Source organism: Gilliamella intestini (assembly GCF_900094935.1).
GTDB classification, from domain to species: Bacteria; Pseudomonadota; Gammaproteobacteria; order Enterobacterales; family Orbaceae; genus Gilliamella; species Gilliamella intestini.
In genome coordinates this window covers 62,700-111,689 of sequence record NZ_FMBA01000002.1, presented here as the reverse complement: position 1 = coordinate 111,689, position 48,990 = coordinate 62,700, and the positions used below count along the sequence as shown (strand labels likewise).

At 36.5% G+C, this 48,990-nt stretch carries 41 protein-coding genes, 1 tRNA gene and 1 pseudogene; 22 read left to right on the top strand and 21 right to left on the bottom strand.

The genetic code is table 11. The features are described from left to right. From GA0061080_RS12350 to GA0061080_RS01015, 6 genes and pseudogenes are all read right to left on the bottom strand, one after another. Positions 1-128 (bottom strand): annotated as a pseudogene (locus tag GA0061080_RS12350) (IS5/IS1182 family transposase); the annotation flags it as partial. Positions 129-573: 445 nt separating this feature from the next. Next, positions 574-1,785, bottom strand: a complete 1,212-nt coding sequence (locus GA0061080_RS01035; protein WP_091119559.1) for a phospholipase D family protein — start codon at positions 1,783-1,785, stop codon at positions 574-576. A 60-nt stretch (positions 1,786-1,845) separates the two neighbouring features. Continuing rightward, the gene (gene yccS, locus GA0061080_RS01030; protein WP_209435681.1) at positions 1,846-3,972 is read right to left on the bottom strand and encodes a YccS family putative transporter; all 2,127 of its coding nucleotides are present in this window, start codon (positions 3,970-3,972) and stop codon (positions 1,846-1,848) included. A gap of 159 nt (positions 3,973-4,131) precedes the next feature. Then, positions 4,132-5,769 (bottom strand): phosphoglucomutase (alpha-D-glucose-1,6-bisphosphate-dependent), encoded by a 1,638-nt coding sequence (pgm, locus tag GA0061080_RS01025; protein WP_091119551.1) that lies wholly within the window; start codon positions 5,767-5,769, stop codon positions 4,132-4,134. 93 nt (positions 5,770-5,862) lie between these two features. Continuing rightward, on the bottom strand, positions 5,863-6,366 hold the full coding sequence (locus GA0061080_RS01020) for a hypothetical protein (protein WP_065635649.1): 504 nt from the start codon (positions 6,364-6,366) through the stop codon (positions 5,863-5,865). 22 nt (positions 6,367-6,388) lie between these two features. Further along, positions 6,389-6,574, bottom strand: a complete 186-nt coding sequence (locus GA0061080_RS01015; protein WP_091119546.1) for a hypothetical protein — start codon at positions 6,572-6,574, stop codon at positions 6,389-6,391. A 166-nt stretch (positions 6,575-6,740) separates the two neighbouring features. Here GA0061080_RS01015 and GA0061080_RS01010 point away from each other — a divergent pair, with 166 nt between their 5' ends. After that, on the top strand, positions 6,741-7,238 hold the full coding sequence (locus GA0061080_RS01010; RefSeq protein ID WP_091119542.1) for an outer membrane lipoprotein: 498 nt from the start codon (positions 6,741-6,743) through the stop codon (positions 7,236-7,238). A gap of 213 nt (positions 7,239-7,451) precedes the next feature. Continuing rightward, a complete protein-coding gene (gloA, locus tag GA0061080_RS01005; RefSeq protein ID WP_091119539.1) occupies positions 7,452-7,859 on the top strand; it encodes a lactoylglutathione lyase in 408 nt (135 codons plus the stop codon). A 51-nt stretch (positions 7,860-7,910) separates the two neighbouring features. Here the strand turns inward: gloA and gmk are convergent, their stop codons facing one another. Then, complete coding sequence (gene gmk, locus GA0061080_RS01000; RefSeq protein WP_091119535.1) at positions 7,911-8,540, bottom strand: guanylate kinase; 630 nt, start codon at positions 8,538-8,540, stop codon at positions 7,911-7,913. Between the two features lie 209 nt (positions 8,541-8,749). Between gmk and GA0061080_RS00995 the strand changes: the two genes are divergently transcribed. Both GA0061080_RS00995 and GA0061080_RS00990 read left to right on the top strand, forming a co-directional pair. Then, positions 8,750-9,445, top strand: coding sequence for an AzlC family ABC transporter permease (locus tag GA0061080_RS00995; RefSeq protein ID WP_209435680.1), 696 nt, complete (start codon positions 8,750-8,752; stop codon positions 9,443-9,445). Next, on the top strand, positions 9,442-9,765 hold the full coding sequence (locus GA0061080_RS00990) for an AzlD domain-containing protein (RefSeq protein WP_091119527.1): 324 nt from the start codon (positions 9,442-9,444) through the stop codon (positions 9,763-9,765). The genes GA0061080_RS00995 and GA0061080_RS00990 overlap by 4 nt, the downstream gene beginning before the upstream one ends. Before the next feature lie 120 nt (positions 9,766-9,885). Here the strand turns inward: GA0061080_RS00990 and GA0061080_RS00985 are convergent, their stop codons facing one another. Together GA0061080_RS00985 and GA0061080_RS00980 are read right to left on the bottom strand one after the other, a co-directional pair. Continuing rightward, positions 9,886-10,350 carry an NfeD family protein gene (locus GA0061080_RS00985; RefSeq protein WP_091119524.1) on the bottom strand — a complete coding sequence of 155 codons (465 nt, stop codon included), beginning with the start codon at positions 10,348-10,350 and terminating at the stop codon, positions 9,886-9,888. Positions 10,351-10,457: 107 nt separating this feature from the next. Continuing rightward, positions 10,458-11,366 carry an SPFH domain-containing protein gene (locus tag GA0061080_RS00980; protein ID WP_091119521.1) on the bottom strand — a complete coding sequence of 303 codons (909 nt, stop codon included), beginning with the start codon at positions 11,364-11,366 and terminating at the stop codon, positions 10,458-10,460. A 359-nt stretch (positions 11,367-11,725) separates the two neighbouring features. Between GA0061080_RS00980 and GA0061080_RS00975 the strand changes: the two genes are divergently transcribed. The 12 genes from GA0061080_RS00975 (at position 11,726) to GA0061080_RS00920 (ending at position 26,709) form a co-directional block, all read left to right on the top strand. Beyond that, positions 11,726-13,288, top strand: a complete 1,563-nt coding sequence (locus GA0061080_RS00975) for an anthranilate synthase component 1 (RefSeq protein ID WP_091119518.1) — start codon at positions 11,726-11,728, stop codon at positions 13,286-13,288. Beyond that, positions 13,288-14,919, top strand: coding sequence for a bifunctional anthranilate synthase glutamate amidotransferase component TrpG/anthranilate phosphoribosyltransferase TrpD (gene trpD, locus GA0061080_RS12735; protein ID WP_091119513.1), 1,632 nt, complete (start codon positions 13,288-13,290; stop codon positions 14,917-14,919). The genes GA0061080_RS00975 and trpD overlap by 1 nt, the downstream gene beginning before the upstream one ends. Positions 14,920-14,934: 15 nt before the next feature. Beyond that, positions 14,935-16,317: a bifunctional indole-3-glycerol-phosphate synthase TrpC/phosphoribosylanthranilate isomerase TrpF gene (gene trpCF / locus GA0061080_RS12730; RefSeq protein WP_209435679.1), complete on the top strand. Its 1,383-nt coding sequence runs from the start codon at positions 14,935-14,937 to the stop codon at positions 16,315-16,317. A gap of 26 nt (positions 16,318-16,343) precedes the next feature. After that, positions 16,344-17,537, top strand: coding sequence for a tryptophan synthase subunit beta (trpB, locus tag GA0061080_RS00960; RefSeq protein WP_091119507.1), 1,194 nt, complete (start codon positions 16,344-16,346; stop codon positions 17,535-17,537). Continuing rightward, positions 17,534-18,340, top strand: coding sequence for a tryptophan synthase subunit alpha (gene trpA / locus GA0061080_RS00955; RefSeq protein WP_091119503.1), 807 nt, complete (start codon positions 17,534-17,536; stop codon positions 18,338-18,340). Before trpB ends, trpA begins: the two co-directional genes overlap by 4 nt. A gap of 207 nt (positions 18,341-18,547) precedes the next feature. Further along, positions 18,548-18,624, top strand: a tRNA-Met gene (locus GA0061080_RS00950). A 191-nt stretch (positions 18,625-18,815) separates the two neighbouring features. Next, positions 18,816-19,277 carry a ribosome maturation factor RimP gene (rimP, locus tag GA0061080_RS00945; protein WP_091119500.1) on the top strand — a complete coding sequence of 154 codons (462 nt, stop codon included), beginning with the start codon at positions 18,816-18,818 and terminating at the stop codon, positions 19,275-19,277. 16 nt (positions 19,278-19,293) lie between these two features. Further along, positions 19,294-20,769: a transcription termination factor NusA gene (nusA, locus tag GA0061080_RS00940; protein ID WP_091119497.1), complete on the top strand. Its 1,476-nt coding sequence runs from the start codon at positions 19,294-19,296 to the stop codon at positions 20,767-20,769. A 17-nt stretch (positions 20,770-20,786) separates the two neighbouring features. After that, positions 20,787-23,423, top strand: coding sequence for a translation initiation factor IF-2 (gene infB / locus GA0061080_RS00935; RefSeq protein WP_091119493.1), 2,637 nt, complete (start codon positions 20,787-20,789; stop codon positions 23,421-23,423). A gap of 66 nt (positions 23,424-23,489) precedes the next feature. Then, a complete protein-coding gene (gene rbfA / locus GA0061080_RS00930; protein ID WP_065560170.1) occupies positions 23,490-23,867 on the top strand; it encodes a 30S ribosome-binding factor RbfA in 378 nt (125 codons plus the stop codon). A gap of 64 nt (positions 23,868-23,931) precedes the next feature. Next, positions 23,932-24,834 carry a tRNA pseudouridine(55) synthase TruB gene (truB, locus tag GA0061080_RS00925; protein WP_091119490.1) on the top strand — a complete coding sequence of 301 codons (903 nt, stop codon included), beginning with the start codon at positions 23,932-23,934 and terminating at the stop codon, positions 24,832-24,834. A gap of 651 nt (positions 24,835-25,485) precedes the next feature. Continuing rightward, positions 25,486-26,709 carry a hypothetical protein gene (locus GA0061080_RS00920; protein ID WP_091119486.1) on the top strand — a complete coding sequence of 408 codons (1,224 nt, stop codon included), beginning with the start codon at positions 25,486-25,488 and terminating at the stop codon, positions 26,707-26,709. A 468-nt stretch (positions 26,710-27,177) separates the two neighbouring features. On the opposite strand, the gene GA0061080_RS00915 is transcribed toward GA0061080_RS00920, so the two are convergent. Next, positions 27,178-28,221: a LacI family DNA-binding transcriptional regulator gene (locus GA0061080_RS00915; protein ID WP_091119482.1), complete on the bottom strand. Its 1,044-nt coding sequence runs from the start codon at positions 28,219-28,221 to the stop codon at positions 27,178-27,180. Positions 28,222-28,398: 177 nt separating this feature from the next. Between GA0061080_RS00915 and GA0061080_RS00910 the strand changes: the two genes are divergently transcribed. From GA0061080_RS00910 to dnaB, 3 genes are all read left to right on the top strand, one after another. Then, the gene (locus GA0061080_RS00910) at positions 28,399-29,418 is read left to right on the top strand and encodes an aspartate-semialdehyde dehydrogenase (RefSeq protein WP_091119479.1); all 1,020 of its coding nucleotides are present in this window, start codon (positions 28,399-28,401) and stop codon (positions 29,416-29,418) included. Continuing rightward, on the top strand, positions 29,405-30,196 hold the full coding sequence (truA, locus tag GA0061080_RS00905; RefSeq protein WP_091119475.1) for a tRNA pseudouridine(38-40) synthase TruA: 792 nt from the start codon (positions 29,405-29,407) through the stop codon (positions 30,194-30,196). Before GA0061080_RS00910 ends, truA begins: the two co-directional genes overlap by 14 nt. Before the next feature lie 90 nt (positions 30,197-30,286). Beyond that, entirely contained in the window at positions 30,287-31,711 is a 1,425-nt protein-coding gene (dnaB, locus tag GA0061080_RS00900) for a replicative DNA helicase (protein WP_091119471.1), read from the top strand. Positions 31,712-31,767: 56 nt separating this feature from the next. On the opposite strand, the gene GA0061080_RS00895 is transcribed toward dnaB, so the two are convergent. The 5 genes from GA0061080_RS00895 to GA0061080_RS00875 all read right to left on the bottom strand — a co-directional run bounded on the left by GA0061080_RS00895 (position 31,768) and on the right by GA0061080_RS00875 (position 37,710). Beyond that, positions 31,768-32,619: a metal ABC transporter permease gene (locus tag GA0061080_RS00895; RefSeq protein ID WP_091119468.1), complete on the bottom strand. Its 852-nt coding sequence runs from the start codon at positions 32,617-32,619 to the stop codon at positions 31,768-31,770. Next, positions 32,616-33,482: a metal ABC transporter permease gene (locus GA0061080_RS00890; protein ID WP_091119464.1), complete on the bottom strand. Its 867-nt coding sequence runs from the start codon at positions 33,480-33,482 to the stop codon at positions 32,616-32,618. Before GA0061080_RS00890 ends, GA0061080_RS00895 begins: the two co-directional genes overlap by 4 nt. After that, entirely contained in the window at positions 33,483-34,379 is an 897-nt protein-coding gene (locus GA0061080_RS00885) for a manganese/iron ABC transporter ATP-binding protein (RefSeq protein WP_091119460.1), read from the bottom strand. Beyond that, positions 34,379-35,299 carry a metal ABC transporter substrate-binding protein gene (locus GA0061080_RS00880; RefSeq protein ID WP_209435678.1) on the bottom strand — a complete coding sequence of 307 codons (921 nt, stop codon included), beginning with the start codon at positions 35,297-35,299 and terminating at the stop codon, positions 34,379-34,381. Before GA0061080_RS00880 ends, GA0061080_RS00885 begins: the two co-directional genes overlap by 1 nt. A gap of 404 nt (positions 35,300-35,703) precedes the next feature. Beyond that, the gene (locus GA0061080_RS00875; protein ID WP_091119456.1) at positions 35,704-37,710 is read right to left on the bottom strand and encodes an autotransporter outer membrane beta-barrel domain-containing protein; all 2,007 of its coding nucleotides are present in this window, start codon (positions 37,708-37,710) and stop codon (positions 35,704-35,706) included. 206 nt (positions 37,711-37,916) lie between these two features. Between GA0061080_RS00875 and GA0061080_RS00870 the strand changes: the two genes are divergently transcribed. After that, positions 37,917-38,843 carry an L-lactate dehydrogenase gene (locus tag GA0061080_RS00870; RefSeq protein WP_091119452.1) on the top strand — a complete coding sequence of 309 codons (927 nt, stop codon included), beginning with the start codon at positions 37,917-37,919 and terminating at the stop codon, positions 38,841-38,843. 135 nt (positions 38,844-38,978) lie between these two features. On the opposite strand, the gene GA0061080_RS00865 is transcribed toward GA0061080_RS00870, so the two are convergent. The 6 genes from GA0061080_RS00865 to ilvG form a co-directional block, all read right to left on the bottom strand. After that, positions 38,979-39,848: a hypothetical protein gene (locus tag GA0061080_RS00865; protein ID WP_091119448.1), complete on the bottom strand. Its 870-nt coding sequence runs from the start codon at positions 39,846-39,848 to the stop codon at positions 38,979-38,981. Positions 39,849-40,014: 166 nt separating this feature from the next. Next, positions 40,015-41,550: a threonine ammonia-lyase, biosynthetic gene (gene ilvA / locus GA0061080_RS00860; protein WP_091119444.1), complete on the bottom strand. Its 1,536-nt coding sequence runs from the start codon at positions 41,548-41,550 to the stop codon at positions 40,015-40,017. A gap of 1 nt (position 41,551) precedes the next feature. Further along, positions 41,552-43,402 carry a dihydroxy-acid dehydratase gene (gene ilvD / locus GA0061080_RS00855; protein ID WP_091119441.1) on the bottom strand — a complete coding sequence of 617 codons (1,851 nt, stop codon included), beginning with the start codon at positions 43,400-43,402 and terminating at the stop codon, positions 41,552-41,554. A 115-nt stretch (positions 43,403-43,517) separates the two neighbouring features. Beyond that, complete coding sequence (locus GA0061080_RS00850) at positions 43,518-44,447, bottom strand: branched-chain amino acid transaminase (RefSeq protein WP_091119438.1); 930 nt, start codon at positions 44,445-44,447, stop codon at positions 43,518-43,520. Positions 44,448-44,614: 167 nt separating this feature from the next. Further along, positions 44,615-44,845, bottom strand: a complete 231-nt coding sequence (gene ilvM, locus GA0061080_RS00845; RefSeq protein WP_091119435.1) for an acetolactate synthase 2 small subunit — start codon at positions 44,843-44,845, stop codon at positions 44,615-44,617. Positions 44,846-44,848: 3 nt separating this feature from the next. Then, a complete protein-coding gene (gene ilvG, locus GA0061080_RS00840) occupies positions 44,849-46,525 on the bottom strand; it encodes an acetolactate synthase 2 catalytic subunit (protein ID WP_091119574.1) in 1,677 nt (558 codons plus the stop codon). Positions 46,526-47,377: 852 nt separating this feature from the next. Here ilvG and GA0061080_RS00835 point away from each other — a divergent pair. Both GA0061080_RS00835 and GA0061080_RS00830 read left to right on the top strand, forming a co-directional pair. Further along, on the top strand, positions 47,378-48,103 hold the full coding sequence (locus GA0061080_RS00835; protein ID WP_091119431.1) for a hypothetical protein: 726 nt from the start codon (positions 47,378-47,380) through the stop codon (positions 48,101-48,103). Further along, a complete protein-coding gene (locus GA0061080_RS00830) occupies positions 48,066-48,725 on the top strand; it encodes a hypothetical protein (protein ID WP_141683066.1) in 660 nt (219 codons plus the stop codon). The genes GA0061080_RS00835 and GA0061080_RS00830 overlap by 38 nt, the downstream gene beginning before the upstream one ends. Positions 48,726-48,990: the final 265 nt, after the last annotated feature.

The following is a 48,990-nucleotide window of genomic DNA, read 5'->3' as shown; positions in this document are numbered from 1 at the left end:
GTTCTCATTCGGAAAAGGATCCCTTCAAACGTCATCCGATGCTCGGATTTATTATAAACTCGGCCGGTATTTTTCATTATTTGTAGTAGCTTTTCCCACCGTTTATCTGTTAGCATTGTTCTTGGCATGATGAATCGAGTTATGGTTGTTTTTGGCTGAATTATTATAACTCACATCATGCCGTCTAAAAAATAATCACGAAAGATCAACACGCCCTAATTACAAACAGGCGATAAGGGTTGATATTACAAGAAAAATAGCCGTCGCTAATGAGGTTAAATGTTGGATCGGCTACACTAATTAGTACCAGTTTTATAAGGTCATTGTTATGATAAATTAAAAATAAAAGAAGGTAACAACAATGGCAACAGTGAATGCAGGATAAGGTTTGCCTGTTGCAATATTAAATAGAAATCAACTATCACTTTTAACTTACAAATACAGAAAATCTAGAATGGGGTCTTATTTCTTTATGATATAGACGCCATATCCCTTGTCAGTGATAAAGCGTTAATTTTGTTGTTTATGTATATTTATTACACTCTTTCCTTTTTAATTTCAGTAAAAAATAAGTTACTCCTTGTGTTGATAGAAGATAGCATCAATCATGGCAACGCGACCATTCCAAGCTTGTTTTTCTTCTTCTTTTCTTGAATCCTCAGGACAGCTAGATGACCACCATACTGAATCAATAATTCGTGCTATAATTTGTTCCCAATATGTTTCAAAGTCGATCTTTTGAGGTATACCAAAATCTTTGCATAATGCTGAGCGATTTTGCCCATCTAAACACACAAAGTAATCAGGGCGTTTCATTGCTAATAACCTACTTGCAATGCCAATCCCACATTTACCAGTAGGAAATGCCAGCTTGAATGTTTTTATAAATTGATTGTAGTTAGCTTCATTTACAGGACCTGTCAATGGTATACAATTAAGGGCATTTGATATGTTAGGATCATTATTATTTATTTTGCTATGAAATACTCCAGCACCAACCATGCTACCAAACCATTTCCACTTAATTTCTGAACCATCATCTATTAAGCCAGCCACTTGCTTTCGTTGTAATTTAGTAAAACTAGAGAAGATTTGTTTTTCTGTGAAGTAATTATTAATCTTTTGCAGAACTTCAATCCGCTCAGAAAATGAATAATCTTTTTCATTTATTGTGCCACGTATTTTTTTATAATATTCATCCCATTGTAGTGAAAGAATATTTGACTTTATCATACTTTTTTTGCTTGTATATCCACCGTAAACATTCCTTAGACTATCTAGTTTAGTTTTATTTTTCTTCCATATGTTCGTGTATTTAGTTATTTCTATTTCAGTCATTTCTTCTGCATATTCCCAATAACTATCAATGGTTTCCAATATGTCAGTAAATATCTTTTCAGAGCCTTGATCATTACTTGTGATATGAATCATTATTTCATCATTTTTTGTTAATGCTGCCTGTGTAAAATTAGCACTACCAATTAGACATTCCCAATTGCCATTTTCATCTGAAAATAAATACACTTTAGGGTGGAAAATTTTATCAGTTTTCAATATGAATTTTACATTTCTATGGCTCGCAAAGGTTTTAATGAAATCTGGGTGAGTTTGATAAAAATGGGTTCCAACTACCATTTTAGTTATGTGTTTTTCATTGTCTAATAATTTAGATGCAGCGTTTGAATTCATTGATGCCCAAGCTGTGGCTATATAATAGTTGGTATATTTCTCCATTAATTCAACTAATTTATTATCAATATAAGCTGGTTTAGTAATAATTTTCATTCACTTTTCTCCAATTTATTGCTTTATAGTTCGATTTCAGGCAGTTTGTTAAAATACTTATTATTCTAGCCGAGCGGCAATCTCAATAATTTCTGGCAAAATATCCAAAATCAAAGCCAATTGTTGCATAACTAACAGATCATTATTGGCTTTATCGTCATCTACTGAATTGGTTGAAATGGTTTCAATATAATCGATAACTGACTTTTTAACGGGTTGATATTCGCTGTCTATTTTCTTATAGCATAGAAGATTAATAATATAAACTGACAAATCATCAAATAACTCAAGTGTTTGTTTTGAAATACACTTATCGCGATGCGCACCTAAAGTTGAAAGATAACTAATCAATGTATGATTAAGTGTTAACAAACGAAATCCTTTATCAATAACAACAGGGTTCATATGAGGCTCTTTAGTCATCAAACTAATTAATGACGATAAATCGGCATTACTATCATGTGCAGCACGTCTTGCCAAACGGTACATTACATCATTAGTTTTACCAGTCAGATATTGACGACCAATTAATGCCAAATAATGACTATCATCATGGCAAACACGATCGACAAGTTTAGGCAAATTCCTAAACTGCCAATCAGGCCAAATAAAGCTCACAGCAAACCCAGCAATAAAACAACCAATTAACGTTGCAATAATGCGTGAAGCCGCTACGGCAATACTGCTTTCACCAATCAAACTAAAACTAAAAAATACCAGCAACGTAATAAACGCAGTTGCATAAGCGTATTGCGAATTCTTAAATAGAAAAAATAGCCAACCAGTAATAATAATTAATACCAACTGCTCAGGTATACTTGGAAATAAAAATGTTAACGGAATTCCCACAATAATCCCTAAAATTGTCCCAATTACGCGTAATTTTAATCGGTGTTTTGTGGTGGAATAGTTTGGTTGGCATACAAATAAGCTAGTTAAAATAATCCAATACCCATGCGACAAATCAGAAACATAAATCACCATATACCCGACAAAAAACACGGCACACATACGAATTGCATGGCGAAATAGTGCTGACTTAACGGTCAAGTTACTTTTAATTTTAATAAAAATATCATGGAAACGAGTTAACTCTTCATCAATCAACTGATTATCTTCTTGCTCTTTTGATAGATGTTGTTCGGTATCAATATTGGCAAGTAACAGATCGATTGACAACAAATTTTGATACAAACTTTTTAGAGCCTTAACCATTAGCATATTGGCATTGTCACTAGCGTGATACTGATTAATTGCTTCTTCAAGATACCCAAAATAGCGCGAAAATAACGGATCATGCTGGTAAGTTTGATTTAACTTAATCGTCATTGCCAACTGGGCGCATGCCTTCGCTTGCAAATTTAAAATACGCGCAAATCGAAATAAAATATCACTATGTTTAAAATGCACACTTAGTGCTTGATAATGCCCATGTGCTGAACTGGCGCGCTCATGAATGTCTTGCGCCACAAAATAATAGCTGAGTAACTTTCTAATATAAACCTGTCCACGGTAGCTTTTTAACCGATTAAACAATGAACGCTTAGCGTTATTAAATGAGCTAATGAGTTGATTATTAGCATTATTTAATTGCAATATTTGTTTTTTAAATCCATCAGACTCATCAGGATCGAACATAGCCGCTTTAGCATCAAGATATTGTGCCAAATGAATAAAACATAGTGACAGTGATTGTTGGGTTGTACGAATGGGTTGAATGATCGATTCAATTAACGAAACAATATTATACCAAAATGCCCCAAGTAATAAAAAACAAGGTAGCGTATAATTATCAGTAAATAAATTATGCCCAAGCATGGTATAGGCAGCAATCAAAAGTGATCCGAAGGCAATCACACTATAACGTTGCCCAAGCGAACCAAGCATAATAAACATAAATGTTGAAGAAACCAAGCCAACAATAAACAAAGCTGGATAATCAAATAACAGCTCGACCGAAAAAGTCGCAATAGCAAAACAGGTCAGTGTAAGGACTAAATTAATACAGCGACTTAATATGCGGGTGTCGATCTCAGTCAAACCAGCAGCAACAACACCAAGTGTAAGCGGAATAACAAACGATGTTTGCCCAAAATACCAAGGAACTAACGTTGATCCAGCTAAGCTAATTAGCATACGAAGACTAAAAAGAAGATTACTGCTATAAAAGACTTTACGTAAAGTCAAAATGAATGCATGCACGGCGTATAAACTTAAAATAAGATAATTGTAAATAGGATACTACATTGGAGGAAGAGTACCATAATAGCCTTTGTTTTTCGATATAAAACTTTAATAAAAAACAGCAGCTAAATAGTTGCTGTTTTTTGTATTTCAGTTTTATTACTATTTAATTGCTTTAGCCACAATTTGTTGGGCTTCTTGCTGTAGTGTATTTAAATGTTCGTTGCTTATAAAGCTTTCTGCATAGATTTTGTAAGCATCTTCTGTTCCTGATGGGCGAGCGGCAAACCAGCCGTTTTGGGTTATCACTTTAAGCCCACCAATTGCAGCGTTGTTAGCTGGTGCAGTGGTTAGGCATTGGGTGATTTTTTCACCTGCTAAGTTGTCGGTGGTTAGTTGGCTAGCATCAAGTTTGGCTAGTTTTTGTTTTTCATTAAACGAGGCCGGTGCTTGAATTCGTCCATAATAAGAAACGCCAAATTTTGCTTCAAGTTCTTGATATTGCTCTTGTGGGTTTTTGCCCACTTTTGCAGTCATTTCGGCAGCAAGTAGGCATAGGATTATGCCGTCTTTGTCGGTTGTCCAAACTTTGCCGTTGGTTCTTAAAAACGATGCGCCTGCGCTTTCTTCGCCGGCAAAGCCGAGTTTACCGTTGTATAGCCCATCAGCATACCATTTAAAACCAACAGGGTATTCTAGGTATTGTTTGTTTAGGCTATTTGCTACGCGGTCGATCATCGAGCTTGTAACTAGTGTTTTTCCAATAGCGATATCTTTGTGCCATTGTGGGCGGTTTTGGAATAGGTAATTGACACAAGTTGATAGGTAAGCATTTGGGTTCATTAGCCCCTTTGGCGTTACAATGCCGTGGCGGTCAAAGTCGGTATCGTTACCAAAAGCTAAATCAAATTGATCTTTTAATGTTAACAATCCCGCCATTGCCCAGCGGCTTGAGCAGTCCATTCGAATGGTTTCATCATGATCTAGGTGCATAAAGCTGAATGTTGGGTCGACTTTGTTGTTAACAATGTTAAGATTAATACCATATTTTTCGGCAATTCTAGGCCAATAAGTAATACCTGCACCACCAAGTGGGTCAACACCAATTTTTAGCGATGATGATTTAATTAGTGCTAGATCTAAGATGTTTTCAAGGTCGTTAATGTAGTCAGTTTCGTACTCTTTGGTATGAACGTAATTTGAATTTATAGCCTTGTCTAAGGTGACACGTTTTACACCATTGAGTTTATTTTTTAGTAGTTCGTTGGCACGGTTTTCAATTTGTTTGGTGATGTCGGTATCTGCAGGACCGCCATTAGTTGGATTATATTTTATTCCTCCATCCTCTGGTGGATTATGCGATGGAGTAATGACAATACCATCGGCTAGTTGCGCTTGTTTACCTTGGTTGTAGGTTAAAATAGCATGCGATATTACAGGCGTTGGTGTATAGCCCCAATCTTTTGCGATAACAACGGTTTGCTCGTTGGCAACAAAAACTTCAAGTACTGATTTTAATGCAAGTTCTGATAGGGCATGAGTGTCTTGACCAATAAAGCATGGCCCTGTGATATTGTTGGTTTTGCGATATTCAGCAATAGCTTGTGCAACGGCTAATATGTGTGCTTCGTTGAATGTGCCTTTGTTTGAACTGCCTCGATGGCCCGATGTGCCAAATATGACTAGTTGGCTAGCGTTATCCGTATCAGGTTGAATTTGGTAGTAGCTATTGCGTAATGTTTCAACGTTAATGAGATCTGATGGTTGAGCTAACATTCCTGCGCGGTTTTGCTTGGCCATTTTTTTATCCTCTTTCATAAAATAGTCATTTTATAATAGCTAAAATGTGATCAGGTTCGTGTTGTCATGTTTTAGCTTTATTTGTTTATCCTGTTAAGGCAAGAAAGCGTTAGTAACTTGGTTTATCATGGTTTCAGATATGCCCATGTCACTCATTATTGATTCTATAATATACTGCTTTCTAGCAGTGTTGGTATTGCTAATTACCCAATAAGGTGTGCCAATGATTTCGCGGGGTTTGGTGTTTTTACCTGATGCTTCAAGAGCGAGTTTATCTTTGGCTAGGTATTGCCTTTTACTACCATGCAATGATGTTGCAGCAATGGCAAAAAGTGCTGGGTTATAGTTATATAGTGCACTAAGCAATAATATAAAACGGCTGATAATGGATTTTTCGCTTATAAAGGTGTCGCTAGTTAATAAATCATTAAAAATAGGATAGTGATTTTCTTTTTTGACGATGGTATTTTGTTTTGCCAAGGTTGATTGGTTTATATTTAATAAACGTCGTAATATACTTGATGCATCTTCGCCAATGTGTTTGGTTTGACCAGCAATAAATTGGTATAATTCTTCGTCGATTTCTATCGTTTTCATTGTGTTACTTGTGCCTATTAAATTATTTTACGGGACATCCTGAAGCAGGAATTTTGTTAAGATGCGAATCATTTGCTGATTCATTATTTAAACAATCATTTGATGGTTGTTTAAATTCAATGCTCTCGATTTTTTGAGGTGCTTGATTTGCATCGTGACAAGCCGTTATCATAACCGATAATATTAATTGAAAAAATAACCGTTTCATATATTCATTGTACGCTCAATAAACTATTGCGCTGAGTATAACCTAACTTAAGCATAAATTGTATTGGCTATTGATAAAATAATGAAAATGCTATTGTCGTTTTTTCTTAATAAGATTATTCTAAACAAGGTATAATAATAAGATACCGATATTATATGAGGAATTAATTATGAAAAAAATCGTCACACTAGCTATTTTAGCTGCAATTTTATCTGGATGTAGCAATAGTGATATCTATTCTGGCGATGTTTATACCGCTGATCAAGCCAAACAAGTTCAGCAAGTGAGTTATGGTACAGTTGTTTCAGTACGACCTGTTAAAATTCAAGCTAATAACACAAATGGCAAAAACGAAAATATCGTAGGTAGCTTAGGTGGTGCTGTTTTAGGCGGTGTTTTAGGTAATGCTGTTGGTAATGGTTCTGGTCGAGTATTAGCGACTGCAACCGGTGCTATTGGTGGTGCTATTTTGGGTGATGTAATTCAAGATAAAACTAGCCAAGCAAGTGCTGTAGAACTAGAAATTAAACAAGAAAAAGGATCAAATATTGTGATTGTGCAAAAAGGTTCAGCTAAAGATTTTTTTGCGGGTCAGGCAGTTCGTTTAGTTACTAATGGTAAGCAAATTAGTGCTTCTCCACGATATAGCAATCAATCAAGATAACCACCAATCAAAATAATAAATCAAAAGATAACACTTAATTTTGCTCACTTTGATAGTGAGCAAAATAGTCATATAGGTATCCGTTTATTAGCTTTTCATTAATTTATTAATCATCATAAAATATCCAATCAATAACGAAAATTTGCCTGCTTAAGCACTAATGTATAAACTCAACAAAATTTTTATTTATTCTATTAAAGGAGCAGTAAACTGATGCGTATTTTACATACTATGATTCGAGTTGGTGATTTACAACGTTCGATCGATTTTTATACCCGTGTAATGGGTATGCGAGTGCTAAGAACCAGTGAAAACACGCAATACAAATATTCACTAGCCTTTGTTGGTTATGGCGATGAAACAACCAGTTCAGTAATTGAGTTAACTTATAATTGGGATACCGATAAATACGATCATGGAACGGCGTTTGGTCATATTGCTATTGGTGTTGATGATGTAGCCAAAATGTGTGATGCGGTTAGGCAAGCAGGAGGCAAAGTAATACGCGAAGCTGGGCCTGTAAAAGGCGGCTCAACGATTATTGCTTTTATTGAAGATCCTGATGGCTATAAGTTAGAGTTGATTCAAAACGATCAGGCTGATCAAGCTTTAGGAAATTAAAGGTTTTTTTATAATATCGCCGATTAAAATTTCGGCGATATTATAGATGTTTTAATTAAAATCATTATGTAATAAATCTTTTAATAATTGTGAATGAATGATGGTCTGTTTTGCCTGCTCTAAGCTAGCAGCAGTAATAATTGTGCTTAAGGCATTTAGTGAGGTATCGAAATCATCATTGATAATGACATAGTCATATTCGTTATAGTGCGAAATTTCGGCTTGTGCTTTTTGCATTCTTTTGGCTATAACGTTACTGTTGTCTTGCCCACGTTTAATTAGGCGGTTTTCAAGCTCTTTGAGCGAAGGCGGTAGTATAAATATGCTTTTTGCTTGTGGCATTTTTTCGCGTACTTGTCTTGCACCTTGCCAATCAATATCTAAAAAAACATTAATTCCTTGTAATAGGCTTTGTTCTATTTCGGCTTTAGATGTGCCGTAATAGTGGTCAAATACGTTGGCATATTCTACAAATGAGTTTTGATCAATTAGGGATTCAAAGTATTTATGATCCACAAAATAATAATGTTCACCATGTGATTCGCCTGGTCGTGGTTGGCGAGTTGTATGTGAAATTGATACTTTTGCTTGTTGTGGATTTTGGTTTAAATAAGCTCGAATAAGGCTTGATTTTCCTGCACCACTTGGTGCCGAGATAATAAATAAAGTTCCTGTATACATAGATATGTTTGCCACGTTAGTTGCTATTGAGTTATTTTGTTGTCATTATTATAATTTAGCCGATATTATAGCAAAATTTGGAAAAAGATTGCGGTTTATTGTGAGTTAAGAAAATAATTTACTACTTAATTTTTTAGGTTATAAGGCTGTATTATTAGTTTACAATATTAATTTATAAAATCATGTATTACTGTCGTTAAGGAATGATTATGTCTTTGACTTTTAAAGATGGTGTTTATGCTTGTATTCCAACTTTATTAGGCTACATTGGTATTGGCATTGCTGCAGGCGTTGTAGGAAAATCAGCAAATTTATCCGTACTTGAAATTACATTATTGGCTGTGATTGTTTATGCTGGTGCAGCTCAGTTTATTATTGCAGGTTTGATGATGGTGGCTACGCCTGTTTCGGCCATTATTTTTACGGTTTTTTTAGTTAATTCCCGTCATTTTTTAATGAGCATGGCAACAGCGCCTGCTTTTCGTGGATTTTCATTTTTTAATAATATAGCTATTGGTAGCTTATTAACTGACGAAAGTTTTGCCGTTGTAATGAATGCTATAACGAATAAAGTGCCTGTCAATGCCACTTGGATGCATGGGCTTAATGTAACGGCTTATTTGGCTTGGATTGTATCTTGCTTTTTAGGAGCGGTAATCGGCGAATGGTTGCCCGATCCTAACTTGTTTGGCTTAGATTATGCCTTGGTTGCCATGTTCATTGGTTTACTTTATTTACAACTGATTGGGGATAAGAGTAAAAGCCTTAAAAATCGACTATTAGTGATGTTAACTGTTGCACTTATGCTGATTTTATTAATGCGCTTTGTGTCCCCCGAAATGGCAATTTTAATTAGCACTTTTGGCGGTTGTTTTATGGGAATAGCAATGGAGCATGATGCGTGACAATTTATAGTTTATTGATTATTTTGGGGTGTGGTTTAGTCACTTGGTTGCCAAGAGTAATTCCTTTTATGCTGGTTCGAAAGTTGCAATTACCAAATGTGGTAATTCGTTTTTTGTCGTATGTGCCTTTGTGTATTTTAACAGCGCTATTTGTGCAAAATTTATTTGTGGCAAAAGCGGGGCAGTTTCCTGATTTTCATGTGGAATATTGCTTGGCATCTATTCCAACTGTTATTGTCGCAGTGCTCACTAAAAGCTTAATGTGTATTGTAGTTGCAGGGATGTGTTTTATGGCCTTGATTCGTTATTTTATTATATAATTCGAATTTATTAATAAGTGATTTTTAATAAAAAACCCGCCTGAGCGAGTTCTTTGTCATCAATCTTAAGACGCATTGTTAATGCGCCTTGTTTTTTATAACGAAATAGAATTAATAATATTAATGATTTATAGGTAGCACATCTAAAATTAAACCATCCACAGCAATAACTTCAACACGCTGTCCAACATTAAGATCTTCAACGCATCTAGCCGACCATGTCCCATCTTTAATTTTTACTCGTCCTGAACCATTAACAATAGCATCGGTCACAACTGTTTTAATACCAATTAAATCCTGTTGTGGCTGATTGATTTCGCCTTTACTTGATTTATCTTTACCTTGCTTTTTGAGCCAAAGCCACCAAAGATAAGCAGATACAAGCGTTAGAATTGCAAATAAAATCCATAAAATTGGCCAAGAAAGAGGTAAAATCCAAGCAATTAAACCAACAATAATGGCAGCTATCCCACTCCAAAGCCCGTATCCGCCAGTACCAAGTAATTCTATAATCAGCAAAATACCGCCTAAAGCAATAAATACCCAATGGGGTGAACTATAGAAAACCATAAAAAAATCAGTCATTATTGATTACCTTTATAATACATTCAGTAAAAATCTTAAACATAGCGTTTATAGATTTTGTTAAAAAGTTTCAGGAAACACTATGTTTAAGTATAAAAATTGATTTTTTATTTCGTGTTTTTAATCAACTCAGCAATACCGCCAATACTACCCATTAAACTTGATGCATCAAGTGGCATCATAATCACTTTACTATTATCCGATGAACCAATTTGTTGTAATGCTTCAGTATATTTTTGGGCAACAAAGTAGTTAATAGCATTAATATTACCTGCAGCAATAGCATCGGATACCATTTGAGTTGCTCTTGCTTCTGCCTCGGCAGCACGTTCACGCGCTTCGGCTTGTAAAAAGGCAGATTGTCTTTCACCTTCTGCTTTTAATATTTCAGATTGTTTTTCACCTTCAGAGCGTAAAATGGCAGCTTGGCGAATACCTTCTGCTTCAAGAATTTCAGCACGTTTATTACGTTCAGCTTTCATTTGCGCATTCATTGCAGCAATTAATTCTGTTGGTGGGCGAACATCTCGAATTTCAATACGAGTAATTTTAATTCCCCATGGGCTAGTGGCATCATCAACAATGCTTAATAACTTAGAGTTGATGTGATCACGTTGTGATAACATTTCATCCAATTCCATGCTACCAAGTACGGTACGGATATTAGTCATCATTAAATTAATGACAGCACGCTCTAATTGATTTACTTGATATGCAGCCCTTGCCGCTTCTTGTACTTGGATAAAGCAAACAGCATCAATTTGCACATTAGCATTATCTTTTGAAATGACTTCTTGTGATGGAATATCGAGTACTTGCTCCATCATATTAATTTTACGACCAACACCATCCATAAACGGAATAATGATATTTAAACCGGGTTCAAGTGTATGGGTATATTTACCAAAACGTTCAATAGTATATTGATAACCTTGGGGAACAATTGTAATTGCCTTTAAGACAGTAATTAACGCAAGCAAAACAATAACACCAATGACGATATAAAATACTGGCATAGTTCAAAATCCTTATAATTTTTTATAATAAAAATGAATTAGCTATTTTATAGGTTCTTGAATTTTTTGACTAGTTATAAATGAGAAGTTTGTTTTTAAAAATAAATAATTTCTTGACAGTGTGCTAGTAAACTAGTTTAATAGTACAAAATTTATTTTTAATCGATAAAAATTATGAAAGCACAATATTTACATCTTATTACTCGTCAATTCACCAGCTTTGGTTGGTGGTGCGTTACCTTTTGCGGGTGATGTAATGATGTATTGTCTTTTTTACACAACCCGCTTTATGCGGGTTTTTTAGTTTTTGGATGTTAAACGAATCAGCTAAATAAAAATTTAAATGTAGAGAGCCAACAATGAATAAGCCGACATTAACACAAATAACCCAAACCATCGGTTATTATCAAGATCCAACTCAAGTGTTTTATCAATTGTGCGATAGTAAACCGGCAACGTTGTTACTAGAATCAGCCGAAATTGATAATAAGCAAGGAATTAAAAGTGTCATGATTGTCGATAGTGCATTACGTATTTCGGCAATAAATAATGAAGTGACTTTTAAGGCATTGACCACAAATGGTGAAAAGCTATTACCTTTATTACAACAGGCTTTTACAGACAAGTTAGATAATGTACAAGTGGATGAACAAACACTTAAATTGGTATTTCCCACTATTGATAGTATGCAAGATGAAGATTCAAGATTAAAGTCGCTATCAGTCTTTGATGCATTACGCACATTATTGACTATTGTGAATATCCCTGAACAATGTGGTCAAGATGCGATTTTTGTTGGTGGGCTATTTTGTTACGACCTTGTCGCTGGATTTGAAAACTTACCTAATTTACCTACTGAGCAGCGTTGTCAAGATTTCTGTTTTTATTTAGCTGAAACAATATTAGAAATAAATCATAAAGATCATAAATCCATTTTAAAAACGACGGTTTTCACTTCTGATTCAAAAGAAACTGAGCGCTTAACACAACGGTTAGCTAATTTACAAGCAACATTAAATAGCCCAATGAAAGCCATTCATACTCAGTTCCTTGCTAATATCGGTGTGACATGTAATAAAAGTGATGATGATTTCAATACCGTTATCAAAAAAATGCAAGATGCGATTGAGCAGGGGGAAATTTTTCAAGCAGTACCTTCACGGCGTTTTAAATTACCTTGTCCTGAGCCATTATCGGCTTATCGGGTATTAAAAACCAATAACCCAAGCCCTTACATGTTTTATATGCAAGATAGTGATTTTGTGTTATTTGGAGCATCACCTGAAAGTGCACTTAAGTATACTAAAGCAACTAATCAAGTTGAAATCTACCCTATTGCCGGTACTCGTCCACGTGGATTAACCACAAATGGTGAAGTGGATTTTGATTTAGATAGTAGGTTAGAACTTGAAATGCGCACCGATAAAAAAGAACTAGCTGAACACTTAATGTTAGTTGATTTAGCGCGCAATGATTTAGCGCGTATTTGTAAACCTGGTACCCGTTATACCAAAGATTTGTTAAAAGTGGATCGTTACTCTTTTGTGATGCATTTAGTTTCGCGTGTGGTTGGTCAGCTACGCAGTGATTTAGATGCGCTTCATGCTTATCAAGCCACTATGAATATGGGAACATTAACAGGAGCACCCAAAGTTCGTGCGATGCAATTAATTGCTGAATCAGAAAAAGTTAAACGAGGTAGCTATGGTGGTGCTGTTGGCTATTTTACCGCGAATGGCGATCTTGATACCTGTATTGTGATTCGAAGTGCCTATGTCGAAGATGGCATAGCGACAGTACAAGCTGGCAGTGGTGTGGTGCTAGATTCAAAGCCACAATCAGAATCTGATGAATCACGTAATAAAGCACGTGCAGTTATTCGAGCTATCATGGCAGCGCATAATGTAGAAGGTGTATTCTAATGGCTAATATCTTATTTATTGATAATATTGATTCTTTTACTTATAACTTGGTCGATCAATTACGTAATAGTAAGCATTGTGTGACGATTTATCGAAATACTATCCCTGCAAATGTAATTATTGAAAAATTGTCACAAATGCAAAACCCTATTTTAATGTTATCACCAGGTCCAGGAGCGCCAAGTGACGCTGGATGCATGCCAGAACTGTTAAAACGTTTAAAAGGTAAATTGCCTATTATTGGTATCTGCCTTGGTTATCAAGCTATTGTGGAATCCTATGGTGGAGCGATTGTGCCAGCTGGCGATATTTTGCATGGTAAGGCATCTTTAATTGAGCATGATGAGCAAGCGATGTTTAAAGGATTACCAAATCCGCTACCGGTTGCTCGTTATCACTCTTTAAAAGGCGAAAATATTCCAAAAACACTAACCATTAATGCGCTTTGCAATAATGTTGTAATGGCTGTTCGTAATGATGAAGATCGGGTTTGCGGTTTTCAATTTCATCCAGAATCGATATTAACCATTCAAGGTGTAGAATTATTAGAACAAACGATTGACTGGGCACTAAATCCTCCACAAAAACAAGAGAAGCCAAAACAGGAAGCTATTGTTGATAAGCAAGAGTACAATATTCAACCTATTGTTAATAAATTATATTTAGGGCAAGCCCTTACACAAGAGGAAAGTAAAATACTATTTAATTTAATTATTCAAGGTAAGATTGAACCAACTGTATTGGCTACCGCAATAATTAGTATGAAAGTTCGTGGTGAAAAACCGGATGAAATAGCAGGGGCAGCTTTAGCATTGCTTGAGAATGCCGATCATTTTGATTCTCCAGATTATGATTTTACTGATATTGTTGGTACAGGGGGGGATGGCACCAATAGCATTAATATATCAACAGCTAGTGCCTTTGTGGCTGCAGCATTGGGTTATAAAGTGGCTAAACATGGTAATCGTGGCGTATCAAGTAAATCTGGCTCTTCCGATGTACTTTCTGCCTTAGGCATTAAATTAAATATGTCAGCACAAACATCTCGTCAGGCATTAGATGAACTTGGCGTGTGCTTTTTATTTGCCCAGCAATATCATTCAGGTTTTCGCCATGCAGCACCAATACGCCAACAATTAAAAACTCGGACTATTTTTAATGTGTTAGGGCCATTGATTAATCCATCTCGTCCTAAACGTATTTTATTAGGCGTGTATCATCCAGATTTGATCCAACCGATTGCTGAAACATTAAAAATGCTTAATTATAAACATGCTTATGTGGTGCATGGCGCAGGTATGGACGAGGTTGCTATTCATGGCGAAACTAATGTTGCTGAAGTTAAAGATGGTGAAATCCGTTATTTTACGCTTACACCAGAGGATTTCGGCTTGCCAACATTTACTTTAAAAGATATTGAAGGGGGTACACCTGAGCAGAATCGTGATATGTTAATTGCCATTTTACAAGGTCACGGGAAACCAGCACACCAATCAGCAATTGCCGCTAATGTTGCGATGTTAATGAGCTTATTTGGCGAGTCAAATTTAAAGCAAAATGTGCAGCGTGCAATCGAAATGATGCACAGTGGTAAACCTTATGCATTATTACAACAACTAGCAGCAAGATAACAAGTGGAGAATAACATGGCAATTGCAGCATTAGTAAAAAATGTTGAAATGGCAACAGTACTAAAAAAGATCATTGACGATAAACAGATTTGGTTAACGCAGCAGCAGGAAACAAATCCACTTACAATGTTCAAATCAGCAGTAATACCTAGTGATCGCAATTTTTATCAAGCGCTAAATCAACCTAAAACGGTTTTTATTTTAGAGTGTAAAAAAGCGTCGCCATCAAAAGGATTGATTCGGGATGATTTTGATCCGGCCGCTATTGCTAAAGTTTATAAAAATTATGCTTCAGTAATTTCAGTATTGACTGATGAAAAATATTTTCAAGGTAGCTTTGAATTTTTACCCATAGTTCGTAATGAAATCACACAACCCGTGCTTTGTAAGGACTTTATTATTGATGAATATCAGATCTATTTAGCGCGTTATTATCAAGCTGACGCAGTACTATTAATGCTATCTGTATTGACGGATGATGAATATCGTCATCTAAGTAACATTGCTCATAAGCTAAATATGGGTATATTGACAGAAGCTAGTACTGAAAACGAAGTTGAAAGAGCCATCCAATTGGGTGCGAAAGTAATCGGTATTAATAATCGTAACTTAAGGGATTTGACGGTTGATCTAAATCGGGTAAAAGCCTTAGCTAAATCAATTCCTAACGATCGCATTATTATTAGTGAATCAGGTATTTATACTCACAATCAAGTTAAAGAACTGAGTCGTTTTGCAGATGGATTCTTAATTGGTAGTGCATTAATGTCAGAAGCCAACTTAACTTTAGCAATTCGCAAGGTGATGTTAGGCGAAAATAAAGTATGCGGTTTAACTCGATCCGAAGATGCTGTTAGTGCTTATCAAGCAGGTGCAGTCTATGGCGGTTTGATTTTTGTTACAAATTCAGCGCGTTATATACAGCCAATTAAGGCTCGAACAGTGATTGCTGCAGCACCACTTAATTGGGTTGGTGTATTTCGAAATGAAGACATCGAAACCATATGCCAAATAGCAAAACAGCTATCTTTATATGCAGTGCAACTGCATGGTGATGAAGATAAAAACTATATCGAAACATTGCGACAAGAATTACCCAGAACTTGCCAAATTTGGCAAGCATTGAGTATTGATGGGGTTGTGCCAGAACATACCAATCCATTAGTGTCTCGTTATATCTTTGATCATGGTACAGGCGGTACAGGGAAAAGTTTTGATTGGTCACTACTTGATAATCAAGAGCTAAGTAATGTCATTTTAGCCGGAGGTATTAATCCAGAAAATATCAAATCAGCTTTAGCGACGAATGTGATTGGTGTTGATCTTAATTCAGGGGTTGAAGTTTCACCCGGAATTAAAGATAAACAAAAAATCCAAGCTGTATTTGAACAAATTTAATTTTTATTTAAAAAAAAGGAATAGTTATGTCTAAGTTAAATCCTTACTTTGGCGAATTTGGTGGGCAATATGTCCCTCAAATATTAATGCCAGTGCTTGAACAACTTGAAGATGCTTTTATCTCTGCAATCAACGATCCAAACTTTCAAAAAGAGTTTAACGATTTATTAGTTAACTATGCAGGTAGACCAACAGCATTAACTTTATGTAAAAATCTCACCGCAGGTACCAAAACCAAGCTTTACTTAAAACGCGAAGATTTAGTGCATGGTGGTGCGCACAAAACTAACCAAGTTTTAGGACAAGCATTGCTTGCTAAAAGAATGGGTAAAACTGAAATTATAGCCGAAACAGGAGCAGGGCAACATGGTGTTGCTTCTGCTTTAGCCTGTGCACTACTTGGCTTAAAATGCCGAATTTACATGGGTGCAAAAGATGTTAAACGCCAAGCGCCTAATGTATTTAGAATGCGATTAATGGGCGCAACAGTCATCCCAGTTGAAACAGGCTCAGCGACTTTAAAAGATGCATGTAACGAGGCATTACGCGATTGGTCTGGCAGTTATGAAAAAGCACATTATATGTTAGGTACGGCAGCAGGTCCGCATCCTTTCCCAACAATTGTACGTGAATTTCAACAAATGATTAGCCGTGAAGCTAAACAACAAATTCTTGAAAAAGAAGGACGTTTGCCTGATGCAGTAATTGCATGTGTTGGTGGTGGTTCAAACGCAATTGGTATGTTTGCTAATTTTATTGATGATAAATCCGTCAAATTAATTGGGGTTGAACCTGGCGGTCATGGTATTGAAAGTGGCGAGCATGGAGCTTCGCTAAAACATGGTAAGCTTGGCATCTATTTCGGTATGAAATCACCGATGATGCAAACCGATGAAGGGCAAATTGAAGAATCTTATTCAATATCGGCAGGGCTTGATTTTCCATCGGTTGGACCTCAGCACGCTTACTTAGATAGTATAGGGCGAGCTGATTATGTTTCTATTACTGATGATGAAGCGTTAGAGGCATTTAAAGCCTTGTCACGTAGTGAAGGCATTATTCCTGCATTAGAATCTTCACATGCGCTAGCCCATGCAATGAAAATGATCAAAGAAAACCCAACTAAAGAACAACTATTAATAGTTAACCTGTCAGGGCGTGGCGATAAAGATATCTTTACCGTTTATGATATTTTAAAAGCAAAAGGAGAAATCGAATGAGCCGTTATCAAAAACTGTTTGCAACATTAACAGCCGAAAAACGAGGTGCCTTTGTTCCTTTTGTTCCCGTTGGTGATCCAACGCCAGAACAGTCATTTAAGATCATTCAAACTTTGATCGAATCTGGCGCTGATGCACTAGAACTAGGGATCCCATTTTCAGATCCGATGGCCGATGGCCCAACTATTCAAAATGCTAATATTCGAGCATTTAAAGGTGGGATAACGGTTGAAAAGTGTTTTGATATTTTAACCAAGATTAGATCGCAATATGCTGATATTCCTATTGGGTTATTGATTTATGCTAATTTAGTTTTTAAAAAAGGTATTGATAACTTTTATGCCAAGTGTGCCAAAGCGGGAGTTGATTCGGTTTTAATTGCTGATGTGCCTGTTGAATATTCATCAGAATTTACAAAGTCTGCCGAAAAATACAATATAGCGCCAATTTTTATTTGCCCACCTAATGCTGATGATAAAGTCATTCAAAGTATTGCTAAGCAAGGTAAAGGTTATACCTATTTGGTATCACGAGCAGGTGTTACTGGTGCTGAAAATCGAGCTAATAAACCGCTTACTCATTTATTACAAAAATTAACTGAGTTTGGCGCACCGCCAGCGATTCAAGGATTTGGTATTTCAGAGCCTGAACAAGTTGCCGAAGCAATTAAATCAGGCGCAGCAGGGGCAATTAGTGGATCAGCAACGGTTAAAATTATTGAGCAAAATCTTAATAATCCAGAACAAATGCTTAACCTGTTAGCCTATTTTGTTAAAACAATGAAAAAGGCAACTAATAAGTAATTTATGTAAGTAATTTATAGTAATAAGTTATGGGCACAATAGTTACAATAGTTGCACTGAAAATTAGATTATTGTGCTTATATAAACATTGTTAAACACGAAAAAATTAATGTGTAATATTTTTCGTAATTTTAAATATATTAATAAAACTAGCGTGATTTGCAGTTGCATTTTATTCAAAATGCCGTATAATTCTCATCCATCTATCGCGGGGTGGAGCAGCTTGGTAGCTCGTCGGGCTCATAACCCGAAGGTCGTTGGTTCAAATCCAGCCCCCGCAACCACTTAAATTTTCATTCATAAACCAATCTACTCTTTTTATTTATGAAAGTTCGAAACAAGTGGCTTCATTATAGTTAGTATTTAAATGTAAGCCTCGCATGTCGAGGTTTTTTTTCGTGTAGTGATTTAAGCGTAAGTTTAAAAAGAATGTTGGGCTTTATGCCCTTTTTTATTTTCTGCTGTGGAGGTTTGTTTGGCTAATATAGAACAACAATTAACCGATATTATCCAAGAGCCAGTTAATGCACTTGGTTTTGAATTAGTCGGGGTTGAATATATTCGTGGTCGTTATCCTGTGCTACGAGTCTATATTGATAGTGAAAATGGTATTACGGTTGATGATTGTGCTGATGTTAGCCGACAAATCAGTGCGGTGCTTGATGTAGAAGACCCGATCAAAGATGCTTACAATCTTGAAGTTTCATCACCAGGAATGGACAGGCCTTTGTTTACGCTTGAGCACTATCAGCGGTTTATTGGTGAAGAAGTTACAGTCAGTCTACGTATACCTGTTGCTAATCGCCGCAAATGGAAAGGACGAATTAAGTCTATCGATAGTCAAATGGTTACATTAACTGTAGATGATAAAGATGAAGTATTTGCTTTTAGTAATATTCAAAAAGCGAATATTGTACCTAATTTTAACCTTAAATAGAGTACGGATGTAAAGGATGAATAAAGAAATTTTAGCTGTTGTTGAAGCTGTATCAAACGAAAAAGCACTTACGCGTGATAAAATTTTCGAAGCTTTAGAAACCGCATTAGCAACGGCCACAAAAAAGAAGCATAATGTTGATATTGACGTTGTTGTTAAAATAGATCATAAAACAGGTGATTACGACACTTTCCGCCGTTGGCTTGTTGTTGATGAAGTTACGCAACCAACTAAAGAAATGACATTAGACGCTGCACAATACGAAGACCCATCTGTTAAACTTGGCGATTACGTTGAAGAGCAAATTGAATCCGTTGCTTTTGACCGTATAACCACACAAACAGCAAAACAAGTTATTGTACAAAAGGTACGCGAAGCTGAGCGTGCAATGATCATTGACATGTTTAGAAATCGTATTGGTGATATTGTGACTGGAATTGTCAAAAAAACCAATCGCGATAGCGTGATTCTTGATTTAGGTAACAATGCAGACGCAATGATGTCACGCCATGATATGTTACCGCGTGAAAACTTCCGCATAGGCGATCGTGTCCGTGGTATTTTATATCTTGTAGAACAAAATAATAAACCTGCACAATTATGCATTAGCCGTTCAAACCCTGAAATGATGGAAGAGTTATTCCGCATTGAAGTTCCTGAAATTGGTGAAGAGATGATTGACATCAAAGGCGTGGCTCGTGATCCTGGCTCACGTGCTAAAATCGCAGTTAGTAGTAATGATCGTCGTATTGACCCTGTTGGTGCTTGTGTTGGTATGCGTGGTGCGCGCGTACAAGCAGTATCTAATGAATTTGGTGGAGAACGTATTGACATTGTTTTATGGGACGATAATCCTGCACAATACGTAATTAATGCAATGGCGCCGGCAGATGTTGTTTCAATTGTTGTTGATGAAGACAAACACACCATGGATGTAGCCGTCAATGCTGAAACTTTACCACAAGCCATTGGTCGAAATGGTCAGAATATCCGTTTAGCTTCACAGCTTACTGGCTGGACACTAAATGTGATGAGTAACGAAGATTTACAAGAAAAACATCATGCAGAATCTTTTGCTGCAATCAATAATTTGATGAAACATCTTGATATTGATGAAGGGCTTGCACAGCTATTAGTTGAAGAAGGCTTTACCTCACTTGAGGAACTTGCCTATGTGCCAGTTGACGAATTGCTTGAAATTGAAGAACTTGATAAAGATCTTGTTGAAGCATTAAGAACGCGAGCAAAAGATGCATTAACAACACTTGCACTAGCAAATAGTGGCGAAAAACAACCAGCTCAAGATTTGTTAAATCTACCTGGTATGACACAAGAGTTAGCTTATCAATTAGTACAACATGACATCATTACTTTGGAAGATTTAGCAGAACAAGGTACTGATGATTTAGCTGAGATTGAAGGTATAACAAACGAACAAGCTGGCGATTTTATTATGGCTGCTCGTAATATTTGTTGGTTTGCAGATGAATAATTGAGGAAAAGTAATACATGACCAAAGTATCAATAGAAACACTGGCTCAAGAAATCAACACACCAGTGCAAACACTTTTGCAACAGTTTGCTGATGCAGGTATGAAGAAATCTGCAACAGACACTGTCACACAAAAGGAGAAAGAAGCTTTGCTTGCTCATTTAAAACCTCAGCAAGGCCCAACAAAGTTAACATTGCAACGCAAAACGCACTCAACCTTAAATGTGTCGAGCGGTGGTGGCAAAAGCAAAGAAATAAAAGTAGAAGTTCGTAAAAAACGAACTTTTGTTAAACGCGATCCAGCTGAAATTGCGGCGGAACAAGAAAAAGCACGCCAAGAAGCAGAACTAAAAGCGAAACAAGAAGCCGAATTAAAAGCGCGTAAAGAAGCGGAAGAAAAAGAAAAGAAAGCTGAAGAAGAAGCGAAAAAGCGTGCTCAAGAGGAAAAAGCGAAAGCGGCACAAGAGCGAGCTGTCGATCCAAAAGTAAAAAAAGCGCAAGAAGAAAAAGCACGATTAGAAGCTGAAGCGAATGAAATTAAACGTAAAGCGGAGGAAGAAAATCGTCGAAAATTAGAGGAAGATGCCAAGCGTATGGCTGAAGAAGCTCGTAAGCTAGCAGAACAATATAATGAAGTTGATGATAGTGATCATACAGAAGATGAAGATTATCATGTGACAACCTCGAAATACGCTAGAGCAGCAGAAGACGAAACTGATCGTGAAGTTGAAAGCGCTCGTGGACGTGGTCGAAATACTAAACAAACTAAACAGAAAAAAGGCAACAAGCTATCAGAAGGCAAAGCGGAACGTGAAGAAGCACGAGCAGCAACTCGCAGTGGTCATAAAAAGAAAGGTAAAAGCACCTTACAGCAAGGCTTTAACAAACCAGTGCAAGCAGTTAACCGTGATGTTGTAATTGGTGAAACCATTACCGTTGCCGAACTTGCAAACAAAATGGCAGTAAAAGGCTCTGAAGTGATCAAAACTATGATGAAAATGGGGGCAATGGCAACTATTAATCAAGTTATCGATCAAGAAACAGCACAATTAGTGGCTGAAGAAATGGGACATAAAGTAGTATTACGCCGTGAAAATGAGCTCGAAGAATCTCTTATGAGCGATCGTGATACTGGTGCTGAAAAAGTATCTCGTGCACCTGTAGTTACCATTATGGGACACGTTGACCATGGTAAAACTTCTTTACTTGACTATATTCGTAAAGCAAAAGTTGCGTCAGGCGAAGCGGGTGGTATTACTCAGCACATTGGTGCTTATCATGTTAAAACGGCAAGCGGTGAAATTACCTTCTTAGATACTCCTGGGCATGCGGCTTTTACCTCAATGCGTGCGCGGGGTGCTAAAGCAACAGATATTGTAGTACTTGTTGTTGCGGCTGATGATGGTGTAATGCCTCAAACTATAGAAGCAATCCAACATGCTAAAGCGGCAAATGTACCAATTGTTGTTGCTGTTAACAAAATTGATAAACCAGAAGCTGATCCAGAGCGTGTAAAAGGCGAACTTGCACAATATGGCGTGATGTCAGAAGATTGGGGTGGTGATACTCAGTTTGTTCATGTGTCTGCTAAAGCAGGTACGGGCATTGATCAACTACTTGAAGCGATCTTACTACAAGCTGAAGTGCTTGAATTAACCGCATATGAAACAGGTATGGCAAGCGGCGTTGTGATTGAATCATTCCTTGATAAAGGCCGAGGTTCAGTTGCAACAGTACTTGTTCAATCAGGTACGTTGCGTAAAGGTGATATCGTACTTTGTGGATTTGAATACGGTCGTATTCGAGCGATGCGTAATGAACTAGGTAAAGAAGTGACTGAAGCTGGTCCATCAATACCAGTTGAAATTCTTGGCTTGTCTGGAGTGCCATCTGCTGGTGACGAAGCTACTGTTGTACGCGATGAAAAGAAAGCCCGTGAAGTTGCTCTTTATCGACAAGGTAAATTCCGTGACGTAAAACTTGCTCGTCAACAAAAAGCGAAGCTTGAAAACATGTTTACCAACATGACAGAAGGCGATGTTTCTGAACTTAATATTGTTCTAAAAGCAGATGTTCAAGGTTCTACTGAGGCGATTTCTGATTCATTACTTAAACTATCAACAGATGAAGTTAAAGTTAAAATTATTGGATCAGGTGTGGGTGGTATAACCGAAACTGATGCATCACTGGCTGCTGCATCAAATGCGATCATTTTAGGCTTTAACGTTCGTGCTGATGCTTCAGCACGTAAAGTGATTGAATCAGAAAATTTAGATCTACGTTATTACTCTGTTATTTATGATCTAATTGACGAAGTTAAACAAGCCATGAGCGGTATGCTTGCACCAGAATACAAACAAGAAATTATTGGTCTTGCTCAAGTGCGTGATGTGTTTAAATCACCTAAATTTGGTGCAATTGCAGGTTGTATGGTAACCGAAGGTGTTGTTAAACGTCACAACCCAATTCGTGTATTGCGTGATAACGTTGTTATCTATGAAGGCGAACTTGAATCATTACGTCGCTTTAAAGATGATGTTAACGAAGTACGTAATGGAACCGAATGTGGTATTGGTGTGCGTAACTACAACGATGTTCGTGTTGGCGACACGATTGAAGTTTTTGAAACTATCGAAATCAAACGTACGATCTAATTACAACGTATTTGATGTTATAAGCAAGGTATAGTCCTTGCTTATTCATTTATAAGGAAAATAGATATGGCAAAAGCATTTAATCGTTCATCTCGAGTTGGGCATGAGTTACAAAAAGAAATTGCAATTATCTTACAACGAGAAATCAAAGATCCTCGTCTTGGTATGGTAACCGTTTCAGGCGTTGATATCTCGCGTGATCTTTCGTATGCCAAAGTTTTTGTGACTTTTTTGAATGACGATGATCCACAAGTTATTGAACAAGGATTAACGGTACTTAATGATGCTAAAGGTTACATTCGAACCTTAATTGGCAAAGCGATGCGCTTACGCATCATTCCTGAAATTAAATTCTTTTACGATGAGTCGCTCGTTAAAGGTATGCAAATGTCGAGTTTGGTCGCTGATGTTATCAAACAAGATAATGAACGTCATAAAGATTAATATTAAAAATAGCCCTGATCTTGTTAAAAAGTTTCAGGAAACTATGTGTTTGTGTATAAAATAAATGATGAATATAAAAAAAACTCGCCGTGATCTTCACGGCGTTTTGTTGCTAGACAAAACGCAAGGCATGACATCAAACGATGTGTTGCAAAAAGTAAAATGGTTATTTAATGCTAAAAAGGCAGGGCATACGGGAGCTCTTGATCCACTAGCGACAGGGATGCTTCCTATCTGTTTTGGTGAAGCAACCAAATTTTCACAATATTTATTGGATTCAGATAAGCGTTATCGTGTGATCGCCAAACTTGGAGAACGAACCGACACATCTGATGCCGATGGTCAAATTATATGTACCAAACCCGTTAAAGTGACTGAATCACAAATCAACCAAGTCCTAACACATTTTCGCGGTGATATTTTACAAGTGCCAACTATGTTTTCGGCACTAAAATATCAAGGAAAACCACTATACGAATATGCTCGCCAAGGTATTGTGATTGAACGTGAGGCTAGACCGATTACCGTTTACGAAAATCAATTTATCCAATTTGATGCAATAAAAAACGAATTAACGTTAGAAATACACTGCTCAAAAGGCACCTACATCCGAACCATTATTGATGATTTAGGTGAATTATTGGGTTGCGGAGCACACGTTATTTATTTAAGGCGTTTACAAGTTGCCAATTACCCGATTGAAAACATGGTTACGTTAGAACAGTTACAAAATATCGAACTTAAAGATGATCTACTAATGCCGATCGACAGCCCATTACAAGATCGTCCAAAAGTTACTCTTAGTAATACGCAGGGTAAAGATATATTATTAGGACGAACCATTGAACTTGAAGGCTCCACGCAAGTTGAAACCTTAGTGCGAATTTATCAAGGCAAGCAATTTATTGGCGCTGGTATAATGCAAAATAACAAATTATTGCCAAAGCGTTTAATATCAACATCCTAATTCTTTTAAAAAGTTAAATTTTTCCTAAATTACTTGATATTAAAAAGATGTATATTTGTTGATATCTAGGACTCCATCCTGAAATAGCAAAAAAATTATTTGGCACTGGCATTACATTTATGCCAGTAGCTGTCTCAAAATTGCTTCCTTAAAAGATCAAAAATATTTAATCAATATTCAACATTTATCAGCTTGTCTTGCTCGGCTTAAATCCTATCATAAAAAAACACTTTATCTATTTTAAAGATTAATTGAAGTCTGAAACGGTATAGATTCCTGAATATTTTTTACAAGAAAAGAGACAATGCTAAAGCAAAAAATGGGAGTGTAGGAATAACTATCGTTATTTGAATTAATTTGAGAAACTACTATGATGAATATATGAAAAAAGTTAACGAACTATTACATACAAGAAAACATTCGCTAAATCTGGATAGGCTATACTTGGATCGGCTACACTAATTAGTACCAGTTTTATAAGGTTATTATTATGATAAACTAAAAATAAAAGAAGGTAGCAACAATGGCAATCGATTTAGCTCGAAGAGCAAAACGTAATTTTATCAACAAATAATTGTTGATATTAAAGATAGGTGAATTCACGCGGTTTCAGGAAAATACTTTATAAATTTTTATAGGACTATTTTAACCATGAAGTATAAACTATTTATTCTTTTTTCTTTGCTATATATTATTTTATGCAGTATTTGGTTTTTTTTATCACTCTTTCCATGCAATTATTATAATTATATTTTGGATAGATTATACATTAATAAAATTGATAATAATTTATCATCATTAAATTCTTCATTTTCTCCTCAATTTTTGACACACAAAATGGTTATGTATGATTTAGAACATGGAATTACATCAGAACAAATAGCAAATAAAGCACTTAATAATATAAATTATTATTTTGCTCAAGTTAGTAATAATTGCATCTTGGAAGGAGAGCAAACAAGTTCAGATATTATTAATTATATTTCTTGTGCAAATAAAATATTAGGAGAATATTTTTATTATCAACCATCACAAGAAACTTCAAATAATTATGCCAATCAACGTTCTGATTGTGATTTAAATACATATTTACTAATTGATGCGATGAAAAAGGTAGGTATAGACGCTTATATTATCTATGCTCCTAATCATGCTTTTTTGGGAGCGAAAAGCAAAAATCAGGAAATTATTTTATGGGAAACTACTATAGATAAAAATAAAGGCGAAAAGATAGATACACAAATTATTACTGATGCGAATAAAATTATTGTGGATTCTTTATCTTCTTTTTATAAAAAAAATGACAGGATACCATATTATAGGTATTACAATACAAAATATGCATTTGATTTGTATAAAATTTTAGTGTCGGATATTTCTAACGTTGATTCTTTAGCTCTTGTTGAAGGTAGTTATCTTAATGATACTGAAAATGCAATAATAGAGAATGCATATTTTGAATTGCGATTACAAAAAAATAAATTTACTGATAGCGACTTAGAAAAACTTAAAAAAAGTTTACAAAAAGATATAAATAATGAGAATAACCGTGTCTTACTAGCAACTTTTTATGAAAATCATAAAATGCTAGACCAAGCACGTGAGCATATTGAAACACTTTTAAAGTCTGAACGTTGTGGTAAAGACTGTATTGAATTAGCTATAAGGTTGGATTCAGAGGGTAACTCTTATTTTTTACAGAAATATGTTCAATTCCATGATAGTAAATTGGTTACCAAAGTAAAGCAGTTTTTTAAATTAGATAAAATGGAGTATACATATAAAGATTATAAAAATACGCGTTTAAAAATTTTGTACTTATTAGCAGGCCCTAATGTAAATAAATTTGTATATTTTCCTACAGTTATTTTGTGATTACCACCTAAATTAGTAATTATTGGCCAAAATACTGCAGCAAAAAAGTAGAAAATTCCCCATAATAAAAGTAAAAATGGATTTAAGGGTGAAAAAATAACCGAACATCAAATCGTATCGATATTAAAAGAAGCTGAAGCAGGTATTCCTGTTAAAGAACTTTGCTGTAAATATGGTATGGCAATTTAGCTTTTTATGAATGATGAGAAAAATATGGGCGGTATGAAAAGCTTAGATAACAAACGTTTAAAAGAACTTGAGGCAGAAAACCGTATGAGCCTCGCCCAAATCTTTAAATTTCATTTTAATTTATTCCTCTTACCTACTTATGTGTAAATAATAATAGATGCCCCCAATGATTGATTATTCAATTAAGTAACTAGCTGCCTAAAAAAAATTACAAAGTCGCCCCCTTTGACTGATTTATCCTAATTAAACTAGCACAATTGGTTATGCCGATATCATATTCTAATAAAATATCGATTCTGCTTCTATAATTTTACAGCGCTTAGTGGGTTTTGCCGTGCTTTTAATTAGCTCACACAGTAAAGTTGCTGATTTTTGTCCCATTTCAAACAAAGGTTTGTTTATTCTGCTTAGGGTATCTAATTGATTGTATTTAAGTTCTTTAGATGAGCTAAAATACGATATTATAAGCGGTTTTGTAAGTTTTGTTTGATTTTCATTGGCTTGGTGTACGGCACCTAAAACCATGTTATCGGGCGATTGGTTGCGGTCTTTATAATCGCTTTTATCCAAACAACTTAAGCTAAAATTATCGGAACAAATAACCGCAGTAGGTGCTTTATTACTGTTTATTAGCTTTTTTACCGCTGATCTGGCATGTTGATAAGTAAAACAGCCATGAATAATATATCTAGGTTCAATAGTAATATTAGCGCGCAATAAAGCTTGTTTATAACCTTGTAGCAAAAGTGTAGAACTGGTTAATTTTTCATTATTAAGCAAAATAGCAATTTTTGTATGTGACTTATCAATCAAATATTTTGTTATTTGATGGCCAATAAGTAAATGATCAAAGTCAACACAAATAAAATCAAGCGAAAAGTGATTAACTAAAACAATGGGCGGTAATGTGGTTTTATAAGCAACTAGCGTTTTTAAGTAAGGTGCATCATTAATAATAATGATGCCATCAAATGCATGTTGAGCAACATAACGAATAATATGATGGATATCAGTTTTATTATGATAAGGAAATTGCAAATAAAACATTTGAAACTGTTCTTCTTTTAAAACTTGCTCTAATCCTGCATTGATTAAGCTTTTTGAATAAAGTTGATTGTCGATAATTAATATTTTTCCGCTGTTATGTATGGGTTTATAGGGTTTAAAATTTTTTGAAGTATCCATATTTAATTCCTCAATTGCTTGATAAACGCGTAACTGTATTTTAGGTGAGGTTAAATGTGGTTTTTTTAGCACTCTAGAAACCGAAGCGACAGACGTGTTGGCTTTTTTAGCAATCGTTGATAGGGTGATTTTTGTCATGATAATAAATAAAGTTAACTAAAATGACTTATCACTTTACCGATATTAATTTTTTTTGTAAGGGATCAAATTTTATTTTGTCGATCTGTGTTCCAAAATCAGGAAATATCTTTTTCCGCTATCTTTGGCAATATAGTGATATAATTACCGCTAAATTTTTTATTTGGGTTGATAAATATGTCTGCATGGAATATTGCTATTGTGGGAGCGACAGGGCAAGTGGGTTCTGCGCTAGTTGAATTACTACAACAACGTGGTTTACAAGATAATAATCTAAAAATTGAAAATCTCTATTTGGTCGGTAGTGACAATAGTGCTGGTGAAGTTGTTCGTTTTGCTGGTAAAAATTTAACTGTTACCGATAGTGCAAAAATGGATTGGAGTCAGTGCCATTTTGCCTTTTTTGTTGCTGGTTATGAAACAAGTAAAAAATATGCACAAATTGCGGCAGAATCAGGTTGTGTAGTGATTGATGCAAGTGGTTATTTTGCCGAGCAGGATCATATTCCATTAGTAGTACCTAAAGTTAATAACAGTGTATTAACTGAATACCGTAATGAAAACATTATAGCTGTAGCTAGTGCCACAGTATGCCAATTATTGCGCTGTGTTGCGTCGTTGACTGATATGAGGTTATTAACCAATTTACATGTAACTAGTTTTATTCCCGCCTCATTATATGGCAAGCCTGGCGTTGATGAACTTGCAGGGCAAAGTGCGCGTTTATTAAATGGTATGCCAGTTGATAATCAACTGTTTGATAAACAATTAGCCTTTAACTTATTGCCTATATCACACGAACATGATGATGCGATATTAGGTGAAAAATCACAAGTGAACCAAATCCGAAAAGTATTGAGTAATTATGAACTTCCTGTTTCTATTGAGTCAGTGATTGTGCCCGTTTTTTATGGCGTATCGCAAGCCATTAATGTATCAAGTAGTTTACCAATTGAACTAGATATGACTCGTTTTGGCGAATTTGGTGTTGAAGTTCAAGACGATGGTTTACCAACCCCAGTGACTGAAGTGAACACCGAATCAGAAAGCCAACTAACCATTAAATTATCTAATTTACGACATAGTTATGGTCATTATGAACAAATTCAATTTTGGTCAGTAGCCGATAATATCCGTTATTTAGGTGCACTAATGCTAATTGAAACGCTTGAGATCCTCATTAATGACTATATATAAAATTGCCCTTGGTATTGAATATGATGGTAGTGCTTATTTTGGTTGGCAACGGCAACAGTCAGTCGATTCTATTCAAAAAAGGCTAGAATCGGCACTATCAATTATTGCTAATTCACCAATAACTGTATTTTGCGCAGGAAGGACAGATGCAGGCGTGCATGCAACAGGGCAAGTTATCCATTTTGAAACCCAAGCCGTGCGATCAGCTAGTGCTTGGACAATGGGCGTGAATTCGCATTTACCCGATAATATAGCTGTGCGTTGGTCACAAGTAGTTGATGATAGTTTTCATGCGCGGTTTAGTGCGACTGCTCGGCGTTACCGTTATGTGATCTATAATAACCGCTATCGATCAGCCATTTTAGCCAAAGGGGTATCGCATTATTATTTGCCGTTGAATGAAAGCTTAATGCACCAAGCAGCGCAGCATCTATTAGGCGAAAATGATTTTTCCTCTTTTCGAGCATCGCAGTGTCAGTCAAGAACGCCTTGGCGCAATATTCACCATATTGAAGTTTGGCGACAGGGCGAATATATTATTGTCGATATTAAGGCCAACGCATTTGTACACCATATGGTACGCAATATTGTAGGTAGCTTACTTGAGGTTGGTACAGGTAATCAGCGCCCTGAGTGGATCGGCGAATTGTTACATGCTAAAGACAGAACGCAAGCGGCTGCAACTGCAAAACCTGAAGGGTTGTATTTAGTTCAGGTCGATTATCCTGCTCAATACCAAATACCAACGCAGGCATTAGGTCCACTATTTATAAAATAAATGACAAAATAAGTTATAAAGTTAGTTATAAAACTAAGTATAGAATAGATAAAACCACTTAAGATTGAATCAAATTAAAAGATAAATGTCATGAATAGTAACGAAAAAAGTGCAAGTAAAGATTCAAGAAACCAAGAAGCGAAAAAATCAAAACTCCATAATATCAAGCTTCCACCTCATTCGATCGAAGCTGAACAAGCGGTGCTTGGTAGCTTGATGCTTGATAATCAACGTTGGGATGCGGTGTCAGAAATGATCACCGAACGGGATTTTTATTCACGTCATCACCAATTGATTTTTTCTCAAATGCATACCTTGGTTAGTAAAGGTACGCCTATTGACTTAATTACTCTATCTGAATGCCTTGAAAGTAAAGATATTTTGGCCGATGTAGGGGGCTTTGCCTATTTGGCGGAACTGTCTAAAAACACGCCAAGTGCAATTAATGTGGTTGCTTATAGTGATATTATTCGTCAACAAGCAATTTTGCGTGAATTAATCAGTGCGTCAAATGATATTGCCGATAACTGCTATGCCACTGAAGGCCGAGATAGTACCGAAATTTTAGACTTTGCGGAAAGCAAAATTTTCCAAATTGCTGAAAGCCGAACCAAGCAAGGTGAAGGTCCTAAAAGCATTACCGAAGTGTTAGAATCAACCGTAGCTAAGATTGAGGAGCTCTTTCAACGTCCGCATGATGGTGTGACTGGGGTTTCAACTGGTTATGTTGATTTAGATAAAAAAACGGCTGGCTTACAGCGTTCTGATTTAATTATTATTGCCGCAAGACCATCAATGGGTAAAACCACATTTGCCATGAATTTGTGTGAAAATGCGGCGCTAGAGCAAGAAAAACCAGTGCTAATATTCAGTTTAGAGATGCCATCAGAACAAATTATGATGCGTATGTTAGCGTCACTTTCACGAGTTGACCAAACGAAAATTCGAACAGGGCAACTACAAGACGATGATTGGGCAAGGATTTCAAGTACCATGGGATTATTGCTTGAAAAGAAAAACATTTATATCGATGACTCATCGGGTTTGACGCCAATGGAACTACGTTCAAGAGCCAGACGTATTTATCGTGAGCATAAAGGTTTAAGTATGATCATGGTGGATTACTTGCAACTTATGCGAGTTCCCAATATTTCTGAAAATAGAACCTTAGAAATTGCAGAAATTTCACGCTCACTAAAAGCCTTGGCAAAAGAGTTACAAATTCCTGTCGTTGCGCTATCGCAGCTTAACCGTAGCTTAGAGCAACGTGCTGATAAAAGACCGGTTAACTCTGATTTACGTGAATCAGGATCGATTGAGCAAGATGCCGATGTGATCATGTTTATTTATCGTGACGAAGTTTATAACGAGGCGTCAGAACATAAAGGCATTGCCGAAATTATTTTAGGCAAACAACGAAACGGCCCAATAGGTAAAGTTAGGTTAAAATTCCAAGGCCAGTTTTCACGCTTTGATAATTATGCTGATGCCAGTAAATATTTAGATGATGAATAACAATAAAAATCGTACACAGCAATGCTTTGCATATTTTGTCACAATGATTTTAAACGTTACTTAAATTGCCGTTTTGACGGCGATTTTTTATTGGCAATAAATTGATAAATTTGGGCCAGTAAAAATAAGATTGCTTGTAAAATAACAATACTTGCACTAGTTGATGCATCAATATAATAGCTTATTAATGTCCCTAATACGGTTGAAAATGCCGACACCAGTACCGCAATGACTAACATCCGCTCAAACCGCTTAGTTAATGAAAAGCCAATAATGCCGGGGGCGATTAACATCGCTATTACTAAAATCATCCCTGCTGTTTTTAATGAACCAACAATGGTTAAAGCTAGCACACTTAATAACCCGTAATGTAACAACTTGACTGGCAAACCAACCACTTTGGCTTGCAGCGGATCGAAGCAGTACAGCATTAAATCACGGCGTTTAATAATAACTAAGATCGACACAATTGTGGCAATAAGGATAATTTGTTTAAGCTCGTCATAACTTGTTCCAAGCACGCTACCAAATAAAATATGGTTTAAATGTTGCGAAGTATCTACCTTTGAAAACAGCACCAAACCAAACGCAAACATCCCCGAAAACACAATGCCCATAACGGTATCTTCTTTAACTCGGCTATTTTCTTTAATATAACCTGTTGCCACTGAGCAAAATAATCCTGATGCAAATGCGCCAATGATAATGGGGATTCCTGCTAAATACGCTAATACAATTCCTGGTAAAATAGCGTGTGAAATCGCATCCCCCATTAATGACCAGCCTTTTAGCACCAAAAAACAAGAAAGCAAAGCACAAACAATACCTGTTGCTAACGCGGCTAAAATTGCGCGTTGAATAAGAGGTAGGGTAAGTGGGTAATAAATAAATTCCCAAAATTCGGTCATACTTTTCCCCCTTTATTTAGTCGGCTTTGACGTATTTTAAGGCGATTTGAAATAAGCCCTTGCTGTGGTGCAAATAAAAATGCGGCAATAAAAATCAGCGTTTGTAGCGTTACAATAACGCCACCTGTTTCGCCATTTAAATAATAGCTAATCCATGCCCCGACAGCACTGCTTACGGCACCAATTGCAACTGAAATCATCAACAACCGTGAAAATTGATTTGTCAATAAATAAGCCGTTGCCCCGGGTGTGATAACCATTGCAATAACTAAAATAGCCCCAACAGTTTGCAGTGCCGCAACGGTACAGGCGCTTAAAATGGTAAAAAAGAGAATTTTTAGTTTTAGTGGTTGTAAACCAATGGATCTGGCATGGGTTTCATCAAAAAAAACCACTAACAAATCCTTCCAAAAAAAGAAAAGTAATATAAATGACACCAAAATAATGATTTGTACTTGCCACATATCGCTATCGTCAATGCCAAGAATATTACCAAAAATAATTGTTTGCACATTGACCGAGGTCGGATTGAGCGAAATGATCAACAAACCGATAGCAAAAAAAGTTGAAAAAATAAAACCAATAATGGCATCGGCTTTTAACCGTGTAAAAGCGCGTACTAAGGTAATGGCAAGAGCTGCGAGCAATCCAGTAAAAAAAGCACCAACCGAATAAGGCAACCCCAAGGCATAAGCACCTGCAACCCCCGGCACCACTGAATGCGAAAGCGCATCGCCCATTAGTGACCAACCTTTTAACATCAAAAAAGCCGACAAAAAAGCACAAGCCGCACCAACAAGGCTACTTACCCAAATAGCTTTGAACATAAAATCATAGGTGAATGGTTCAAGTAATAGTTCCATTTATTTTGGCCTTTTTTGCTCGTTTTCGACATGGTTAACCAACAAATCTTGATGAGGAGAATCATGTTTACCTTCACCATAAAAAATGGCAGCACGTTCATCGTCGGTTAAGATCGATACTTTACGGGGATCTTCATCTTCATGTAATTTATCGCCCGATAGGCTAAGGTAACGCAGTGCACCACCAAAAGTAGTCATTAAATTTTGTGGTGTAAAGGTGGTTTGAGTTGGGCCAAATGCCAACACCGTTTGATTAATTAACACCACCTGATCACAAAATTCAGGCACGCTACCTAAATTATGGGTTGACACCAAAATCAAATGATCTTCAGCACGCAGATTTTTTAAAAGATCAATAATGGCATTTTCGGTTTTAACATCTACGCCAGTAAAAGGCTCATCTAATAACAGCACTTTACCTTGTTGAGCTAATGCTCGAGCTAAAAATACTCGTTTTTTTTGCCCACCAGAAAGTTCGCCAATTTGGCGATGCTTAAAATCAAGCATATTGACACGTTCAAGCGCAATATCAACTTGCTTTTTATCTTCTTTACTTGCAATACGTAAAAAAGACATATGCCCGTATCGCCCCATCATCACCACGTCTGACACCAGAACAGGAAAATCCCAATCGACATCTTCCGTCTGTGGCACATAAGCAATAATATTTTGCTTTAAAGCTTGATTAACAGACATATCATTAAACGTCACCCGACCACGAGTTGGTTTAACCATTCCCATAATGCTTTTAAATAAAGTCGATTTACCACTACCATTTACTCCAACTAAAGCACAAATAGTGCCACCACTTAAGTGGAAGCTAGCATCATGAATTGCGGTGTGACCATTATTGTAAGTCACGGTGATGTCATCAACATTTAAGCAAATTTGAGTCATTATTCTTCGAATCCTTTAGCTATGGTTTCAACCGTTACTTTTAATAGATCAATATACGTTGGCACAGGCCCATCTTTTGTTGAAAGCGAATCAACATATAAAACGCCACCATATTTTGCGCCCGTTTCATTGCTTACTTGTTTAGCAGGTTTGCTTGAAATGGTGCTTTCACTAAAAACGACAGGGATGTGATTTTTATTAACTAAATCAATTAAACGTCTAACTTGCTGAGGTGTACCTTGCTGCTCGGCATTGATAGGCCATAGGTAGGCTTCTTTCAAATTATAGTCACGTGCCAAATAACTAAAAGCTCCTTCGCTGGTCACAAGCCAACGTTTTGCCTCAGGGATTTTGGCCAATCGTTCGCGTAATGGTGCATCAAGCGCTTTAATTTTAGCAATATAATCAGCAGCATTTTTATTATAAATCTCGGTATTTTCGGGATCATATTTAACAAACGCTGCACGGATATTTTCGACATAAACTAACGCCAAGGTTGGCGACATCCAAGCATGTGGATTAGGGTTACCTTTATAGCTGCCTTCTTGGATCTGCATTGGCTCAATACCGTCTGTTACCACAACAGATGGGACATCTTTGACATCTTCAAAAAAGCGCTTAAACCAAAGCTCTAAATTAAGCCCATTCCATAACACCAAATCGGCTGAAAGTACTTTAGTAATATCTTGTGGGGTGGGATCGTATTGATGAATTTCAGCACCAACTTTGGTAATTGACTCAACCACAGCGGCATCGCCAGCGACATTTTGCGCAATATCTTGAATTATAGTGAAAGTGGTAACCACTTTGAATTTTTTTTCTGCTGCGTAGGCGCATTTGGACAGGCCAGTCAAAATAATTAACGAAGTTAAAATAACCTTTAATAACGTTTTGCGGTTTTTAAAAAAATTGAACTTCATTAGCGACTCCTTGCACATAATCAAATAATAAAATTCAGTGATAGTCATTAAAAAATAGAGTAATTAACCAATCAAGAAAATAACTTCTTATTTAATTAGTGATAATATTGAAACAGCGTTATGATAAACAATAATAACAAATATTAATGAGAATTATTATCATTTAAACAAATAAAGTCAAATATTTCCTAAAATTTACTGCTTATTACTTTAGTATTGCTTTAATACTGTTATAACGATAGTCTTAATTCATTGTATATAAAACTAAATTAAATAGTAGATAGTTCCGTCTATTTAACTAATAGTTAGCATAAAAAATCATGAAAAAAATTGCCATAAATCCTATTTTTAGCGTATAGGATTTATGGCATTTAGGACAATGGGGCAGCCAATTTTATTGGCAATTAGAAAGAAAAACGATATCCAGCATTGGCTTGTAATAAATCAAATCGACTACCTGGTGAGCTTTCTAAATCCAAATAAATATTATGTTGTTGATTAAGCTGTGCGCTGATACCAACTCCATTATTCCACCAATTACCTTTGAATGAATGGCTTTCTTTATTAGTATTTAATTTATAGTAAGTATCACCATTAAATTCTCTAACAATTCCTGTTTTAGCATAGATATTGATATTATTGTTATCAGAATTGATTTCATATCCAAATAATGCAGATGCTCGACCAATTAACGAATTATAATTACCTAATTTTACTTTAAGCCCGTTAGTTGCATTAATTGATGTAGCGTTTTGATGGCTATAAGATAATTGAGATTGGGGTTCAATATAAAAATCATTCAATTTAAATTTCTGACCTAGCTCCAAAGATAAACCAAGCCCATTGGTATGACCTGTTCCTTGAACGTGATTATTGGAAGTATCTTTAACCTTGAAGCGATTTTTTTGGCGAGCATATTTAGCAATGCCATCAACATAAAATCCATCATTGCTTAAATATGTTGCGTAAAGGCCGGTATTAAATGATTTTAAAGAGCCATCACCTTTATGATAATTTGGATCACCATAAGTCTGTCCAACAAAAGCACCGACTACAAAAGGTGAATCTTCAGATAGCTGTTTATCTGCACCAAATTGGAAACCATGGTAGCTCATATCAAATTTACTTAATTTACCACCAGAAAACGAATCTAACTTACCCGAAAAACCGCGTAACCAAACATCACCAAACTGCCCACTTGTTCGCATGTCGCCAAGGCGTTTTAGCAGCGTTTGGGTTTCAACATAGCTCATTAAATAATTACTGTTAAGAAATCCGGCGCTAGCCATTGCCGACGAAGTAATAGGATTAGCAGTTAATACATAATCTTTACCCTCTTTATTTAGGGAGTATTGATAACCACCAAGTTCAACATCATGATTGATTTTAAACTCTGCTGTACTTGTTGCATTGTCATCAATTTTAACTAACGTCAATTTTTCTTTACCTGTGGTATTAGACGCTCCATTATTTGTTAAATTTAGGGTATGAGTTCCTTCTGCTGATATAGGGCGGTTTGCATCAGCTGATTTTGAAATAATAATTTTATCACTTTTTTCAGCAGCAATGTCGGTACGTAAATCAAAACTTGATTCACCTTTTAAATTCTCAATGGTTAACTCTCCATAATTACCATTAGAATTATCATTAACAAATTTTATCGAACCTTGCCCTGATAGTTCGGTAAGGTAAGAATCTTCATCGGTTATTTCCCAAGAAGCGCCTTTGGCAAGATTCATTTTTATAATTCCAGTGGTATCAGGATTACCCTCATCAGGATCATCTGGATCGCCAAATCCTGACACTCGACCTACAATTTTGGAACCAGAAGCTAAATCTAATATAATTGTTCCACCAAAACTTGCATCGATATCGCCATTAATTATTGATTTATTATTAATTTTCAGCACCCCATTTTCAATAGAAAGAATATTACCATCAATAACTGATTCGCCATTTAATGTTAAATTTCCATCAGAGATAAAAATAGCCTCAGACCATTCACGATCGCTAACGCTCAATGTTGTTTTTCCATTAACGATGACCGTTGAATCTCCAAGTAAAGAAATTGCATCAGAATCATGTCCTTGCATATGAATTGTAAGATCGCCATTAAAAATGGTGGAAGATGTAGAACGAGTTGAAGGAAAAGAATCTATCCCTGAAATTGTTACGCCATCTTCTATGCGATTCGCTTCTCTTTGGATATTGATAGTGACATTTTTTTCAAAAACAGTATTGCTGTTAGTAAATATACGGATACCTGATGTGATTTCTCCATTAACTTTATTTAAATCGTGAGTAACAGGGACATTAATTTCATCAGTGTAGGTTTGAGTTCCTTGTAATTCAAGTGCATTTACTGCTAATGGTGTGGCTAGAGTTAATCCTAGAATTATTTTATTTTTCATCTAATAATTTCCTTTTATCTATAATTGATGGCAGTTTAACAATAAAACAACAATCGTTCAATAGTTAATCTAAATAGAGTTGTTACCTTGTAGACTTTTAACAATAGCATTAATTAGTCATTTTGACTTGAATCTTTAATTAACGAGAGTATAAGGGGAAACAAATGGTTCCTTTTTAATTCAAATAAAATAGGGAGAGGATAAGTATGAAACTGAGAAAAGTGATGATTATTGGCGTGGGTAATGTGGGATCAACAACGGCTTATACATTGGTTAACCGAGGTATTTGTGAAGAAATTGCACTTGTTGATCTTAATAAAGAATTAGCCTATGGACATGCGCAAGATTTATTAGATGCGGCTGCCTATCGGCAAAACATGGTCAAAGTTAGCTTGCGAGAATCGACCGATTGCGCCGATATTGACATTGCCATTATTACCGTTACATCAGGCATAGCTCAAAAAAGCCGAGCCGAAGAGCTTGCTGGCACATCTAAAATCATAGCAAGTATTGTGCCTAACATGATGAAAAGCGGATTTAAAGGCATCTTCTTAATTGCCACCAACCCTTGTGATGCGATTACTTATCAAGTTTGGCAACTATCAGGACTACCACGCCACCGCGTAATTGGTACTGGCGTATGGCTTGATACGGTACGATTACGTCGATTACTGGGTGAAAAAATGGATATTGGTCCACAAAGCATTGATGCCTTTATTGTAGGTGAGCATGGTGATTCACAATTCCCTGTTTGGTCGCATTCATCGGTTTATGGAATTAATCTTAATGATTTAGAAAAAAACAAAATCGATTTTGAACAAATTGGCACCCAAGCTCGAAAAATGGGCTTTGAAATAGCTAACCGTAAGCACTGCACCGAATACGGTATTGCCAGTACTATCACCGAAATCTGCCAACACATATTCACTAATAGCCACCGAGCATTAGCGCTTAGTTGCATTTTAAACGGAGAATATGGCTATAAAAACGTTGCTATTGGTGTACCGGCGATTGTTGATCAACATGGAATCAAAAAAATCATAGAGCTTGATTTTACCGAAAGCGAAAAACAGCTATTTGAAAAAAGTATCAATATTGTAAAAGGGTATATTGATCATATTAAATTACCATAGTACTAGATATTTTTATTATTGCTCAATTGGCGCATTAACCTAGCGTTATCCATTGGTGGCGTCATTGTATACACAATACGCCACGAACAAGGTTTTTATTACTATCATAGAAGAAATAGTTTTGGAGTATAACTTCTAATCTTCTAAGATGATGTTAAGTTGGTTTTCAAGTTTGTAGTATTCAGCATTACTTAAAAAATGGTAACGAGCATCTCTGATATGGCTGGCGATCTTTTTATAGGTATTCAAGTTTTCCGATACTGGATAGCAAGCAATATAATCATTAAAAGCCACAACATCAGCAATGTCAGCAAATTGCTTTTTATCGATGCCATTTAAATAACCTTTAAGGTCAAGGGTTTGGCAATTAGGCTTATGTTCTTCTCGCCAAAATTGATTATTTTTAAATTGATAAGTTAAATTAACATTCTTTTTATAGTCATAATGATTATCTTTGACATCAGTAAAATACCCGAGTTCATAATCGGCTTTGACATGTACATAAAATAGATTATTAAGCACTAAAGACGAATAAAAGAACAAATGATCTTCATGTCCTGTTTTTGCAGATAAGATAAGCTCATCTAAATATTTTCCATTTTCATCAAAAGCATTTAATACATTTAAATCCTCTAAAATTCCTTCGCCTTCACTATCAAAAGTCAGGCTATAAAGCACAAATCGAATATTATCGATTTCAAAACGGCCAATAGCGGTAAGATTTTTTAATGTAAAATAACGTCGTTCTTTATCTAGCGGATTATCATAATATCGATAATCATCATTCTGAAAATGAAAAAATTTGCTATCGACAAATTTACCATTAGGCAGCGAATGGGTATCAAATGGTATGGTCAGTATAGGTAAACTTTGGTAAAAGTCATCAAAACTGGCAAAATGCTCTCTAGACTTATATTGAGATAATGAAGTTTGAGGATCTGCTAAAGAACAATTAGCACAAAACAAACTAAATAACATCATTAAAAATAACATTAATATTTTCATAGTTACTGTTTTCCTAATTATTTTTGTAAAAAATTCAGTATTCTATACCGTTTGGGGATTAAGTTGGATATTTTATAAGAAATAATTTTAGTATCAATTTTCAAAATTAATTTACCTAACTAAACCTATCCACCTTATAGGTGGATAGTGATTACTATTTTTTACTCTAATTTGTTAAAAACAATTTAAGTGATGGATTTTTTGTTTCATTATGAAAACCATAACCCAAAGCTTTCAAATGTTGATCAAATTCACGGCTATCACTTTCGCTAATTTCAAACGCAGCAAGTACACGACCATAATCGGTGCCATGGCTACGATAATGGAACATTGAAATATTCCAATTAGTGCCTAATGTCTGTAAGAACTTAAGCAGAGCGCCTTGTGATTCTGGGAATTCAAAGCTGTACACTTGCTCTTGTAGTGGTTTGCATGGTTTGCCACCAATCATGTAGCGTACATGTAGTTTTGCCATTTCGTCTTCGGTTAGATCGACAACTGGGTAACCTGCAGCAGTAAGCTCTTGCATGATGTCATCTTTTTCGTTGCTTTGTGCTATTTTGATTCCAACAAAGATGTAAGCAGACTTTTCGTCATGATAGCGGTAATTAAATTCGGTCACTGAGCGTCCGCCAAGGAGCTGGCAGAATTTTAAAAAACTACCTTTCTTTTCGGGAATAGTGACAGCAAACAGTGCTTCACGCTTTTCGCCAAGTTCGCAACGTTCTGATACATAGCGTAAGTTGTGGAAATTTAAATTAGCTCCCGATAATATATGGGCAAGGTTTTCGCCATTGATGTTGTGCTTTTCTACGTATTTTTTAAGCCCTGCTAAGGCAACCGCACCAGAGGGTTCGGCAATGGCACGCACATCGTCAAATAGGTCTTTTACTGCGGCGCAAATTTCGTCGCTATTCACGGTAATAATATCATCAATATATTGTTGGCAAAGTCTGAATGTTTCATCGCCAATTCGTTTAACAGCAACGCCTTCAGCAAATAGCCCAACACGGCTTAAATCGACAGGTTTGTTTGCATCAAGTGCCGCTTTTAAGCAGGCAGCATCGGCAGGTTCGACCGCAATAACTTTGATTGATGGCATGATTTGTTTGATTAACACTGCAATGCCTGCGGCAAGCCCACCACCGCCAACAGGTACAAAGATGCGGTCGAGTTTGGCATTTTGTTGCAATAATTCCATAGCAATACTGCCTTGTCCTGCAATCACTAGCGGATGATCGAATGGCGGAATAAAAATGCGATTTTGTTCTTTAGCTAGCTCCATTGCTTTGGCTTTGGCTTCGTCAAAGTTGGCGCCATAAAGTAATACTTCACCACCAAAATTTTTTACTGCTTCAACTTTAATATCAGCGGTTGTTAGAGGCATAACAATTAAAGAACTGATGCCTAATTTAGTCGCCGAAAAGGCGACACCTTGCGCATGGTTACCTGCTGATGCGGCAATAACGCCGCATTTGCGTTCTTCTTCGCTAAGGCTAGCTATCATGGCTTGTGCACCACGAATTTTAAAACTGTGGACGAGTTGACGATCTTCGCGCTTAACAAAAATTTGATTGTTTAATCTTGTTGAAATTTTTTCCATCTTTTCAAGCGGAGTGACTTCGGCCACGTCATAGACGGCACTGCAAAGCGTTGCTTTTAAGTAATCGGCACCTGTGAATTGCGTTTTTTGTTGTTTCACATTAACCTCCTAGTTTGCTTTTATCACGAACGGCACCTTTATCTGCACTTGTTGCTAAACTGGCGTAAGCCTTTAGTGCATAAGAAACATAGCGATCGCGATTGTGAGGCGTAAAGGCTTTATCACCTCGCTCTAGTTCTGCAACTTGTCGACGTTCAAGCTCATCAGCAGGAACCTCTAATATTAGTTGTCGATTTGGAATATTAATATCGATTATATCGCCATCACGAACTAGCCCTATAATGCCACCACTTGCTGCTTCTGGCGAGATATGACCGATTGATAAGCCCGATGATCCCCCAGAAAATCGTCCATCAGTAATAAGGGCACAGGCCTTGCCAAGTCCCATTGATTTTAGGTAGCTAGTTGGGTAGAGCATTTCTTGCATACCAGGTCCACCTTTCGGTCCTTCGTAAATTATGACAACCACATCACCTGCCACCACTTTGCCACCTAAAATAGCATCAACAGCATCTTCTTGGCTTTCAAATACTTTGGCAGGACCGCGGAATATGAGATTTTCAGCTGCAACGCCTGCGGTTTTAACAATTGCGCCATCTAGTGCCACATTGCCATAAAGGGTTGCAAGTCCGCCGTCTTGACTATAGGCGTGGGCTTTATCACGAATACAACCATTTACACGGTCATCGTCAAGTGAATCCCAATAACAGTCTTGTGAAAACGCTTTGGTGGTGCGAATGCCAGCAGGTCCACTACGATACATTTTTTTTACTGCTTCGTCGGTAGTTTGAGTTATGTCGTATTTGGTGAAAGTTTCTTGTAATGTTAGTCCTAGAACGTTGTGTACATTGCGATTTAGTAATCCTGCTTTATCCAGTTCTGACATAATCGACACAACGCCACCAGCTCGGTGAACATCTTCCATATGATATTGCGCTGTACTTGGCGCTACTTTACATAAATGTGGAACTTTAAGCGATAATTTATCTATATCTGACATGGTAAAGTCGATTTCGCCCTCTTGTGCGGTGGCTAACAAATGTAATACGGTGTTAGTCGATCCCCCCATAGCAATGTCTAATGACATAGCATTTTCGTATGCCGCTTTTGTTGCAATTGAACGAGGCAGGTAAGATGCATCATCATGTTCATAATAGCGTTTGGTGATTTCAACAATGCGTTTAGCAGCATTTAAAAAGAGTTGTTCACGTTGTTTGTGAGTGGCAATAAGTGTACCATTACCCGGCAGCGAAAGTCCTAATGCTTCGGTTAAGCAGTTCATGGAGTTAGCGGTAAACATACCTGAGCAAGAACCACAAGTAGGGCAGGCCGATTCTTCAATGGCTTTACTGTCTTCATCGCTAACATTTGGATTAGCACTTTGGATCATGGCATCGACTAAGTCTAATTTAATGATTTGGTCAGATAGTTTGGTTTTGCCTGCTTCCATCGGTCCACCCGAAACAAAAATGGTTGGGATATTTAAACGAAGCGAAGCCATTAACATTCCTGGCGTGATTTTGTCGCAGTTAGAGATACAGATCATGGCATCGGCACAGTGTGCATTAACCATATACTCGACAGAATCAGCAATGAGTTCCCTTGATGGAAGAGAGTAAAGCATTCCACCATGTCCCATGGCAATACCATCATCAACTGCGATTGTATTAAATTCTTTGGCAATACCACCCGATGCTTCAATTTGTTTGGCAACTAGCTGTCCAATGTCTTTTAGGTGGACATGTCCTGGTACAAATTGTGTGAATGAGTTAACCACCGCAATGATGGGTTTACCAAAGTCTTCATTTTTAACGCCAGTTGCACGCCATAATGCGCGGGCTCCAGCCATGTTTCTACCCTCGACCGAGGTTGCTGAACGATATTTAGGCATTTCCTGCTCCCAATTTTATGCAAGTAACCATGTTAACGGTTTGTAGTTTTTTAAAATTAATCATCAATTTAAAAAGTCATCCGCCAATGAATTGGCGGATTTTTGATTCTATTTTTTATTTAACTAGATCTAACCAACCGTATTTATCTTCAGTTTTACCATTAAATAAACCAAAGAATGTTTGTTGGATTTGTTTGGTGATTGGACCACAACGACCAATACCAACTTGGATACGGTCAACACTACGCACGGGTGTAATTTCAGCTGCAGTGCCAGTCATAAACACTTCGTCGGCTAAATAAAGTGATTCACGTGATAGTGTTTGTTCTCGCACTTCAATACCAATATCACGTGCTAGCGTTAATACTGCATCACGGGTAATACCCGGTAGTGCGGAAGACGATAGAACAGGGGTATATAAAATGTTATCTTTTATGATAAATAGGTTTTCGCCTGCGCCTTCTGATAGGTGACCATGCACATCTAATGCAATACCTTCTTGAAAGCCATTGGCTCTTGCTTCAGATCCAATTAATAATGATGATAAATAGTTACCGCCCGCTTTAGCTGCGGCAGGAATTGTATTTGAAGCAACACGATGCCAAGATGAGACCATAGCATCAATACCTTGATCTAATGCTTCTTCGCCTAGATAAGCCCCCCATGGAAATGCCGCTATCATGACATCGGTTTTATAACCAGCAGGTGGGTTTACTCCCATACCAACATCACCAATAAAGACTAATGGACGAATATAAGCACTTTTTAAATTATTTTTTTTGATGGTTTGGCGAGTCGCTTCCATGATTTCATCAAGAGAATAAGGTACAGGGAAACGGTAAATTTTGGCTGAGTTTAATAGTCGTTGTGCGTGTTCTTTATGGCGAAAAATAGCAGGGCCTTGATGGGTGTCATAACAACGAACACCTTCAAATACTGACGTTCCATAATGTAAAGCGTGCGACATAACATGTACTTTGGCATCTGCCCATGGAACCATTTCGCCATTGAACCAAATATAATCCGATTTTGCTGTAGAACTCATTTTGTTTCCCTCTTTATTTTTCAATTTGTTAAGTATATAGTTTGCTTTCGGTATTTTTGTTTTAACGGTCAAGCATTATACTACACTTATTTGTTTATTTAACTGTTAAATTGTTTACCATCTTTGATTTAAATTATTATTTAATAATAAGTTGTTTGAGATTATTATTACTCAATTACTATTACATCTTCTAATTTTGCTACTTGATTTTGTAGTGTCGAAAACGATCTTTCAGTGGTTAATATCAATGTCATAATTAGTATGCTGTTTTCAACTGTTTGCATTTGCATTGATTTAATATGTCCACCCCGATGACGGATAACTCGTAATATACGCTCAAGTGCGCCCAACTTATCATAAGCTTTTATGACTAATTGGTATTGTGTTTGTTCGTTCATTGCTTACTCCTTACAACTTCTATCTAGCATGTTTTCGTTTGCTGCTCCGGGGGGGACTAGTGGCCATACGTTTTCTAATTCATCTATGCATACATGTAACAGGTAAGCACCTTTGGAATTGAACATATTGTCAAGCGCGCTGTCTATCTGTGATTTTTTGCTAATAGTTTGCCCCGGTATATCAAATGCTTTGGCTAGCATTAAAAAGTCGGGGTTATCTGATAAATTTGTTTCGCTGTATCTTTCGTTAAAAAATAACTCTTGCCATTGGCGAACCATACCTAAGCGTTGATTATCAATTAATACAATTTTGATTGGCAATTTCTTACGTTTTATAGTGGTCAATTCTTGGACATTCATCATGAAAGAACCATCACCTGATACACAAATTACACAGTCATTGGGTCTTGCCATTTGTGCGCCAACGGCCGATGGTAAACCAAATCCCATTGTGCCAAGCCCACTTGATGTAATAAAGTTTTGAGGGTGATTAAAGCGCATATGTTGTGCTGTCCACATTTGGTGTTGTCCCACATCGGTAGTGACAATAGTATTGGCTGATTTTCGCTCGGAGATAGTTTTTAATAAAGTTGGCGCATAAATAGCTTCACCGGGGTGATCATAGCGAGTTGGATATTGTGCTTTTAATTCATCAATCCTTTGCTGCCATGTGTTTATTGATATGGTTTGGTTTAGCAAAGGTAACACGTGTTTTATGTCTCCTTGCAATCCTAAATGGCTTTGGCGTAATTTGTTGATTTCGGCTTGGTCTATATCAACGTGAAGCACTTTAGCATGTCGTGCAAATTCGTTAAGATTGCCCGTTACTCTGTCATCAAACCGCACCCCTAACGCAATTAATAGATCGCACTCTTGTACCGCTAAATTAGCTGCTTTGGCGCCGTGCATGCCAATTAATCCTAAATAATAAGGGTTATTAAGATCGGCTACGCCAAGTCCTTTTAGGGTTGATACACTTGGAATGTTCGTTAATGCCATGAACTCCCTTAGTTCTGCTATTGCGCCAGAAAGCCCAACCCCACCGCCAATGTAAAGAATTGGTTTTTTAGCTTGATTAATCATTTGTTTGGCTTGATTTATATCGTCAGGCAAAATTGAATATAATTGAGTGTTATTTTGAGCGGTTTTGGTTAAGGATGGCGATAAATAGTGTTGGTAGTCTAAGTTTGCAAGCTGTATATCTTTGGGGATATCAATTAATATTGGCCCCGGCCTGCCCGAACTGGCTAGGTCAAAGGCCTGCTCTAAGGTATTGGGTAAGTCTTTAGCATCATTAATTAAGTAACTGTGTTTGGTGCAAGCAAGTGATAATCCTAAAACATCAACTTCTTGAAAGGCGTCAGTACCAATAAGCTTTGTGGGAACTTGTCCTGTTATGGCAACAATCGGTACTGAATCAATTAAGGCGTCGGCAAGACCCGTAATAATGTTGGTTGCACCCGGACCCGAGGTAGCAATGCAAACGCCAGTTTTGCCTGTTGCTCGGGCATAGCCTATAGCTGCCATGGCTGCACCTTGTTCGTGGCGACACAGTACATGCTCAATACCACCATCATAAAGCGCATCGTATAGCGGCATAATTTGTCCACCAGGATATCCAAAAACGGTGGTTACGCCTTTTTCTTTTAAAGTTTTTACTATCCACTGTGTTCCTAACATTGATTCCTCACTTATTTTGCCCATTTATTATTCATAAAAAAATAAGATTCATAAAAAAACCCCCGCTTTTTGAGGGCGGGGGTTTTTGAGTTATGTATGAACATATTTTTAATTCAAAAAACGCCCCCGCGTTGGAATAATGACCACGCTGACAATAATGTTGATGAGGACGATTTTGAGTGAAAATTTCATAATGTTATATAACTAACTTTTTGCTATTTTTAAAAACTAATGTTAACAAAATACTCGTTTTAAAAAAAAGTGCAACCGTTTTTTGACATTTTTGTCATGTGCATCAATAAACTAATAAACTGTCAAAAAATTTCAGAAAACCATATGTTTTAGTATAAAGCTGACTTTATTTACAGCTTATTTTTGTAAAAAATATTCAGGAGTCTATACCGTTTCCCAATTAAAAAAACAAATTGTTAATCGATTTAAAAAAAATCTGACGTATTTTGAGCAAATTATTTTAAACATGATGTGTGAATAATTTCATTTTCTTATATGTAGGAAAACACCGAGTTGTTTACACTTCATGGTTAAAATAATCTTCTAAAAACTCATAAAGTGTTTTGCCAAATCAGTGACGGTTATTTTTTCTTTATGATATAAGCGCCATATCTCTTGCCTCTGATAAGGCGTTAATTTTGTTTTTTATGTATATCCATTACAGTATTTTATCAAATTACTGTAAATAACGTGATAAATTTCTACATGTTATACATTTAAAAAAATTCAAAAAAGCTAGTCAAGTGGATTTCAAAAGATTAAAATTTATGGGACAAATTAATCGTTTTACAATCAAATGATTATAAATAAAACAAGATATTATTTTACAAAGGAAGTATAATGCAGCACCATATTATTAAGCACCAACACTGGCAAACCTATGCCTTAAGCTTATCAAATAACGCCATTAGGCCTGTTTTTAGATTTTTCTCGCTTATATCCTCGATATTATCGCTTAAATTATCACTAAAATCATTTTCAAAAATTGTATTACTGGCACTGCCGTTATTGTCATATTCGTGGCAATTGCAGGCAGCAAATAATAATACTAATCAAACGGATAAGCGTAGTGATGCAATTATTTTTCTTTCAAAACAGGCAACTATCACCTATGTTAGGCCAAATCTTGGTTATAATGGTTACGGCATGGGGTCGGGGAATAATGACATGGGTGGCATCGCTGGACCTATTAATATATGGGATTATGAAAAGGGCTTTTTAGTTCAATCAATAAATCCTGAATTATATGACCTTAACTTTCCAACCACAGGTATGGATGGCTTGTATTTTGATTTGCGAATAGAGGGCGTAGATGCTGATGAATTGACTTGGGAGCCAGTCACGCATGAGGGCATAACCGCCACAGTAACAAGAAAGAAGGCTAACGATTATTGGATACCTAAGGATAATCATCTTCCTCCTCCTAGTTCTTATTGGGGCCCTAATTATCCTGATGGTACAGAAGTTGTAACGCGCGTTACCCTAACTGGGCCACAAGCAAGATCTCAGTGGAATAATGACCATCCTGGTGGAATTCAAGTGCCCAAACTACCCCCAAACATTTGAATTAGTGGGTAAAGATCGTGATGGCTATGAGGTGGTCAGATATGGTTTTGTGTTAAAGCAATGGTTTGTTATAAGAAACCCACCTGGAACTTCAAGAGGAGAAGAGATTAAGGAAAGTGAGGGAGATAAATCTCCATCTAGTAATGACACCGATTACAAGGAAAATCCAGAACGTTATACTTATTCTAATGCGAAAGCTTGGTGTGAGAGTTTAGGTTATCGCCTGCCATATATAAAAGATTTAACTAATGCAAAATGTAGTTATACTATAGATGGGCCTAGAGTGTGTCGTGGTGCTGTTAGTGCCACACCAATATCAGACGATCAATTCCATTATCAACGTCGAATCGGGTCAGGCATGACAGGAGAGTGGGGAGAGCTTAGTCGTTACAGAATAAATCCATCAAATCTAGGGCGCTACATGCTTTTATCTGCTTGGACGGGCGATAGTCGTCTTGATTATCCTAATGAACATCCGTTCGCTGTAAACCTTAATAACGGCATGATATCCCCTGATAGGACCAGTGAGGCTAATGAATGGTCGTCTTATTGTCATCGACTTAACAACGGCACGGAGGTGGATAGTTTTTGTCTTGGTCAAGCACTTTGCGTCACCCCTTAGTTTTTAATCTTTAAGTTATGATAGAATAGCCAAGCAATAAAAAACAGCCGCCCCACATCAAGTGGAGGCTGTTTATTGGTTTATTTTGCCGGTTATTTTGTAAAAAATATTCAGGAGTGTATACCGTTTTAAATCCATAAGGAATTGATTTAAATAAAAAAGTAAAAAGTGCCAACAACACCGCAAGGTCAATATTTCAGTTTTTTTACGCTATCAAAAAAACAGACAAAGCCCCATTTTTGTTAAAAACTTTCAGGAACGTACC

Excerpts from the sequence above, each read along its gene's own strand:
- GA0061080_RS01035 (WP_091119559.1), bottom strand. The coding sequence starts at position 1,785 with ATGAAAATTATTACTAAACCAGCTTATATTGATAATAAATTAGTTGAA.
- pgm (WP_091119551.1), bottom strand. The coding sequence starts at position 5,769 with ATGGCCAAGCAAAACCGCGCAGGAATGTTAGCTCAACCATCAGATCTC.
- GA0061080_RS01020 (WP_065635649.1), bottom strand. The coding sequence starts at position 6,366 with ATGAAAACGATAGAAATCGACGAAGAATTATACCAATTTATTGCTGGT.
- GA0061080_RS01015 (WP_091119546.1), bottom strand. The coding sequence starts at position 6,574 with ATGAAACGGTTATTTTTTCAATTAATATTATCGGTTATGATAACGGCT.
- gloA (WP_091119539.1), top strand. The coding sequence starts at position 7,452 with ATGCGTATTTTACATACTATGATTCGAGTTGGTGATTTACAACGTTCG.
- gmk (WP_091119535.1), bottom strand. The coding sequence starts at position 8,540 with ATGTATACAGGAACTTTATTTATTATCTCGGCACCAAGTGGTGCAGGA.
- GA0061080_RS00995 (WP_209435680.1), top strand. The coding sequence starts at position 8,750 with ATGTCTTTGACTTTTAAAGATGGTGTTTATGCTTGTATTCCAACTTTA.
- GA0061080_RS00985 (WP_091119524.1), bottom strand. The coding sequence starts at position 10,350 with ATGACTGATTTTTTTATGGTTTTCTATAGTTCACCCCATTGGGTATTT.
- GA0061080_RS00980 (WP_091119521.1), bottom strand. The coding sequence starts at position 11,366 with ATGCCAGTATTTTATATCGTCATTGGTGTTATTGTTTTGCTTGCGTTA.
- GA0061080_RS00975 (WP_091119518.1), top strand. The coding sequence starts at position 11,726 with ATGAATAAGCCGACATTAACACAAATAACCCAAACCATCGGTTATTAT.
- trpD (WP_091119513.1), top strand. The coding sequence starts at position 13,288 with ATGGCTAATATCTTATTTATTGATAATATTGATTCTTTTACTTATAAC.
- trpCF (WP_209435679.1), top strand. The coding sequence starts at position 14,935 with ATGGCAATTGCAGCATTAGTAAAAAATGTTGAAATGGCAACAGTACTA.
- trpB (WP_091119507.1), top strand. The coding sequence starts at position 16,344 with ATGTCTAAGTTAAATCCTTACTTTGGCGAATTTGGTGGGCAATATGTC.
- trpA (WP_091119503.1), top strand. The coding sequence starts at position 17,534 with ATGAGCCGTTATCAAAAACTGTTTGCAACATTAACAGCCGAAAAACGA.
- nusA (WP_091119497.1), top strand. The coding sequence starts at position 19,294 with ATGAATAAAGAAATTTTAGCTGTTGTTGAAGCTGTATCAAACGAAAAA.
- infB (WP_091119493.1), top strand. The coding sequence starts at position 20,787 with ATGACCAAAGTATCAATAGAAACACTGGCTCAAGAAATCAACACACCA.
- rbfA (WP_065560170.1), top strand. The coding sequence starts at position 23,490 with ATGGCAAAAGCATTTAATCGTTCATCTCGAGTTGGGCATGAGTTACAA.
- truB (WP_091119490.1), top strand. The coding sequence starts at position 23,932 with ATGATGAATATAAAAAAAACTCGCCGTGATCTTCACGGCGTTTTGTTG.
- GA0061080_RS00920 (WP_091119486.1), top strand. The coding sequence starts at position 25,486 with ATGAAGTATAAACTATTTATTCTTTTTTCTTTGCTATATATTATTTTA.
- GA0061080_RS00915 (WP_091119482.1), bottom strand. The coding sequence starts at position 28,221 with ATGACAAAAATCACCCTATCAACGATTGCTAAAAAAGCCAACACGTCT.
- GA0061080_RS00910 (WP_091119479.1), top strand. The coding sequence starts at position 28,399 with ATGTCTGCATGGAATATTGCTATTGTGGGAGCGACAGGGCAAGTGGGT.
- truA (WP_091119475.1), top strand. The coding sequence starts at position 29,405 with ATGACTATATATAAAATTGCCCTTGGTATTGAATATGATGGTAGTGCT.
- dnaB (WP_091119471.1), top strand. The coding sequence starts at position 30,287 with ATGAATAGTAACGAAAAAAGTGCAAGTAAAGATTCAAGAAACCAAGAA.
- GA0061080_RS00895 (WP_091119468.1), bottom strand. The coding sequence starts at position 32,619 with ATGACCGAATTTTGGGAATTTATTTATTACCCACTTACCCTACCTCTT.
- GA0061080_RS00890 (WP_091119464.1), bottom strand. The coding sequence starts at position 33,482 with ATGGAACTATTACTTGAACCATTCACCTATGATTTTATGTTCAAAGCT.
- GA0061080_RS00885 (WP_091119460.1), bottom strand. The coding sequence starts at position 34,379 with ATGACTCAAATTTGCTTAAATGTTGATGACATCACCGTGACTTACAAT.
- GA0061080_RS00880 (WP_209435678.1), bottom strand. The coding sequence starts at position 35,299 with ATGAAGTTCAATTTTTTTAAAAACCGCAAAACGTTATTAAAGGTTATT.
- GA0061080_RS00875 (WP_091119456.1), bottom strand. The coding sequence starts at position 37,710 with ATGAAAAATAAAATAATTCTAGGATTAACTCTAGCCACACCATTAGCA.
- GA0061080_RS00870 (WP_091119452.1), top strand. The coding sequence starts at position 37,917 with ATGAAACTGAGAAAAGTGATGATTATTGGCGTGGGTAATGTGGGATCA.
- GA0061080_RS00865 (WP_091119448.1), bottom strand. The coding sequence starts at position 39,848 with ATGAAAATATTAATGTTATTTTTAATGATGTTATTTAGTTTGTTTTGT.
- ilvD (WP_091119441.1), bottom strand. The coding sequence starts at position 43,402 with ATGCCTAAATATCGTTCAGCAACCTCGGTCGAGGGTAGAAACATGGCT.
- GA0061080_RS00850 (WP_091119438.1), bottom strand. The coding sequence starts at position 44,447 with ATGAGTTCTACAGCAAAATCGGATTATATTTGGTTCAATGGCGAAATG.
- ilvM (WP_091119435.1), bottom strand. The coding sequence starts at position 44,845 with ATGAACGAACAAACACAATACCAATTAGTCATAAAAGCTTATGATAAG.
- ilvG (WP_091119574.1), bottom strand. The coding sequence starts at position 46,525 with ATGTTAGGAACACAGTGGATAGTAAAAACTTTAAAAGAAAAAGGCGTA.
- GA0061080_RS00835 (WP_091119431.1), top strand. The coding sequence starts at position 47,378 with ATGCAGCACCATATTATTAAGCACCAACACTGGCAAACCTATGCCTTA.